At 46.4% G+C, this 55,978-nt stretch carries 70 protein-coding genes, 1 pseudogene and 2 other annotated features (1 of these 73 cut by a window edge); of the genes and pseudogenes, 1 reads left to right on the top strand and 70 read right to left on the bottom strand.

Features of this window, described 5'->3' with window-relative positions; genetic code table 11:
* Positions 1-202 carry the 3' portion of a hypothetical protein gene (locus CHH53_RS13125; protein ID WP_095216578.1) on the top strand. It extends 101 nt beyond the left edge of the window, so the window shows 202 of its 303 coding nt (coding positions 102-303); its start codon lies beyond the left edge, outside the window; its stop codon occupies positions 200-202.
* Positions 203-228: 26 nt separating this feature from the next.
* Here the strand turns inward: CHH53_RS13125 and CHH53_RS13120 are convergent.
* The 70 genes and pseudogenes from CHH53_RS13120 to CHH53_RS12770 form a co-directional block, all read right to left on the bottom strand.
* Positions 229-774, bottom strand: a pseudogene (locus CHH53_RS13120) (dihydrofolate reductase family protein).
* 496 nt (positions 775-1,270) lie between these two features.
* Positions 1,271-1,675: a VOC family protein gene (locus tag CHH53_RS13115; protein WP_095216577.1), complete on the bottom strand. Its 405-nt coding sequence runs from the start codon at positions 1,673-1,675 to the stop codon at positions 1,271-1,273.
* Positions 1,676-2,068: 393 nt separating this feature from the next.
* Entirely contained in the window at positions 2,069-3,016 is a 948-nt protein-coding gene (locus tag CHH53_RS13110; protein ID WP_095216576.1) for a helix-turn-helix transcriptional regulator, read from the bottom strand.
* 679 nt (positions 3,017-3,695) lie between these two features.
* Entirely contained in the window at positions 3,696-4,088 is a 393-nt protein-coding gene (rpsI, locus tag CHH53_RS13100; RefSeq protein WP_095216575.1) for a 30S ribosomal protein S9, read from the bottom strand.
* 20 nt (positions 4,089-4,108) lie between these two features.
* Positions 4,109-4,546 carry a 50S ribosomal protein L13 gene (rplM, locus tag CHH53_RS13095; protein ID WP_095216574.1) on the bottom strand — a complete coding sequence of 146 codons (438 nt, stop codon included), beginning with the start codon at positions 4,544-4,546 and terminating at the stop codon, positions 4,109-4,111.
* A gap of 169 nt (positions 4,547-4,715) precedes the next feature.
* Complete coding sequence (truA, locus tag CHH53_RS13090; protein WP_095216573.1) at positions 4,716-5,459, bottom strand: tRNA pseudouridine(38-40) synthase TruA; 744 nt, start codon at positions 5,457-5,459, stop codon at positions 4,716-4,718.
* A gap of 11 nt (positions 5,460-5,470) precedes the next feature.
* Positions 5,471-6,274, bottom strand: coding sequence for an energy-coupling factor transporter transmembrane component T family protein (locus tag CHH53_RS13085; protein WP_095216572.1), 804 nt, complete (start codon positions 6,272-6,274; stop codon positions 5,471-5,473).
* Positions 6,271-7,134 (bottom strand): energy-coupling factor ABC transporter ATP-binding protein, encoded by an 864-nt coding sequence (locus CHH53_RS13080; protein ID WP_095216594.1) that lies wholly within the window; start codon positions 7,132-7,134, stop codon positions 6,271-6,273. Before CHH53_RS13080 ends, CHH53_RS13085 begins: the two co-directional genes overlap by 4 nt.
* The gene (locus CHH53_RS13075; RefSeq protein ID WP_095216571.1) at positions 7,110-7,943 is read right to left on the bottom strand and encodes an energy-coupling factor ABC transporter ATP-binding protein; all 834 of its coding nucleotides are present in this window, start codon (positions 7,941-7,943) and stop codon (positions 7,110-7,112) included. Before CHH53_RS13075 ends, CHH53_RS13080 begins: the two co-directional genes overlap by 25 nt.
* 203 nt (positions 7,944-8,146) lie before the next feature.
* Complete coding sequence (gene rplQ / locus CHH53_RS13070) at positions 8,147-8,500, bottom strand: 50S ribosomal protein L17 (RefSeq protein WP_093728558.1); 354 nt, start codon at positions 8,498-8,500, stop codon at positions 8,147-8,149.
* 46 nt (positions 8,501-8,546) lie between these two features.
* Entirely contained in the window at positions 8,547-9,491 is a 945-nt protein-coding gene (locus CHH53_RS13065) for a DNA-directed RNA polymerase subunit alpha (RefSeq protein WP_093728559.1), read from the bottom strand.
* Positions 9,492-9,677: 186 nt separating this feature from the next.
* Complete coding sequence (rpsK, locus tag CHH53_RS13060) at positions 9,678-10,067, bottom strand: 30S ribosomal protein S11 (protein WP_095216570.1); 390 nt, start codon at positions 10,065-10,067, stop codon at positions 9,678-9,680.
* A gap of 21 nt (positions 10,068-10,088) precedes the next feature.
* Positions 10,089-10,454, bottom strand: a complete 366-nt coding sequence (gene rpsM, locus CHH53_RS13055) for a 30S ribosomal protein S13 (RefSeq protein WP_095216569.1) — start codon at positions 10,452-10,454, stop codon at positions 10,089-10,091.
* Between the two features lie 22 nt (positions 10,455-10,476).
* On the bottom strand, positions 10,477-10,590 hold the full coding sequence (gene rpmJ, locus CHH53_RS13050) for a 50S ribosomal protein L36 (RefSeq protein WP_003156543.1): 114 nt from the start codon (positions 10,588-10,590) through the stop codon (positions 10,477-10,479).
* A 35-nt stretch (positions 10,591-10,625) separates the two neighbouring features.
* A complete protein-coding gene (infA, locus tag CHH53_RS13045; protein WP_038565240.1) occupies positions 10,626-10,844 on the bottom strand; it encodes a translation initiation factor IF-1 in 219 nt (72 codons plus the stop codon).
* Between the two features lie 4 nt (positions 10,845-10,848).
* Entirely contained in the window at positions 10,849-11,160 is a 312-nt protein-coding gene (locus CHH53_RS13040) for an RNA-binding protein (protein WP_369819890.1), read from the bottom strand.
* A gap of 381 nt (positions 11,161-11,541) precedes the next feature.
* Positions 11,542-12,192, bottom strand: a complete 651-nt coding sequence (locus CHH53_RS13035) for an adenylate kinase (protein WP_095216568.1) — start codon at positions 12,190-12,192, stop codon at positions 11,542-11,544.
* A 39-nt stretch (positions 12,193-12,231) separates the two neighbouring features.
* On the bottom strand, positions 12,232-13,521 hold the full coding sequence (gene secY, locus CHH53_RS13030; RefSeq protein ID WP_095216567.1) for a preprotein translocase subunit SecY: 1,290 nt from the start codon (positions 13,519-13,521) through the stop codon (positions 12,232-12,234).
* The gene (gene rplO / locus CHH53_RS13025; RefSeq protein ID WP_093728565.1) at positions 13,521-13,961 is read right to left on the bottom strand and encodes a 50S ribosomal protein L15; all 441 of its coding nucleotides are present in this window, start codon (positions 13,959-13,961) and stop codon (positions 13,521-13,523) included. The genes secY and rplO overlap by 1 nt, the downstream gene beginning before the upstream one ends.
* Before the next feature lie 30 nt (positions 13,962-13,991).
* Positions 13,992-14,174 (bottom strand): 50S ribosomal protein L30, encoded by a 183-nt coding sequence (rpmD, locus tag CHH53_RS13020; RefSeq protein WP_095216566.1) that lies wholly within the window; start codon positions 14,172-14,174, stop codon positions 13,992-13,994.
* 13 nt (positions 14,175-14,187) lie between these two features.
* Positions 14,188-14,691 carry a 30S ribosomal protein S5 gene (gene rpsE / locus CHH53_RS13015; protein ID WP_038565226.1) on the bottom strand — a complete coding sequence of 168 codons (504 nt, stop codon included), beginning with the start codon at positions 14,689-14,691 and terminating at the stop codon, positions 14,188-14,190.
* A gap of 21 nt (positions 14,692-14,712) precedes the next feature.
* Positions 14,713-15,075 (bottom strand): 50S ribosomal protein L18, encoded by a 363-nt coding sequence (rplR, locus tag CHH53_RS13010; protein WP_095216565.1) that lies wholly within the window; start codon positions 15,073-15,075, stop codon positions 14,713-14,715.
* Positions 15,076-15,107: 32 nt separating this feature from the next.
* On the bottom strand, positions 15,108-15,644 hold the full coding sequence (rplF, locus tag CHH53_RS13005; protein ID WP_095216564.1) for a 50S ribosomal protein L6: 537 nt from the start codon (positions 15,642-15,644) through the stop codon (positions 15,108-15,110).
* Positions 15,645-15,673: 29 nt separating this feature from the next.
* On the bottom strand, positions 15,674-16,072 hold the full coding sequence (gene rpsH, locus CHH53_RS13000) for a 30S ribosomal protein S8 (RefSeq protein ID WP_038565217.1): 399 nt from the start codon (positions 16,070-16,072) through the stop codon (positions 15,674-15,676).
* 31 nt (positions 16,073-16,103) lie between these two features.
* A complete protein-coding gene (gene rpsN, locus CHH53_RS12995; RefSeq protein WP_077304134.1) occupies positions 16,104-16,289 on the bottom strand; it encodes a 30S ribosomal protein S14 in 186 nt (61 codons plus the stop codon).
* Between the two features lie 21 nt (positions 16,290-16,310).
* Complete coding sequence (rplE, locus tag CHH53_RS12990; protein ID WP_095216563.1) at positions 16,311-16,850, bottom strand: 50S ribosomal protein L5; 540 nt, start codon at positions 16,848-16,850, stop codon at positions 16,311-16,313.
* Positions 16,851-16,875: 25 nt separating this feature from the next.
* Positions 16,876-17,187 (bottom strand): 50S ribosomal protein L24, encoded by a 312-nt coding sequence (gene rplX, locus CHH53_RS12985; RefSeq protein WP_095216562.1) that lies wholly within the window; start codon positions 17,185-17,187, stop codon positions 16,876-16,878.
* Between the two features lie 35 nt (positions 17,188-17,222).
* Positions 17,223-17,591 (bottom strand): 50S ribosomal protein L14, encoded by a 369-nt coding sequence (gene rplN / locus CHH53_RS12980; protein ID WP_095216561.1) that lies wholly within the window; start codon positions 17,589-17,591, stop codon positions 17,223-17,225.
* A 43-nt stretch (positions 17,592-17,634) separates the two neighbouring features.
* A complete protein-coding gene (rpsQ, locus tag CHH53_RS12975; protein WP_093728573.1) occupies positions 17,635-17,898 on the bottom strand; it encodes a 30S ribosomal protein S17 in 264 nt (87 codons plus the stop codon).
* A 22-nt stretch (positions 17,899-17,920) separates the two neighbouring features.
* On the bottom strand, positions 17,921-18,121 hold the full coding sequence (gene rpmC / locus CHH53_RS12970; RefSeq protein WP_038565198.1) for a 50S ribosomal protein L29: 201 nt from the start codon (positions 18,119-18,121) through the stop codon (positions 17,921-17,923).
* Positions 18,111-18,545, bottom strand: coding sequence for a 50S ribosomal protein L16 (gene rplP / locus CHH53_RS12965; protein ID WP_093728574.1), 435 nt, complete (start codon positions 18,543-18,545; stop codon positions 18,111-18,113). The genes rpmC and rplP overlap by 11 nt, the downstream gene beginning before the upstream one ends.
* Positions 18,546-18,563: 18 nt before the next feature.
* Positions 18,564-19,205: a 30S ribosomal protein S3 gene (gene rpsC, locus CHH53_RS12960; protein WP_095216560.1), complete on the bottom strand. Its 642-nt coding sequence runs from the start codon at positions 19,203-19,205 to the stop codon at positions 18,564-18,566.
* A 3-nt stretch (positions 19,206-19,208) separates the two neighbouring features.
* The gene (rplV, locus tag CHH53_RS12955; RefSeq protein WP_093728576.1) at positions 19,209-19,550 is read right to left on the bottom strand and encodes a 50S ribosomal protein L22; all 342 of its coding nucleotides are present in this window, start codon (positions 19,548-19,550) and stop codon (positions 19,209-19,211) included.
* 18 nt (positions 19,551-19,568) lie between these two features.
* Positions 19,569-19,847, bottom strand: a complete 279-nt coding sequence (rpsS, locus tag CHH53_RS12950) for a 30S ribosomal protein S19 (protein ID WP_095216559.1) — start codon at positions 19,845-19,847, stop codon at positions 19,569-19,571.
* Positions 19,848-19,904: 57 nt separating this feature from the next.
* Complete coding sequence (rplB, locus tag CHH53_RS12945; RefSeq protein ID WP_095216558.1) at positions 19,905-20,735, bottom strand: 50S ribosomal protein L2; 831 nt, start codon at positions 20,733-20,735, stop codon at positions 19,905-19,907.
* Between the two features lie 28 nt (positions 20,736-20,763).
* On the bottom strand, positions 20,764-21,054 hold the full coding sequence (gene rplW, locus CHH53_RS12940; protein WP_095216557.1) for a 50S ribosomal protein L23: 291 nt from the start codon (positions 21,052-21,054) through the stop codon (positions 20,764-20,766).
* A complete protein-coding gene (rplD, locus tag CHH53_RS12935) occupies positions 21,054-21,677 on the bottom strand; it encodes a 50S ribosomal protein L4 (protein WP_095216556.1) in 624 nt (207 codons plus the stop codon). Before rplD ends, rplW begins: the two co-directional genes overlap by 1 nt.
* 26 nt (positions 21,678-21,703) lie before the next feature.
* Positions 21,704-22,333, bottom strand: coding sequence for a 50S ribosomal protein L3 (gene rplC / locus CHH53_RS12930; RefSeq protein ID WP_095216555.1), 630 nt, complete (start codon positions 22,331-22,333; stop codon positions 21,704-21,706).
* A 27-nt stretch (positions 22,334-22,360) separates the two neighbouring features.
* Positions 22,361-22,669 (bottom strand): 30S ribosomal protein S10, encoded by a 309-nt coding sequence (gene rpsJ, locus CHH53_RS12925; protein WP_038565171.1) that lies wholly within the window; start codon positions 22,667-22,669, stop codon positions 22,361-22,363.
* 367 nt (positions 22,670-23,036) lie between these two features.
* The gene (tuf, locus tag CHH53_RS12920; RefSeq protein WP_095216554.1) at positions 23,037-24,227 is read right to left on the bottom strand and encodes an elongation factor Tu; all 1,191 of its coding nucleotides are present in this window, start codon (positions 24,225-24,227) and stop codon (positions 23,037-23,039) included.
* A 128-nt stretch (positions 24,228-24,355) separates the two neighbouring features.
* Positions 24,356-26,434 carry an elongation factor G gene (gene fusA, locus CHH53_RS12915; protein WP_095216553.1) on the bottom strand — a complete coding sequence of 693 codons (2,079 nt, stop codon included), beginning with the start codon at positions 26,432-26,434 and terminating at the stop codon, positions 24,356-24,358.
* A 39-nt stretch (positions 26,435-26,473) separates the two neighbouring features.
* On the bottom strand, positions 26,474-26,944 hold the full coding sequence (gene rpsG / locus CHH53_RS12910) for a 30S ribosomal protein S7 (protein WP_093728583.1): 471 nt from the start codon (positions 26,942-26,944) through the stop codon (positions 26,474-26,476).
* Between the two features lie 41 nt (positions 26,945-26,985).
* Positions 26,986-27,399, bottom strand: coding sequence for a 30S ribosomal protein S12 (gene rpsL / locus CHH53_RS12905; protein WP_038565163.1), 414 nt, complete (start codon positions 27,397-27,399; stop codon positions 26,986-26,988).
* 108 nt (positions 27,400-27,507) lie between these two features.
* Entirely contained in the window at positions 27,508-27,759 is a 252-nt protein-coding gene (locus CHH53_RS12900) for a 50S ribosomal protein L7ae-like protein (protein ID WP_095216552.1), read from the bottom strand.
* A 142-nt stretch (positions 27,760-27,901) separates the two neighbouring features.
* Positions 27,902-31,513 (bottom strand): DNA-directed RNA polymerase subunit beta', encoded by a 3,612-nt coding sequence (gene rpoC, locus CHH53_RS12895; protein ID WP_095216551.1) that lies wholly within the window; start codon positions 31,511-31,513, stop codon positions 27,902-27,904.
* 57 nt (positions 31,514-31,570) lie between these two features.
* On the bottom strand, positions 31,571-35,110 hold the full coding sequence (gene rpoB / locus CHH53_RS12890; RefSeq protein ID WP_095216550.1) for a DNA-directed RNA polymerase subunit beta: 3,540 nt from the start codon (positions 35,108-35,110) through the stop codon (positions 31,571-31,573).
* Positions 35,111-35,737: 627 nt separating this feature from the next.
* The gene (locus tag CHH53_RS12885) at positions 35,738-36,340 is read right to left on the bottom strand and encodes a class I SAM-dependent methyltransferase (RefSeq protein ID WP_095216549.1); all 603 of its coding nucleotides are present in this window, start codon (positions 36,338-36,340) and stop codon (positions 35,738-35,740) included.
* A gap of 102 nt (positions 36,341-36,442) precedes the next feature.
* Positions 36,443-36,805, bottom strand: a complete 363-nt coding sequence (gene rplL / locus CHH53_RS12880) for a 50S ribosomal protein L7/L12 (protein WP_095216548.1) — start codon at positions 36,803-36,805, stop codon at positions 36,443-36,445.
* Positions 36,806-36,857: 52 nt separating this feature from the next.
* Positions 36,858-37,358, bottom strand: coding sequence for a 50S ribosomal protein L10 (rplJ, locus tag CHH53_RS12875; protein WP_093728589.1), 501 nt, complete (start codon positions 37,356-37,358; stop codon positions 36,858-36,860).
* Positions 37,359-37,397: 39 nt separating this feature from the next.
* Positions 37,398-37,543, bottom strand: a sequence feature (ribosomal protein L10 leader region).
* Between the two features lie 49 nt (positions 37,544-37,592).
* Positions 37,593-38,285 carry a 50S ribosomal protein L1 gene (rplA, locus tag CHH53_RS12870; protein ID WP_095216547.1) on the bottom strand — a complete coding sequence of 231 codons (693 nt, stop codon included), beginning with the start codon at positions 38,283-38,285 and terminating at the stop codon, positions 37,593-37,595.
* A gap of 162 nt (positions 38,286-38,447) precedes the next feature.
* The gene (rplK, locus tag CHH53_RS12865) at positions 38,448-38,873 is read right to left on the bottom strand and encodes a 50S ribosomal protein L11 (protein ID WP_143594503.1); all 426 of its coding nucleotides are present in this window, start codon (positions 38,871-38,873) and stop codon (positions 38,448-38,450) included.
* A 166-nt stretch (positions 38,874-39,039) separates the two neighbouring features.
* Entirely contained in the window at positions 39,040-39,573 is a 534-nt protein-coding gene (gene nusG / locus CHH53_RS12860; protein WP_095216545.1) for a transcription termination/antitermination protein NusG, read from the bottom strand.
* 151 nt (positions 39,574-39,724) lie between these two features.
* The gene (gene secE / locus CHH53_RS12855; protein ID WP_038565135.1) at positions 39,725-39,901 is read right to left on the bottom strand and encodes a preprotein translocase subunit SecE; all 177 of its coding nucleotides are present in this window, start codon (positions 39,899-39,901) and stop codon (positions 39,725-39,727) included.
* Positions 39,902-39,939: 38 nt separating this feature from the next.
* Positions 39,940-40,086: a 50S ribosomal protein L33 gene (gene rpmG / locus CHH53_RS12850; protein ID WP_095216543.1), complete on the bottom strand. Its 147-nt coding sequence runs from the start codon at positions 40,084-40,086 to the stop codon at positions 39,940-39,942.
* Positions 40,087-40,156: 70 nt separating this feature from the next.
* Positions 40,157-40,807: an RNA polymerase sporulation sigma factor SigH gene (sigH, locus tag CHH53_RS12845; RefSeq protein ID WP_093728595.1), complete on the bottom strand. Its 651-nt coding sequence runs from the start codon at positions 40,805-40,807 to the stop codon at positions 40,157-40,159.
* 86 nt (positions 40,808-40,893) lie between these two features.
* Positions 40,894-41,403 carry an NYN domain-containing protein gene (locus CHH53_RS12840; protein ID WP_095216542.1) on the bottom strand — a complete coding sequence of 170 codons (510 nt, stop codon included), beginning with the start codon at positions 41,401-41,403 and terminating at the stop codon, positions 40,894-40,896.
* Positions 41,404-41,405: 2 nt separating this feature from the next.
* Positions 41,406-42,149, bottom strand: a complete 744-nt coding sequence (rlmB, locus tag CHH53_RS12835; protein ID WP_095216541.1) for a 23S rRNA (guanosine(2251)-2'-O)-methyltransferase RlmB — start codon at positions 42,147-42,149, stop codon at positions 41,406-41,408.
* Positions 42,139-42,543, bottom strand: a complete 405-nt coding sequence (locus CHH53_RS12830) for a Mini-ribonuclease 3 (protein WP_095216540.1) — start codon at positions 42,541-42,543, stop codon at positions 42,139-42,141. Before CHH53_RS12830 ends, rlmB begins: the two co-directional genes overlap by 11 nt.
* Positions 42,544-42,546: 3 nt before the next feature.
* Positions 42,547-43,947 (bottom strand): cysteine--tRNA ligase, encoded by a 1,401-nt coding sequence (gene cysS, locus CHH53_RS12825; RefSeq protein WP_095216539.1) that lies wholly within the window; start codon positions 43,945-43,947, stop codon positions 42,547-42,549.
* A complete protein-coding gene (cysE, locus tag CHH53_RS12820) occupies positions 43,928-44,650 on the bottom strand; it encodes a serine O-acetyltransferase (RefSeq protein WP_255374713.1) in 723 nt (240 codons plus the stop codon). The genes cysS and cysE overlap by 20 nt, the downstream gene beginning before the upstream one ends.
* A gap of 2 nt (positions 44,651-44,652) precedes the next feature.
* Positions 44,653-44,871: a binding site (T-box leader), on the bottom strand.
* Positions 44,872-44,914: 43 nt separating this feature from the next.
* The gene (gltX, locus tag CHH53_RS12815; protein WP_095216537.1) at positions 44,915-46,384 is read right to left on the bottom strand and encodes a glutamate--tRNA ligase; all 1,470 of its coding nucleotides are present in this window, start codon (positions 46,382-46,384) and stop codon (positions 44,915-44,917) included.
* A gap of 24 nt (positions 46,385-46,408) precedes the next feature.
* Positions 46,409-46,885: a 2-C-methyl-D-erythritol 2,4-cyclodiphosphate synthase gene (ispF, locus tag CHH53_RS12810; RefSeq protein WP_095216536.1), complete on the bottom strand. Its 477-nt coding sequence runs from the start codon at positions 46,883-46,885 to the stop codon at positions 46,409-46,411.
* A 14-nt stretch (positions 46,886-46,899) separates the two neighbouring features.
* Positions 46,900-47,577, bottom strand: coding sequence for a 2-C-methyl-D-erythritol 4-phosphate cytidylyltransferase (ispD, locus tag CHH53_RS12805; RefSeq protein WP_095216535.1), 678 nt, complete (start codon positions 47,575-47,577; stop codon positions 46,900-46,902).
* Positions 47,578-47,671: 94 nt separating this feature from the next.
* Positions 47,672-48,781 carry a PIN/TRAM domain-containing protein gene (locus CHH53_RS12800; protein ID WP_095216534.1) on the bottom strand — a complete coding sequence of 370 codons (1,110 nt, stop codon included), beginning with the start codon at positions 48,779-48,781 and terminating at the stop codon, positions 47,672-47,674.
* Positions 48,782-48,954: 173 nt separating this feature from the next.
* Positions 48,955-50,328, bottom strand: coding sequence for a DNA repair protein RadA (gene radA, locus CHH53_RS12795; protein WP_095216533.1), 1,374 nt, complete (start codon positions 50,326-50,328; stop codon positions 48,955-48,957).
* Positions 50,329-50,467: 139 nt separating this feature from the next.
* Positions 50,468-52,897: an ATP-dependent protease ATP-binding subunit ClpC gene (gene clpC / locus CHH53_RS12790; RefSeq protein WP_095216532.1), complete on the bottom strand. Its 2,430-nt coding sequence runs from the start codon at positions 52,895-52,897 to the stop codon at positions 50,468-50,470.
* A gap of 20 nt (positions 52,898-52,917) precedes the next feature.
* Positions 52,918-53,985 carry a protein-arginine kinase McsB gene (gene mcsB / locus CHH53_RS12785; protein ID WP_095216531.1) on the bottom strand — a complete coding sequence of 356 codons (1,068 nt, stop codon included), beginning with the start codon at positions 53,983-53,985 and terminating at the stop codon, positions 52,918-52,920.
* The gene (mcsA, locus tag CHH53_RS12780; RefSeq protein WP_095216530.1) at positions 53,985-54,521 is read right to left on the bottom strand and encodes a protein-arginine kinase activator protein McsA; all 537 of its coding nucleotides are present in this window, start codon (positions 54,519-54,521) and stop codon (positions 53,985-53,987) included. Before mcsA ends, mcsB begins: the two co-directional genes overlap by 1 nt.
* A gap of 20 nt (positions 54,522-54,541) precedes the next feature.
* Entirely contained in the window at positions 54,542-55,003 is a 462-nt protein-coding gene (locus CHH53_RS12775; protein ID WP_095216529.1) for a CtsR family transcriptional regulator, read from the bottom strand.
* A gap of 128 nt (positions 55,004-55,131) precedes the next feature.
* A complete protein-coding gene (locus CHH53_RS12770; protein WP_369819889.1) occupies positions 55,132-55,734 on the bottom strand; it encodes an MgtC/SapB family protein in 603 nt (200 codons plus the stop codon).
* Positions 55,735-55,978: the final 244 nt, after the last annotated feature.

Genomic DNA, 55,978 nt, shown 5'->3' with positions numbered 1-55,978 from the left:
ATTGAATCAAGAACAGTTAGTGACACTCATGCTCCGGCAATTCCCGCACCATACATATCGCGTCTATCCAATCATGACCATGACTGATTTCAGCAAGCTGCTGGTAATGAACAACCTTTCCGTCAATGGTCGGGAAATCATCAGCCGTTTTCGTAATCAGGGCTTATGTACGGCACTCTGTATCCGTATGCTCGAAGGATGAGTGATATCTTTTCGTTGATAGGCAAATTATGATTTTTTCACCTCGTAGTGCAGTTCCACAAATTGGTTGAATGTCCTCGTCTGTTTTAAATTAAGGCTAGCCTGGTACTCTCCTTCTTTGAACAAAGGTATCCCACTGCCATGAAGTACAGGTGCTAGTGTAAGAATCAATTCATCGACTAACTGCTCTTTCATAAATGCAGAGAGAAGCTCCCCGCCGCCAACAATCCACATACTTTTTCCTCTTGCTGTTTCAGCTGATTGGTAAAGGATACAATATCCCCATGGACAAACTGTACATGTTCCGTACTTTTTTTCATCGGTTCGCGTAAAGACATAACAAGCTTTATTCTGATAGGGAACGTCTTCTGCATGGTCCATTATCCAATCATATGTCCGCTTCCCCACCAACACCGTATCCACCGTTTCATAGAATTCTGTATAGCCGTTATCCCCCTTCACCTTCCACAGAATAGAGCCAATCCAGAAATCCTCCTTGGTTGCCATATAACCATCCAGACTTGTGGCAAAGAATAGTACAAGCTTACGTTCGGACATAACAGAACCCACCATATTTCTTTTTTCCAGTGTATCAAAGCACCACATAAATCGATAGACAAAAAAAGACCCCCACCCAATCAGTTGAGAGTCTTTCGTCTGTATTCCCTAACGTTTTGAGAAATATATAGATAATTTACAAGTGAATTGATTACATCATAATCCATTTATATCAATGTTTCTTGAAATTAAAATGACATATGAACCAAAGTGATTGATGTTAGTTGAATACATTATCAACTTACTTTCCAGAATTCTGGGCGCGTTGTTTATGCCACACTCGCCCCGTTGATTAAGGACTTGAGGGGATACGCCAACGATTCCTGTTTTTTCGGGCGATTTTAATCCAGTAGATAATACTTGAAAAGCTTCTTATTGGATCATTGTCATACCGGGAAAGACGATATTATCACTGGAGAAAAATTATCGGCACATTCGGGCCAAAATGGCCATATATTTTACGAATCGCTGCTACCCCCTAAATCAAGGCCTCACTAACTTTAACTGACCGTCAACGCCTACCGCTGAACCGTTTGATTGCTTCCTCGGTAACCGGCTCGAAGAGGTTAACGAGGTTGCCGTCGGGATCACGGAACAGCACAGAACGATTCCCCCACGGCATCGTGGTCGGTTCCTTTACCCAATCATCCACAAACAGCTTCAAGCGCGCGTATTCGACTTCGACATCATCAACGCGGAATTCGATGATAACAGTCTGATTGTTGGCCACCACTACGGAACCAGCACCGAATAGTTGTGCCGTCTGAGAGTGACCGATTGCCAGGGTGCATGGTGGCGTAACGAGTTCGGCAAAAACTGGCGCTGGACGCTCTGCCGAAACACCCATGACTTTCTCATAGAACTCTACGAGACGATCCACGTCGTCGGTAATGATGCGTACAGAAGCGAAATTCACAAGATATCATCCTTCCTATAATAAATGTTACAATACGGTCCATATCATTTTGGGCCAGAACCAGCGAAACTTCCGCAAAGGAGCCATAGTAAATAGGTGACAAAAGTTCCAAGAAAGATCAGTATCGAAACAATTCACTTCATGCTGTAAGGGAAACCACTAAAATCAATGATGTTCATTTCCAACTTTCCCCTTTCCTCAAAGAGCCCATTAGAAGGCCGGAATTAGTCAGAAACTAGACCATCTGGTCCAACAACCATCCTTCCACGCCTGGTTGCGGCTCAATTAATCCAAAGTGTACCGCACTCGATGCAAGACATACTTCACATTTTTCTCCTACTCCTTTACGTTTACTTACTCCGATTATAAAAAAACGCTACTGACAACAGTATGTCAGTAGCGTTTTAATATTTTTTTGGCTTCCTCGCGAATCCGGTTTTGGAATGATTCTGGCTCCAATACAATCACATCGGCTCCCCATCCAAGCACCCATTGCAGCAATTCGTCCAGTTGACGAACGCGTAAGACCACATGCAATCCATCTTGATGCTCTTCTATATCCTCCATGTAATGATAGTTCGATTCCTTCACCTTATCTGCGATGTCATGGTTAAATCGAAGGCGAACTTGTAAGCACCGATCATCCAGAGGGGTGTACTCCCCTAAGTTAAAATTCGAAGGTAGTTCGAATCGTTCTTCCAGATCGATAAGTTCCGTCATGCGGGACAAACGGAAATGGCGAATATCTTGGCGCAGGTAACATCGGGCCACGAGCATCCACGATCCTTGAACGAGCACCAATCCATAGGGAGCAACAGTACGAACACTATGACGATTCCCCTCGGAATCTGCAAGTCTTTTTGCATAATGAAAGCTGATCTTTCGCTCATCTAATATTGCTTGACGGATCTTTTCTAGATATTCTTTTTCTTTTGACGGAGCGACCTGTTTATCGGAGATGAGCAAACGCACAGCCTTACGTACACGAGACGTTTCATTGCGAACGCTCTCTGTTAGAACGGCCTCGATTTTGCAGCGAGCGGCTTGAGCCCTGACACGATAATCATCATCAAATCGTTGTTCGATAAAGTCCGTTCCAATCAGCAAGCTCACGGCTTCTGGTACCGTGAAACTGATCGGCGGCACGAAATAACCTTCCATCAAGGAATATCCTGTACCAGGTGCTCCTATGATCGGTACGCCTGCTTCACTCAGCGCCTGAATGTCGCGGTAGATGGTCCGCACGCTAGTTTCAAATAAGGTCGCCAAATCTTCGGCCCGTACAACTTCTTTGCGTTGCAGTTCCAGTACGATGGCTAACAAACGGTCTGTTTTATTCATTGGTTGCCCCCTTGAATGCTTATTGCACAATAAACATACCACATCTTAAATGGAAAAGATGATTTAGGGAATCTGGAGTTGTTTGAGCATGGATGTGTATTAGCATCTATGCCGGAATCTCTACTAAATAAGGGCAAGGTTTCTGTTGGCAATTGATTGATTAAGGCAGTTCTTAATGAGGATCCATACAACCACGATAAAATCTTCATCGAAAGTCACTTTGTTTAATTTGTTAATGGAGCTGGTAACAAGGCTAGTATTATAAAAGAGGAGCATCGTATCGGGCGCAAGTTTTCCTACACAAACAGGGCAAACATAAAAGCTTTCTAAAACTTTTCCTGCAAAGAATGAAGCACAGCTCTGGGGACTTTAAGCAATTCGAACCATTAGCCGAACTATTAACGGATTATAACAATATTTCACGGTTTAAGGAATACGCACGCATCATTCTTATATGCTCAAGACATTGATATTGCATATATATCCAAACGATTAGGACATATAAACATGCAAAATAAACATGCAAACCAACACAAAATAATTATCTGGAATCAATCACACAAAAAAAGCACCAGCAAGATGCTGATGCTTTAAATCTGTTGAGTGCTTTATCTAGTTGATAATGTGAACCAACTTGAACCAAAGATCTCTTGTAAACGTTGATGCAATAAGGAATTGATTAACGTTTTGAGAACTGCGGCGCGCGACGTGCACCTTTAAGACCGTATTTCTTACGTTCTTTCATACGTGCATCACGAGTCAGGAAGCCGGCTTTTTTAAGTGTTCCGCGGTATTCTGGGTCCGCTTCAAGAAGCGCACGGGAGATACCGTGACGGATCGCACCTGCTTGTCCTGTGAATCCACCACCACTTACGTTAACAAGAACGTCGTAGTTGCCAGCAGTTTCTGTTGCAACTAGCGGTTGGTTGATGATCGTACGAAGTGTTTCGTATGGGAAGTAATCTTCCGCACTACGGTTGTTTACTGTTACTTGACCTGTGCCTGGTACTAGACGTACGCGGGCAGTAGAGCTTTTACGGCGACCGGTGCCGTAGTATTGTACTTGTGCCACTATCGTTTACCTCCTTTTTATTATCCGCGAAGTGTGTATACTTCTGGTTGTTGTGCTTGGTGTTTGTGCTCAGCGCCACGGTATACGTGAAGCTTTTTGATCATTTTACGTGCAAGTGGTCCCTTTGGAAGCATGCCTTTGATAGCAAGCTCAAGCATTTGCTCAGGGTATTTTGTACGCATTTCGTCAGCTGTGCGCTGTTTCAAACCACCTGGGTGGTTAGAGTGACGGTAGTAGATCTTGTCAGCTAGTTTGTTACCAGTAAGTTGGATTTTCTCAGCGTTGATGATGATTACGTTATCACCAGTGTCGGCATGTGGAGTGTAAGTTGGTTTGTGCTTACCGCGAAGGATAGCAGCAACTTCACTTGCAAGACGACCAAGTGTTTGGCCTTCTGCATCCACAACAAGCCATTTGCGTTCGATATTGCTTTCGTTCGCCATGAATGTTGTACGCATGTCAGTTCCTCCATTTTTCGATTGAATCGTTCATTTATTATTCTACACAATTAGTCTTCCGGGGCTAATCGTGGTATAGAAATAAAATGCCATAAACCATAGTATATCATCACAGACCCACATGTCAAGGGCATGTAACGCCCGAATGCGTTGTTTTACAAAAAAGTTCTCAGTAGTCCACTTTCCACAGGCACAATCCGCTCGCAGCAGCGGTTTTGCCTGCCTCGTGCCGATCCTTCGATGCAAGGATCCTAGCCATGTCTTCGGGCTCCTTGCGCCCGTTTCCGATGTCGATCAGTGTACCTGCCAAGATACGCACCATATTATAGAGAAAACCGCTGCCCGTAAACGTAAAGACAAGCATATCGTCTTGCTTTTCGCATACTGCTTCATAGATGGTCCTGATTTTATCCCCTTTGACGCCTGTCCTGGCGGAGCAAAAAGCACTGAAATCATGTGTTCCTTCGATTGCTTTGATTGCCTGCTGTATCCTGCCGGTCTCCAGCTGATAGGGTACATGATGCACATAATGGCGCTTGAACACATCCTGCTCAGGTGCATTATGGACAAAGTACTTGTACTGCTTCCGCTTCACGCTGTAGCGCGCATGGAATCCTTCCTCCGCTGCGGTTATATCCGTTATCCTGACATCATCCGGCAGCAGCGTATTGAGCGCCTTGCGCCAATTATAGTCTCCCATCCGGATTTCCGTATCAAAATGGATGACCTGCCCCCTGGCATGCACGCCTGCGTCCGTACGGCCCGATGCCTGGATCCTGATTGGATGCCCCTTATGGATTTTCATAAGCGCCTTCTCCAGCTCACCTTGTACCGTACGGTTTTTCTCCTGGACCTGGAAGCCGGAAAAATGCGTGCCGTCATAGCTGACCGTCGCCTTCATTCGTTGCTTCATCTTCGTAACTCCTAACTATGATCTCTTGTTATCAAGGCTGCAGCAACCACCACGATGAAGATGACAAGTGCCGCAACATCCCGTTTCATCACGCGCAGTTCCCGAAGCTTCGTCCGTCCTTCCCCGCCGCGATAGCCCCTGGCCTCCATTGCCATAGCAAGCTCCTCCGCCCGCTTAAATGCACTGACGAACAAAGGCACCAATAGCGGGATGACCGCCCGTACACGCTCCCTGAATGGTCCTGTACGGAAATCCACGCCCCTGGAGGCTTGAGCATTGGAGATCTTTTCGGTTTCCTGCAGCAAAGTCGGGATGAAGCGCAAGGAAATGGACATCATCAGTGCCAGTTCATGCACCGGGAACTTGAATCGGCGCAGCGGTCCAAGCAAGGATTCGACTCCATCCGTGATTTCAATCGGCGTTGTCGTCAGCGTAAGCAGGGATGTCAAAAGGATAAGCAAAAAGAAGCGCAGTGAAATGACAGCTCCTTGCTCCAGCGCTCCGCTATAAATCGGCAGCCCGAATACATGCACTAATTCAGTTCCTTCCTTCGTGACGAATAAGTGCAGGATGAACGTAAAGACAATCAAAAACCATACCGGTGTCAGCCCTTTGGCAATGAATCGCCATGGCACCTTCGTCAGAAGCGTCCCTCCAACCGCAAATACCGTGAAAAGAGCGTAACTAATGATATTATTGGCAAAGAAAATGAAAATCACATAAAAGAAGATGATCAGCATCTTGATCCGAGGATCCATACGGTGAACGATGCTATTGGTCGGGACATACTGACCGACAATCAATAGGTTATTCATGTATGATCACCTGCCAAATCCGCCAGCTGCTTCGCGAGCCTGTCGATATTCTCCCCTTCATAAACAACCGTTTCACCGAAGCGTTCGGACGCTTTCTGAAGGAATTGAAATACCTCCGGCACATCAAGCTGCACTTGCTGAAGGGCCTGCCGCTTCCGGAATACTTCAACAGGAGGTCCTTCCATATACTTTTCCCCTTTATCGAGTACAAGCATATGATCTGCATATCTCAATGCATCCTCCATGCTGTGCGTCACCAATATCGTCGTCAGCTGCTGTTCCTTATGAAGCCGCTGGAACATGTCCATGATTTCCCGCTGTCCGCGCGGGTCCAGACCTGCTGTAGGCTCATCCAAAACGAGCACACGCGGCCGGATGGCAAGCACACCAGCAATCGCCACACGGCGCATCTGACCGCCGCTCAGCTCGAAGGGGGATCTGCTTAGCAAGGATAAATCCAGCCCTACTGCTGCTGCACTTTCTTCCACCCGCTTCTTGATCTCGTTGTCCGGTACTCCGAAGTTGCGAGGCCCAAAGGCGATATCCTTCTCGACTGTCTCCTCAAATAGCTGATGCTCCGGATATTGGAATACGACCCCCACTTGCTTACGGAGCTCCTTGGCCTGCTTGGGCTTCTTATTCGGCTCCAGCGTATGCTCCCCGATCCGCACGCTTCCGCTGGTAGGTCTGACGAGTCCGTTCAAGTGCTGCAGAAGGGTGGATTTGCCGCTGCCAGTGTGTCCGACGATGGCAGTGAAGCTTCCGGCAGGCAGATGGAAGGATAAATTTTTCAGTGCCTTATGCTCAAACGGGGAGTTGGCCTGATATGTGTAATCTACTTGTTCAAATGTAATGTCCATAATGCATCCAACAACTCCTCGTGATCAATCGGCTGCTCAGACAGGGTGATGCCATGTCTTTCCAAAGCATGGGCAAGCTGGGTGACAAACGGCACATCCAAGCCAATCTGCTGCAATTCCGTCTGCCTTTTCACTAATTCCCTTGGTACAGTAGCCGTCCATATTTCCCCTTCGTTCATCACCAGCACACGATGCGCCTGCATCACTTCATTCAAGTCATGGGTGATCGTGATCAAGCCAAGCTGCTGTTCCGCTTGCACACGATGAACGGTATCCAGTATCTCCTTCCTCCCGAGAGGATCAAGCATCGCGGTAGCTTCGTCCAGGATGATGACGCTTGGCGAGATAGCCAATACACCAGCAATCGCCACCCGCTGCTTTTGTCCGCCCGATAAACGATAGGGTTCATGCAGCAAGTAATCCTGCATCCGCACTTGCTCCAGGGAAGAAGTGATTCGATCCATCATCTCGGAACGAGGCACGCCGCGATTCTCCAAACCAAAAGCCACATCATCCCGCACTGTCGTACCGACGAATTGATTATCCGGGTTCTGGAACACCATACCCACCTGGCGCCTTATCTCCCAAATATTCTCTTCTTTCAGCGGTATTCCGTTGATGAGGATTTCCCCCTCGGTCGGAAATAGCAGCCCATTCATCAGCTTGGCAATCGTCGATTTACCTGAACCATTATGTCCGATGATCGCCAGCCATTCCCCCGCTTCCACCTGGAAACTGATATTGCGAAGTACATAAGGCTGGTCCTCCTCATAGCGGAAAGAAACATTCTTGAATTCAATCGCGTACATGCTTTCGTGCTCCTTCGTCATTACCCGACTATTTCCGGGGAAATACTTAAACGTGTCTGTCCGTTCCTGTCATTTCTATAGCTAGTATAAAGAATCCAGACAAAAAAGAAAAGCAAGCCCATCGCTGGCGCTTGCTTTATCCGCAAAAGAAAAAGGGCCGGAATACACCTCGTGGTAGAGATTTTCCTGCCCTTGTTATTGCCTTATACTAGTTCAATGATTGCCATAGCCGCACCGTCACCACGACGCTGTCCAAGTTTCAACACGCGTGTGTAACCTCCTTGACGTTCTTCATAACGTCCGGCAATATCGCTGAATAGTTTTTGTACTGCGTCTTGGTTCTCATCCGCTTTAGTACCGTATAGGAAAGCTGCAGCTTGACGACGAGCGTGAAGATCTCCACGTTTGCCAAGAGTGATCATTTTTTCTACTACAGAACGAAGCTCTTTCGCTTTCGCCTCCGTTGTTTCCAATCTCTCGTGAACGATAAGATCAGTTGCAAGGTTGCGCAAAAGCGCCATACGAGCATCAGTAGTACGTCCTAACTTTCTAGCCATAGGTTATCCCTCCCTTTCCTGGTGTCAAATGCTCCGTCAGACGGGATCAGTCTTCTTTACGAAGACCAAGTCCTAAATCGATTAGTTTCTTTTTGACTTCTTCTAATGATTTACGTCCTAGGTTACGCACTTTCATCATATCTTCTTCAGATTTATTAGCAAGCTCTTGTACTGTGTTGATACCAGCACGTTTCAGACAGTTGTAAGAACGGACAGACAGGTCCAGTTCCTCGATTGTCATCTCAAGAACTTTCTCTTTTTGGTCTTCTTCTTTTTCCACCATGATTTCGGCATTCTGTGCTTCATCTGTAAGACCTACGAAGATGTTCAAATGCTCCGTATAGATCTTCGCACCAAGAGAAACTGCCTCTTCAGGTCGGATACTGCCGTCGGTATATACATCCAACGTCAGCTTATCGAAGTTAGCCAGCTGGCCAACGCGTGTGTTCTCCACTTGATACGTCACTTTTGAAACCGGCGTAAAGATGGAATCGATCGGAATGACACCAATCGGCTGATCTTCATGTTTATTCTGATCAGCTGGACGGTAGCCGCGGCCGCGTTCAGCCGTAAGCTTCATATGGAAATGAGCATTCTTGCCCAATGTCGCAATATGAAGATCCGGATTCAGCACTTCCACATCACTATCGAATGTGATGTCAGCAGCAGTTACTTTCCCTTCACCTTGTACATCGATCTCCAATGTTTTTTCTTCATCGGAGTAGATTTTGAGAGCCAGTTTTTTCAAGTTCAAAATGATGGTAGTCACGTCTTCTACTACGCCTTCAATCGTAGAGAATTCATGGAGCACGCCATCAATTTGAATGGATGTTACAGCAGCGCCAGGAAGTGAGGATAATAGGATACGACGCAAGGAGTTTCCTAGTGTAGTACCATATCCACGCTCAAGCGGTTCTACAACGAACTTTCCAAATGTAGCATCATCGCTGATCTCAACCGTTTCAATCTTTGGTTTTTCAATTTCGATCATTTATAAAGCCCTCCTTTAAAACGTCGAAACCCCGGTTAGAATTGCTCCTAACCGAAATTCCCCATATTGCGGTTCCCGTTTCTGCATCTTGACGATACGGTTCTTACTGTATGACCTGATCGCTTTTAAGCTATCATAACCCATTATAGACAGGGATACAAATTCTATACAGCAAGCAGGAAAAACTTATACGCGACGACGTTTTGGCGGACGGCAGCCGTTATGCGGAACTGGAGTGACGTCGCGGATCGCAGTTACTTCAAGACCTGCAGCCTGAAGGGAACGGATCGCAGCCTCACGGCCAGCACCTGGGCCTTTGACTGTTACTTCCAAAGTCTTCATACCGTTTTCGATAGAACCTTTGGCAGCTGCTTCAGCAGCCATTTGTGCAGCGAATGGAGTAGATTTACGGGAACCTTTGAAACCAAGGGAACCTGAGCTGCTCCAGCTGATTACGTTACCTTGAACATCAGTAATCGTAACAATAGTATTGTTGAAAGTAGAACGGATGTGAGCGATACCGGATTCGATATTCTTTTTCACACGACGTTTACGAGTTTGTTGTTTACGAGCCATGTTAGTTGTTTACCTCCTTACTTATTTTTTCTTGTTAGCGATTGTACGGCGTGGGCCTTTACGAGTACGGGAGTTGTTCTTCGTTTTCTGACCACGAACCGGCAAGCCGCGACGGTGGCGAAGGCCACGATAAGAACCGATCTCGATCAAGCGTTTGATGTTAAGGGATACTTCACGGCGAAGATCACCTTCAGTAGTGTAGCCGTCGATTGCCTGACGGATTCTGGATAGTTCGTCTTCTGTAAGATCACGAACGCGTGTATCTTCAGAAACACCAGCTTCTTTTAGTACGTTTTGCGCTGTAGTTTTACCAATACCATAGATGTATGTTAGGGAAATAACTACGCGTTTGTCACGTGGAATATCAATACCTGCTATACGTGCCATTAGCTACGTGCACCTCCTTGTATTATCCTTGTTTTTGCTTATGCTTAGGATTTTCACAGATTACCATTACTTTGCCTTTACGACGAATGACTTTGCATTTTTCGCAAATCGGCTTTACAGATGGTCTTACCTTCATCATCTATTCCTCCTTTAGTATCGGAGCTAGTCAAATTATTTATAACGGTACGTAATACGTCCTTTAGTCAAGTCGTAAGGGGAAAGCTCTACCGTTACTTTATCTCCAGGAAGAATTCGAATGAAGTGCATACGAATTTTACCGGAAACATGTGCTAAAACGGTGTGGCCATTCTCTAACTCCACCTTGAATTGCGCATTCGGCAATGTATCGGTGACAGTTCCTTCTACTTCAATTGCATCATCTTTCGCCATCGGTCTATCTCCCTTCTTCAAATCTCTTCACGGTATGATTGACATAAGTAGATATCGCAAATCGCAGTTTACCATTGGTTACGCGACCAGCTTCTAGAAGGCTGCGGCGAACTTCCGGGGATACATAAGGCAGCAATTCCACGTGGCGCAAAGCCTTGCGCTTAGGTGAATCGAACCTGCGCTTCTCTCCGTCAGCAAGCAACACAAAACGACTGTCAATTATTCGAATGACAATCGCAAGCTTACCTGCTTCTCGCCCATGTACGATACGAACAACCTGACCGATCCGTGGACTTGCATCCGTTTCGCTCAACATGATCACCTTCACTTTAGCTTGATGGAAGCTGTGCGTAAGTAAGTTAGCATTATATGCTGCAAACAAGGAGCATATTCTACCACTTTTCTTTCTGGAAGTCCAGATTAGAAAAGCTGCATGTCAGGGAATCTATATTAAGTCCACAAATTGAATCACAATTTGTTTCATGATTGTTCATATTCAGCCTTGTCAATTAGCGTCAGGATATCAGTAAGGCTCGGTTCCGATGATGGAAGCTTGAACGAATCGCATATCGCAGATCGTTTCAACTCTACCACGAGGTCTATTATACTCTATCAAGGGACAGAATGCATCCTTACGCTGTATGAAGCCTAAAGTGCGATTCCATCCGTACAAAAGAGTATAGTTTGCACACCTGTATCAGCGAAGATTCTGCAAGCGCTGATCGATGTCGTGGAAGACCTGATCGATTGCTTGGTCACCGTTCACTGTTACAAGATAGCCCTTATCGTTGTAGAAGTCCAATATCGGCTTTTGCTGGTCGATATTGACTTCTAAACGTTTTTTCACCGTTTCCGGCTTATCGTCGTCTCGCTGGATCAGCGCAGTACCATCCTTGTCACAAACCCCTTCTTCTTTCGGAGGATTGAAAACGGTATGATACGTAGTGCCGCATGTCGGACAAACCCATCTGCCAGATAAACGCTCCACCAATTTCTCCTGCGGAACCTCTACATGTAAGACGTAATCTACATTAGCATTCAATTCGTCCAGCAATGCGTCAAGCGCCTCGGCCTGAGCAAGCGTACGAGGAAAACCGTCAAGTAAAAATCCGTTATTGGTGTCATCCTTGCCCAAACGGTCACGGACTATACCAATCGTTACTTCATCCGGAACTAGTTTCCCCTGGTCCATGTAAGCCTTCGCTTCACGGCCAAGCTCCGTTCCTTCTTTAATTGCAGCTCGGAACATATCTCCTGTTGAGATATGAGGGATGCTGTATTTATCAACAATCTTATCTGCCTGAGTCCCTTTGCCGGCACCCGGCAGACCCATAAGAATCAAGTTCAACGAAATTCCCCTCGCTCTCGTCTGTTTGTAGACTGTTCTCTATTTCATGAAGCCTTTATAATGACGCTTCACCAACTGACTTTCTAACTGTTTCATCGTTTGCAACGCTACCCCTACCACGATCAGCAGGCTCGTTCCTCCGATTTGGACAGAAGTCGGCAAGTTGGCAATAGAGCCTAATATGATAGGCAATACAGCTACAGCAGCCAAGAAGAGAGACCCAACGAAGGTTAAACGATACATCACACTGGTGAGGTACGTTTCCGTGCTTTTCCCTGGGCGTATACCCGGGATGTAGCCACCTTGCTTGTTTAAGTTCTCTGCCATTTGTTCCGGATTGACCTGGACAAATGTGTAGAAATAACTAAATGCAAGAATCAGGACTACATAGATGACCATCCCAATTGGTTGCGTATAATCGAATACGTTCTCGATCGTAGTTGCTACGTTCCCTTCAAAGAAACTCGCGATTGTACGCGGAGCATAAATAAAGGAAACCGCGAAAATTACAGGAATTACTCCAGCAGCGTTGACTTTGATCGGCAAGTGGGTGGACTGACCGCCTACTTGAGCACGATTGGAAGTGCGCTTCGAATACTGGATTGGAATTTTACGAAGTGCTTGCGTGATATAAATCACACCAACAATTACGGCAATGATCACGATAGCGATGATTGCAACGATCACGACATTCAGGAATAGATCATCGCCCGGATTGCTGAAATACTGTTCCCAAAGCTGGTTCAAACCATTCGGGATCGCAGCAGCGATACCGGCGAAGATGATAATGGAAATACCATTGCCTACACCATGAGCTGTGATCTGTTCTCCTAACCACATCAAGAATGCTGTTCCCGCAGTCAACACAATTGCAATGACAGCGAATTTGTAGAAACTAGGATCGGATATCAGCATGCCGCCGGACATCTGGTTGAAGCCGATGGACATACCGACCGCCTGTATTAACGCCAGCACGATAGTGGCATAACGCGTCACCTGTGCCAACTTACGACGACCCATCTCCCCTTGCTTCTTCCACTCACTGAATGTCGGAACGACATCCATTTGCAGAAGCTGCATGATGATTGAGGCAGTGATGTACGGCATGATACCCATCGCAAGGATGGAGAAGTTCTGCAATGCACCGCCGCCAAAAGTATTCAGGAATCCGAATACGTTCTGCTGGTTCATGAAATCGATCGCGGAACGATCGGTGAAAGGAACCGGTATGAACGTACCGATCCTGAAGACGATCAACATAAGCAATGTGAAGATGATTTTATTTCGTATATCTTTTACACGCATAAAATTGGAGATTGTACGAAACATTAGATCACCTCTGTTTGACCGCCCGCTGCCTCGATAGCTTCTTTAGCAGAAGATGAGAACTTGTGAGCTTTAACAGTAAGTTTCTTTTCAAGTTTCCCGTTTCCAAGCACTTTGATACCGGCTCTCAATTTGCTTACAACTCCGCTTTCAAGTAGAAGCTCTGGAGTTACCTCTGTACCCTCTTCGAAACGATTAAGGGTTTCAAGGTTAACAATTGAGTACTCAGTACGGTGGATGTTTGTGAATCCACGTTTAGGAAGACGTTGGAATAGTGGCATTTGGCCACCTTCGAAACCTAGACGTACACCGCCGCCAGAACGTGCTTTTTGTCCTTTATGTCCACGGCCGGATGTTTTACCGTTACCAGAAGACATACCGCGACCTACACGATTGCGAGTTTTACGTGTTCCTTCTGCTGACTTCAATTCATGAAGTTTCATACTGGCACCTCCTCTTTTACATTAAAATCATTATACTTCTTTGACTGATACTAGATGTGAAACTCTGTTGATCATACCGCGAACAGTTGGATTGTCTTCCAAAACAACTGTCTGGCGGATTTTTCTAAGACCTAGAGCAGCAACAGTCTTGCGCTGTTTTTCAAGTCTTCCGATCGTACTGCGTGTGAGGGTGATTTCCAATTTGTTAGCCATGTGCTTTCCCTCCTTATCCTAACAGTTCTTCTACAGACTTTCCACGAAGTTTCGCAACTTCTTCTGCACGTTTCAATCTGCTAAGTCCGTTAAGTGTTGCACGAACCATGTTGATTGGTGTGTTGGAACCAAGTGATTTGGAAAGGATATCTCCGATACCACCAAGTTCAAGCACCGCACGTACAGGTCCACCGGCGATAACTCCAGTACCTTCTGCAGCTGGCTTCATCAAGATGTTGCCTGCGCCGAATTCACCGATGATTTCATGTGGAATAGTTGTGCCAACGATAGGTATAGTGATTAGATTTTTCTTCGCGTCTTCGATAGCTTTACGGATCGCTTCTGGTACTTCTTGTGCTTTACCAGTACCGAAACCTACATGGCCGTTTTTGTCACCTACTACTACAAGAGCAGCAAAGCGGAAACGACGACCACCTTTTACTACTTTAGCAACACGGTTAACCGTTACTACGCGTTCTTCAAGATCAAGTTTGTTCGGGTCAATTGTTGTACGCAAGTTATGTCCCTCCTTTTTCGATTAGAATTGAAGACCAGCTTCACGAGCTGCTTCTGCCAATGCTTTTACACGTCCGTGGTAAAGATATCCTCCACGGTCAAATACGATAGTTGTTATGCCAGCTTCTTTCGCGCGGTTAGCAACTGCTTCTCCGACCTTTTGAGCTGCTTCCACATTGCTAGTGGCTTCCAGGTTAAGGCTAGCATCCTTAGTTGAAGCACTTGCAAGTGTTTTACCTGTTGTATCATCGATCAACTGTGCGTAGATGTGCTTGTTGGAACGGTAAACGTTCAAACGAGGACGCTCAGATGTTCCTGAAATGCTTTTACGAACACGATTGTGTCTTCTCTTACGCAATTCGTTTTTTGCAGGTTTTGTAATCATTCAGGTCACTCCTTTCTGGTTTAACGAAAACCTTATTTCGCTGTTTTACCTTCTTTACGACGTACGTATTCGCCTTCGTAACGGATTCCTTTACCTTTGTAAGGCTCTGGAGGACGGATTGCACGGATGTTGGCAGCTACTGCTCCAACTGCTTCCTTATCGATACCTTTAACAACTACACGAGTGTTGGAAGGAACTTCGATTTCAATTCCATCACGGTTTTCAACTTCAACTGGATGAGAGTAACCAGCGTTGATCACGACTTTGTTGCCTTGCTTTGTAGCACGGTAACCTACACCGATGATTTCAAGAGCTTTCTCATAACCAGTGTGTACGCCTTGAACCATGTTACCGATTACGGCACGAGTAGTTCCGTGAAGAGCACGGTGCTCTTTACTGTCAGATGGGCGTTCAACAGTAAGAACGTTCTCTTCGATTTTGATCACCATATCTTGGCTGAATGTACGAGTCAATTCCCCTTTGGGACCTTTGACAGTCACAGTGTTGTTATCGTTTTTGATTTCAACGCCTGCAGGGATTTCTAAAACCTTTTTACCTACGCGGGACATATGTGCACCTCCTTACTAATTGTTGGGAATTACCAAACGTATGCTAGCACTTCGCCGCCGACAGCTTGCTCACGTGCTTCTTTATCAGACAATACGCCTTTGGAAGTTGAAACTACTGCAATACCAAGTCCGTTAAGGACACGTGGGATTTCAGTGGATTTCGCGTAAACACGAAGACCAGGTTTACTGATACGTTTGATACCAGTGATAACACGCTCGTCGTTTTTACCATATTTCAAAAAGATGCGTAGTACACCTTGTTTGTCATCTTCTACGAATTCGTAATCACGAATAAAGCCTTCACGTTTAAGGATATCAGCAACATCCTTTTTCAACTTGGAAGCAGGAAGCTCCAGTTTTTCATGACGAACAGTATTTGCATTACGAATACGAGTTAGCATATCTGCGATAGGATCTGTCATAACCATTAATCATTACCTCCTTCCCTGATTTAGGGGATTACCAGCTTGCTTTTTTAACGCCAGGAATTTGACCTTTATAGGCTAGTTCGCGGAAACAAATACGGCATAGCTTGAATTTACGTAGTACAGAGTGTGGACGTCCGCAACGTTCGCAGCGTGTGTACTCTTGCACTTTGAATTTCTGTGGGCGCTGTTGTTTCGCGATCATAGATTTTTTAGCCACAATATTCCCTCCTTTTTACCTTTATTTTTGGAAAGGCATGCCTAGCTGAGTAAGTAGCTCGCGAGCTTCTTCGTCAGTGTTGGCTGTAGTTACGATAACGATGTCCATTCCACGTACTTTGCTTACTTTATCGTAATTGATTTCTGGGAAGATTAGCTGTTCTTTAACACCTAGCGTATAGTTTCCACGACCGTCAAACGCTTTGTTTGAGATCCCACGGAAGTCACGTACACGTGGAAGGGAAACTGCGATTAGCTTTTGAAGGAATTCGTACATACGCTCACCGCGCAATGTAACTTTCGCTCCGATTGGCATACCTTCACGAAGACGGAAGCCAGCGATGGATTTCTTCGCTTTCGTGATGATTGGCTGCTGACCAGCTAGCAAAGCCAATTCCTCTACTGCAGAATCTAGTGCTTTTGAGTTTTGAACGGCGTCACCGACACCCATATTAACAACGATCTTTTCGATCTTTGGTACTTGCATAACAGATTTGTAGCTGAATTTTTCCATTAGGGATGGAGAAATTTCGCTTTGATATCTTTGTTTCAATTCATTCATCGAGTAGCCCTCCTTTCAGAAGAAATTATTTATCGATAGCTTGACCGGATTTCTTAGCGATACGGACTTTTTTGCCGTCTTTCACTTCGTAGCCTACGCGAGTCGGCTCTCCAGTTTTAGGATCGATCAGCATTACGTTAGATGCGTGAATGGCTGCTTCGATTTCGAGGATTCCGCCTTGCGGGTTATCCTGGGAAGGTTTAGCGTGTTTTTTGACGATGTTTACGCCTTCGACAAGAACACGGTTCTTCTTCGGATAAGCTTCAAGGATGGTACCTTCTTTACCACGATCTTTACCAGTGATTACTTTAACTTTGTCACCTTTTTTAACATGCATGTGTACTGCACCTCCTTAACAAGGCATTAAGTGTATTACAATACTTCAGGAGCAAGGGAAACGATCTTCATGAACTTAGCGTCACGTAGTTCACGTGCAACTGGTCCGAAGATACGAGTACCTCTTGGGCTCTTGTCATCTCTTATGATAACAGCTGCATTCTCATCGAATTTGATGTAAGAACCATCTTTACGACGAACACCGCTTTTCGTACGTACGATTACCGCTTTAACAACTTCACCTTTTTTGACAACGCCACCAGGTGTTGCTTGTTTCACCGTACAAACGATCACGTCACCAATGTTAGCTGTTTTGCGGCCAGATCCACCTAGAACTTTAATGGCTAGGACTTCACGAGCACCAGAGTTATCAGCGACTTTCAAACGAGTCTCTTGTTGAATCATACGAGTGTTACCTCCCTTCGGAATCCTTCCGAGCGATCTTTGATTAGATAATTACTGCTTCTTCTACCACTTCAACCAAACGGAAACGTTTCGTTGCAGATAATGGACGAGTTTCCATGATACGAACCAAGTCACCAGTTTTTGCTGTGCCGTTCTCATCATGTGCTTTGAACTTTTTAGAGTACTTAACACGTTTGCCGTACAGCTTGTGAGTTTTGTAGGTTTCAACAAGAACAGTGATTGTTTTATCCATTTTATCGGATACAACACGTCCAACGTAGACTTTACGATTGTTACGTTCACTCATGTCGCGAACCTCCTCTCGGAATTTAGTTATTTACGCTTAATTCTCTTTCACGAACAACTGTCTTCATGCGAGCAATTGTCTTGCGGACTGTGCGAATACGTGCAGTATTCTCAAGCTGTCCAGTAGCTAATTGGAAGCGCAGGTTGAAAAGTTCTTCTTTAAGAGACTTAACTTTTTGTTCAATTTCGGCAGTGGTCAGTTCTTTGATTTCATTAGCCTTCATTGATTTCACCACCAATTTCTTCACGTTTTACGATCTTAGTTCTTACTGGCAGTTTGTGAGAAGCAAGACGCAATGCTTCGCGAGCCACCTCTTCAGATACTCCAGCAATTTCGAACATGATCTTACCAGGTTTAGTTACAGCTACCCAGCCTTCAGGAGAACCTTTACCGGAACCCATTCGGACTTCTAGAGGTTTTTTCGTGTATGGCTTATCCGGGAAGATTTTGATCCATACTTTACCGCCACGTTTCATGTAACGAGTCATAGCGATACGGGCAGATTCGATTTGACGGCTAGTGATCCAAGCAGGATCAAGAGCTTGAAGACCCCATTCACCAAATGCGACTTCTGTACCGCCTTTGGCACGGCCATTCAATTTACCACGATGTTGTCTACGATATTTTACGCGTTTAGGCATTAACATAATGCTTTTCCCCCTTCCTTATCGGTTGTTTTTGGTTGGAAGGACTTCGCCACGGTAGATCCATACTTTAACGCCAAGCTTACCATAAGTTGTATCAGCTTCAGCTGTGCCATAGTCGATGTCAGCACGTAGAGTATGAAGTGGAACTGTTCCTTCGCTGTAAGATTCTGCACGAGCGATATCTGCTCCGCCAAGACGACCGGAAACTTGTGTACGGATACCTTTGGCACCGGCACGCATTGCACGCTGCAATGTTTGTTTCTGCGCACGACGGAATGAGATACGGTTTTCAAGTTGACGAGCGATGTTGTCTGCTACCAATTTAGCATCAAGATCGACACGTTTCACTTCAACGATATTGATGTGAACACGTTTGCCAGTAAGGCTGTTAAGTGCTTTGCGAAGTGCTTCCACTTCGGAACCGCCTTTACCGATTACCATACCAGGCTTACCAGTATGAATAGAGATGTTTACACGGTTAGCAGCACGTTCGATTTCCACTTTGGAAAGCGCAGCATCTTTCAAACGTTGTTCTAGATAATCACGGATTCTAATATCTTCGTGTAGCAAATCGGCGTAATCTTTGCCACCGTACCACTTGGAATCCCAGTCACGGATGACGCCGACGCGAAGACCTGTCGGATTTACTTTTTGACCCACTGCTTAACCCTCCTTCTTTTCTGTAACAACCACTGTGATGTGGCTAGTACGTTTGTTGATTTGGCTTGCACGGCCTTGCGCACGTGGACGGAAACGTTTCAATGTAGCACCTTCGTTGACGAATGCTTCAGAGATAACAAGGTTATCCGTATCCATTTCATAATTGTGTTCTGCGTTAGCAACTGCAGAACGAAGTACTTTTTCTACTGCCAATGATGCACCACGCTGAGTGTGACGCAGGATTGCAATAGCTTCTCCGACATTTTTTCCTCGAATTAAATCAACAACTAAGCGAACCTTACGAGGAGCAATGCGAACTGATTTTGCCATAGCTTTTGCTTGCATTTAGGATTGCCTCCCCTCTTAGCGTTTTGTTTTCTTGTCGTCCGCTGCGTGTCCTCTGTACGTGCGAGTTGGCGCGAACTCACCAAGTTTATGACCTACCATATCTTCAGTAACATAAACAGGTACGTGTTTACGGCCATCGTACACAGCGATTGTGTGTCCAACGAATGTTGGGAAAATTGTAGAACGGCGAGACCAAGTTCTGATCACTTGTTTTTTGTTGTCTTCGTTCAATTTGTCGACTTTCTTTAGCAAATGGTCATCTGCGAAAGGTCCTTTTTTCAAGCTGCGACCCATACATAAACCTCCCTTTGCGATATGGAGACGGGTGAAAATCCCCGCCTTGCTACCACATTATTTTTTACGCTTACGTACGATAAATTTATCGGACTGCTTGTTACGTTTACGTGTTTTGTAACCAAGTGTCGGTTTGCCCCATGGAGACATTGGTGATTTACGTCCGATTGGAGCGCGTCCTTCACCACCACCGTGTGGGTGATCATTAGGGTTCATTACAGATCCGCGGACTGTAGGGCGTTTGCCTTTCCAGCGAGAGCGTCCTGCTTTACCAACAGTGATTAGTTCATGTTCCAAGTTACCAACCTGACCGACTGTCGCACGGCAAGTACCTAGTACTAGGCGCACTTCGCCAGAAGTCAGTCTTACAAGAACATATTTGCCTTCACGGCCAAGGATTTGAGCTTGTGCACCAGCAGAGCGAGCTAGCTGAGCGCCGCGTCCTGGTTTCAACTCGATGTTGTGGATGATCGTACCAACTGGGATTGTAGCAAGCTCCATAGCGTTACCCACTTTGAAGTCAGCACCTTCACCAGAAAGGATCTCCATTCCTACTTCCAAGCCTTTTGGAGCAAGGATGTAGCGTTTTTCACCATCTACATAGTGAATTAGAGCGATGTTCGCAGTACGGTTTGGATCGTACTCGATTGTAGCAACGCGTCCTGGTATTCCATCTTTGTCGCGTTTGAAGTCGATGATACGGTATTGACGTTTGTGTCCACCACCTTGGTGACGTACTGTCAATTTACCTTGGTTGTTACGTCCGCCACGTTTGTGAAGCGGTGCAAGCAATGATTTCTCAGGCTTGTCAGTTGTGATTTCAGCAAAATCCGATACAGACATATTACGGCGTCCGTTTGAAGTCGGTTTATACTTTTTAATCGCCATCGTTGTTTCCCTCCTTCTCTTTTAGTTCTTAAACACCTTCGAAGAAGTCGATTTCTTTACTGTCTTCTGTAAGTGTTACAACTGCTTTTTTACGATCTGGGCGGTATCCGCCATAACGACCTTGACGTTTGAATTTACCTTTAAGGTTAAGAGTGTTCACTTGTTCCACTTTAACACCAAAGATTACTTCAACCGCTTGTTTGATTTCGATTTTGTTGGCACGTTTGTCAACTTCGAAAGTGTATTTCTTATCGACCATCAGGTCGGAAGAATGTTCCGTAATTACAGGGCGCTTAATAATATCACGTGGATCTCTCATTATGCAAGCACCTCCCCTGCTTTTTCAGCTGCCTCTTTCGTTAAGATCAGCTTATCATGCGTAAGCAAGTCAAGAACGTTAACTTCGCTTTGTGTCAACACTTTAACGTTTTTAAGGTTGTTTGCAGAACGTACAACAGTTTCGTCTTTATCTGCAGTGACGATCAACACCTTGCTATCAACGTTCAGTGCGTTAAGCATAGCAACGACATCTTTCGTTTTTGGAGCATCGAATGCAAGGCTCTCCAATACTACGATGTTTTCTTCTTGTACTTTAGAAGATAGTGCTGATTTAAGCGCTAGACGACGAACTTTTTTAGGTAGTTTGTAGCTGTAGCTGCGTGGAGTCGGTCCGAAAACTGTTCCACCGCCAACCCATTGTGGTGAACGGATGGATCCTTGACGTGCGCGGCCAGTACCTTTTTGACGCCATGGTTTTCTTCCGCCGCCTCGTACTTCAGAACGTCCTTTTACTTTATGCGTACCTTGACGCATGGAAGCACGCTGCATTAGTACTGCTTCGTGTAATACATGTGTGTGTGGCTCGATACCGAATACGGAATCGTTCAATTCGATTTCACCGACTTGAGATCCGCTCTGGTTGAATAGTGCTACTTTAGGCATGATATATCCTCCCTTCGTATTGTGAATTAGTTACCTTTAACGGCACTTGATACTTTCACGTAAGATTTTTTCGCACCAGGTACGTTACCTTTTACAAGGATAAGGTTGCGCTCAGCGTCAACTTTAACGATTTCAAGGTTTTGAACAGTGATTTGCTCGCCGCCCATTTGTCCTGGTAGTGCTTTACCTTTGAAAACGCGCATAGGGTCGATTACACCCATGGAACCTGGTCTTCTGTGGTAACGGGAACCGTGTGACATTGGTCCGCGGGATTGGTTGTGGCGCTTGATTGCACCTTGGAATCCTTTACCTTTAGAAGTACCTGTTACGTCTACTACGTCTCCTGCAGCGAAAATCTCTACGCTAATCTCTTGCCCAACTTCGTGTTCGTCAAGAGCAGCGTCACGGATTTCACGAATGTAGCGCTTAGGTGTTGTGTTTGCTTTCTCAGCATGGCCTTTTGCAGGTTTATTTGCGTTGTTTGCTTTCTGATCAGCAAATCCTAGTTGCAATGCATTGTAACCGTCGGATTCGACAGTTTTCTTTTGAAGAATTACGTTTGGTTCAGCTTGGATAACTGTTACAGCTTGAAGTTCACCACTTTCAGTGAATAGCTGTGTCATGCCGATCTTGCGTCCCAAGATTCCTTTCGTCATCCGTTACACCTCCTATTTTGTGTAAAATTATAGTTTAATTTCGATGTCCACACCGGACGGTAGATCAAGTCTCATCAAAGAATCGACTGTTTGCGGTGTAGGACTAACGATATCGATAAGACGTTTGTGAGTACGCATTTCGAACTGCTCACGGGAGTCTTTGTATTTGTGCACCGCACGTAGAATTGTGTATACAGATTTCTCTGTAGGAAGCGGAATCGGACCTGATACGTTCGCACCAGAACGTTTCGCTGTATCTACGATTTTTTCTGCAGACTGATCAAGGATTCTGTGATCGTATGCTTTCAAACGGATTCTGATTTTCTCTTTTGCCATTATTTTCCCTCCTTTATCGCCCTTATTATTTAGGACATTCTCAGCGGAAATTAACTTGACCACCCTGCCATGGCAAAGGGGCCTGGTGTGCCAACAACCTCCCGCATCATCGCCTTTAAATGACCAACATTATAATTATATAGAAAAAACGCGGTCAATGCAAGTCTTATCTAAGTTTACAGCCTAATAGACTGTAATCTCCCATAAGATGACACTTTATGTATTATACAGAGCATGCAGTCGGTTTTCAAGTCATTTCAGCATTTTTTACATTTAACTGGTGCTGCCAATCTCTGGTGCATATAAGCATAAAAAAAGAAACAGACAGCACGTCTGCTGTCTGTTTCTTCTATATAGTTATTTCAGCTTACGCTTCGATAACAGATACAACGCCTGATCCAACAGTACGGCCACCCTCACGGATAGAGAAGCGAGTACCATCTTCGATAGCGATTGGAGAGATAAGCTCAACGGACATCTCGGTGTTATCGCCAGGCATTACCATTTCAGTACCTTCTGGAAGGTTAACTACGCCAGTTACGTCAGTTGTACGGAAGTAGAACTGCGGACGATAGTTAGAGAAGAATGGAGTGTGACGTCCACCCTCTTCTTTAGAAAGAACGTAAACTTCTGCTTTGAACTTTGTATGTGGAGTGATTGTACCTGGTTTAGCAAGTACTTGTCCACGGTTTACATCCTCACGGGAGATACCGCGAAGAAGCGCACCGATGTTGTCTCCAGCTTCAGCGTAGTCAAGAAGCTTACGGAACATTTCTACACCTGTAACAGTTGTTTTCTTAGGAGCTTCGTTAAGACCGATGATATCAACTTCGTCACCGACTCTTACTTCACCGCGCTCAACACGGCCAGTTGCAACTGTACCACGACCAGTGATAGAGAATACGTCCTCTACTGGCATCATGAATGGTTTTTCTTTATCGCGTTCAGGAGTTGGGATGTACTCATCAACCGCATCCATAAGTTCGAAGATTTTTTCTTCCCATTCCGCTTCGCCTTCAAGTGCTTTAAGAGCAGAACCTTTGATAACTGGTACATCATCACCAGGGAAGTCGTATTCGCTTAGTAGATCGCGAACTTCCATTTCAACAAGCTCAAGAAGCTCTTCATCGTCAACCATGTCACATTTGTTAAGGAATACAACAATCGCAGGTACACCTACGTTACGGGAAAGCAGGATGTGCTCACGAGTTTGTGGCATTGGACCATCAGCAGCGGATACTACTAGGATAGCTCCGTCCATCTGTGCAGCACCAGTGATCATGTTTTTAACATAGTCAGCGTGACCTGGGCAGTCAACGTGCGCATAGTGGCGAGTTTCAGTTTCGTACTCAACGTGTGCAGTAGAGATTGTGATACCACGTTCTCTTTCTTCTGGTGCACCATCGATTTGATCGTAAGCCATAGCTTCACCAGAACCGGATTTCTTGTGAAGTACAGTTGTGATAGCTGCAGTTAGTGTTGTTTTACCATGGTCAACGTGTCCGATTGTACCAACGTTAACGTGGGATTTGGAGCGGTCGAATTTTTCTTTACCCATTAGTAATTCCTCCTTAAATATGGAAATATCTCATGTAATAGATAGTATGTTTCTTGTATTTCGGAAGCATACGCGCGCGCACGCAGGCTTCCAATACAAGTTATACTTGATTACCGGTAAAAAATCAATTATTCACCAGCGTTTTTCTTGATAATTTCTTCACTGATGCTCTTAGGCACTTCTTCGTAGTGATCGAATGTCATTGTGTAAGTTCCGCGGCCTTGTGTGTTGGAACGCAACGCTGTTGCGTAACCGAACATTTCGGAAAGCGGCACGAATGCATTGACTACTTGGGAAGGTCCGCGAGTATCCATGCCTTCGACACGTCCGCGACGGGAAGTGATATCACCCATGATGTCTCCCAAATATTCTTCTGGGATTACGACTTCCACTTTTACAAGTGGTTCCAAGAGTACCGGCTGACATTTGCTCTTGGCGTTCTTAAGCGCCATGGAAGCTGCAACCTTGAAGGCCATCTCGTTGGAGTCGACATCGTGGTAGCTACCATCAAATAGGGATGCTTTTACGTCGATTAGCGGATAACCAGCCAATACACCGTTTTCCATCGCTTCTTTGATACCAGCTTCAACAGATGGGATGTATTCACGAGGAACGACACCACCAACGATGTTGTTTTCGAATTCGAAACCAGCACCTTCTTCGTTCGGCTCGAATTTGATCCAAACGTGACCGTACTGACCGCGACCACCGGACTGACGTACGAATTTACCTTCGACTTCAGCAGCTGCGCGGAATGTTTCGCGGTATGCTACCTGTGGGGCACCTACGTTTGCTTCGACTTTGAATTCACGGCGCATACGGTCTACGATGATATCCAAGTGAAGCTCACCCATACCGGAGATGATAGTCTGACCAGTTTCAGGGTTTGTTTCAGTTCTGAATGTAGGATCTTCCTCAGCTAGTTTACCAAGGGCAACGGACATCTTATCTTGGTCCGCTTTCGTTTTTGGTTCGATCGCAACAGAGATAACCGGCTCTGGGAATACCATGGACTCAAGGATAACCAGTGATTTTTCATCACATAGAGTATCACCAGTCGTAGTATCTTTCAAACCAACTGCTCCGGCGATGTCACCAGCGTAAACTTTGGAAATCTCTTCGCGGCTGTTAGCGTGCATTTGCAGGATACGGCCTACGCGCTCACGCTTGTCCTTCGTAGAGTTTTTCACGTAAGAACCTGCTTCCAATGTACCGGAGTACACGCGGAAGAAAGTAAGTTTACCAACGAATGGGTCAGTCGCCACTTTGAAGGCAAGTGCGCTGAACGGTTCGCTGTCGCTGGATTTACGTACGATTTTCTCTTCAGTACCTGGAACGATACCTTCGATGGCTGGTACGTCGGTAGGTGCTGGCAAGTAATCAACGATACCGTCGATCAAAAGCTGAACACCTTTGTTTTTGAATGCTGAACCACAGAATACAGGGTAGAATTCAACAGATAGAGTCGCTTTACGAACTGCTTGCTTAAGCTCTTCGTTAGAGATCTCTTCTCCTTCAAGGTAGCGTTCCATAAGATCTTCATCTTGTTCTGCTACAGCTTCAAGAAGATTTGTGCGGTATTCTTCCGCAAGTTCTTTCATATCATCTGGAATAGGACGAGCATCTGTACGCTGACCCAAATCATCGAGATAATAGAAAGCCTCCATTGTGATAAGGTCGATAATTCCTTCGAAATTATCTTCCGCACCGATCGGAAGTTGTACTGGGTGCGCATTAGCGCCCAGACGTTCGTGCATCGTTTTAACGGAATAAAGGAAGTCTGCACCTGTTTTATCCATTTTGTTAACGAAGACGATACGTGGTACACCGTAAGTTGTAGCCTGACGCCAAACTGTTTCAGTTTGCGGCTCAACTCCGGACTGTGCATCAAGCACAGCTACCGCTCCATCAAGTACACGCAGGGAACGTTCTACTTCAACTGTGAAGTCTACGTGTCCCGGTGTATCGATGATGTTGATACGGTGGCCTTTCCATTGAGCAGTTGTTGCAGCGGATGTGATAGTGATACCACGTTCCTGCTCCTGCTCCATCCAGTCCATCTGAGAAGCACCTTCATGAGTTTCTCCGATTTTATGGATACGTCCTGTATAGAATAGAATACGCTCTGTTGCAGTTGTTTTACCGGCATCGATGTGAGCCATGATACCGATATTACGCGTATTTTCTAAGGAGAACTCTCTAGCCATTCGGTATTTCTCCTTCCTAGAGTGAATTTAAGATAGATATTACCAGCGGTAGTGAGCAAACGCTTTGTTCGCTTCCGCCATTTTATGCATATCTTCACGTTTTTTAACAGAAGCACCTGTGTTGTTGGAAGCATCAAGAATTTCGTTGGCAAGGCGCTCTTCCATTGTTTTCTCACCGCGCAGACGGGAGTAGTTGACAATGTAACGAAGACCTAGTGCTTGACGACGCTCTGGACGTACTTCAACTGGTACTTGGTAGTTGGAACCACCCACACGGCGTGCGCGTACTTCAAGTACAGGCATGACGTTCTTCATGGACTGTTCGAAAACCTCCATTGGATCGTTTCCACTACGTTCTTTAACTAGTTCAAATGCTGCATAAAGAATCTTTTGAGCTTTACCGCGTTGTCCGTCAACCATGATTTGGTTGATCAAACGAGTTACCAATTTAGAGTTATACAACGGATCTGGCAACACATCACGTTTAGCTACAGGACCTTTTCTTGGCATATGTTCTCCTCCTTTCCTATGATGGTTAGCTTATTTTTGTCTTATTTTTTAGGGCGTTTCGTACCATATTTGGAACGACCTTGTGCGCGGCCGTCAACACCTGAAGTATCAAGAGCTCCACGTACGATATGGTAACGTACACCCGGTAAGTCTTTTACACGTCCGCCGCGGATCAAAACAACACTGTGCTCTTGCAAGTTGTGTCCGATACCAGGAATGTAGGCAGTAACCTCGATTCCGTTTGTCAAACGTACACGTGCATATTTACGCAATGCAGAGTTTGGTTTCTTCGGAGTCATTGTACCAACACGAGTACAAACACCACGTTTTTGTGGAGAAGACTGGTTAGTCAAAGACTTCTTGAAGCTGTTGTACCCTCTGTTCAATGCTGGAGAGTCAGATTTCTTTGTTTTGCTTACGCGACCTTTGCGTACTAATTGATTAATAGTAGGCATGTTTTTTCCTCCTTTCAAAGCTTTTTGTAATACCACACATCCAGGTGGTTCATTTTTTGGCAAAAAACAAAGCTTTCACGAGCTGAGCTAGCATCAGCTGCGTCAAAACTATTTCCTGATTGCCACAGTAGCTGTCCCTACATCTATGCCACAAGCTTCACCTAATCGTTTCATAGAATCGACTTGGATCGCTGGTATGCCTAATTCCTCTGCCAGCTTTCTCACCTGGCTGGTAATATGCTCGGCAGCGTCATCTGCAATGACAACTGTTTTCACTTGGCCTTGCTTCATGGCCTTGAGTGTTTGTTTGGTTCCGATAACGATTCCCGTATTAGCATGTGCTACTTTTTCATAAGACATATGCATATCCTCCAAAGTATACAAGGAGAATCGGAAGCACCTTGAATATAGTATCACTCAAGGAAGCTGATGTCAATCACCTTCACAAGAGATTTACTGTGCTTCCGACAATTATTTTGTTTCCTTGTTTATTAGGGCACCGTTACGGTGTTACAGATTCGATCTCCTGGCCTTCTGTCACTTCTTCAGGCGCTTCCAGCTTCGCTTTGATCTTGCGGTACTGCGGCATGCCAGTACCTGCAGGAACAAGCTTACCGATGATGACATTCTCTTTCAAACCGAGAAGTTCATCGCGCTTACCTTTGATGGCTGCATCGGTCAGGACACGAGTAGTCTCCTGGAAGGACGCGGCAGACAAGAAGGAATCCGTTTCAAGAGAAGCTTTCGTGATACCCAGCAATACTGGTTTACCGCTGGCTGGCTGGAAACCTTCCCGCAAGACTTCACGGTTTGCTTCTTTGAATTGATGGATCTCAAGAAGTGATCCCGGCAATACATCCGTTTGACCAGAATCGATGACACGTACTTTGCGAAGCATTTGGCGAACCATTACTTCTACGTGTTTATCGCCGATTTCTACCCCTTGCATACGGTATACTTTCTGCACTTCTTTCAATAGATACTGCTGAACGCCGGCTACACCGCGAACGCGAAGCAATTCTTTCGGATCGACAGAACCCTCTGTAAGCTCCTGACCAGCTTCGATCGCATCTCCTTCAGCCACACGCAGGCGTGCACCGTATGGAGCTGTGTAAGTCTTCGTTTCCACTGTACCTTGAATGACGATTTCTTGCTTTTCTTTCACTTCATTGATTTCAATGACTGTACCTTTGATCTCAGAGATGACAGCCTGACCTTTAGGGTTGCGCGCCTCGAACAATTCCTGGATACGAGGCAAACCTTGCGTGATATCGTCACCGGCTACACCGCCTGTGTGGAACGTACGCATTGTAAGCTGTGTTCCTGGCTCACCGATGGATTGTGCAGCAATGATACCGACTGCTTCGCCGACTTCGACGTCGCTGCCAGTAGCAAGGTTGCGGCCGTAGCATTTCTTACATGCACCATGTTTCGTGTTACATGTGAAGACTGTGCGGATGGCAACTTCTTCGATACCTGCATCAACGATTTGTCTTGCTGTATCTTCATCGATCAATTCGTTTTTCTTGATGATCACATCGCCTGTTTCAGGATGTTTGACATTCTCGAACGCTGTACGGCCGACAAGGCGATCATACAATGGTTCGATCATTTCAGTTCCTTCAGTCAGTGCGCGGACTCTCAAGCTGCGGTCGGTTCCGCAATCTTCTTCACGGATGATGACATCCTGCGCCACGTCGACAAGACGACGAGTCAAGTAACCGGAATCGGCAGTTTTCAGGGCTGTATCGGCCAGACCTTTACGCGCACCGTGTGTAGAGATGAAGTACTCTAGTACTGTCAGACCTTCACGGAAACTGGACTTGATCGGCAACTCGATGATTCTACCAGCCGGGTTGGCCATCAAACCACGCATACCAGCAAGCTGCGTGAAGTTGGATGCGTTACCGCGGGCACCGGAATCACTCATCATGAAGATCGGGTTGCGGTTGCTCAAGGACTTCATCAGGCGATCCTGGATGTCATCCTTCGCTTTGGACCAGATGGAAATGACTCGGTCATATCGCTCTTCTTCCGTGATCAAACCGCGACGGAACTGCTTCAGCACTTTATCCACGCGGGATTGTGCTTCATCAAGGATTTCCGTTTTCTCTTTCAATACGACGATATCGGAGATACCAACCGTAATACCTGCTTTAGTGGAATAGCTGAATCCAAGGTCCTTCATGCGGTCAAGCATTTTAGACGTTTCACTGATCTTGAAGCGTTTGAACACCTCGGCAATGATGTCGCCTAGGAAACCTTTTTTGAACGGGGAGATAATCTCGCGTTTCGCGATCTCCTCTTTGATATTCGCACCCTTCTCAACGAAGTAGTGTGCAGGTGTTTTTTCTTCCAGATTCTCGCGAGTCGGTTCGTTCATGTAAGGGAACGAGCTCGGCAAGATCGTGTTGAAGATAAGTTTACCCACTGTTGTAAGCAGGATTTGGTTGTTTTGCTCTTCCGTGAATGTTTCATTTTTCAAAGAGCCGGCATCTACCGCCACACGAGTGTGCAGGTGTACATAACCATTTTGGTAAGCAAGCATCGCTTCGTTGACATCTTTGAAGACTTTGCCTTCGCCGATTGCACCTTCACGCTCAAGAGTAAGGTAGTAGTTACCTAGTACCATATCCTGGGACGGTGTCACGACTGGTTTACCGTCTTTCGGGTTCAAGATATTCTGTGCAGCAAGCATAAGGATACGAGCCTCTGCCTGCGCTTCCGCAGATAGAGGTACGTGAACGGCCATCTGGTCACCATCGAAGTCAGCATTATAAGCTGTACATACAAGCGGGTGAAGACGAATCGCGCGGCCTTCTACCAACGTCGGTTCGAATGCCTGGATTCCTAGGCGGTGAAGCGTAGGTGCACGGTTAAGCAATACCGGATGCTCACGGATGACTTCTTCGAGTACATCCCATACTTCCGGATGCAAGCGTTCGATTTTGCGTTTTGCGGATTTGATGTTATGCGCAAGTCCTTTTTCAACCAATTCTTTCATGATGAATGGTTTGAATAGCTCAAGCGCCATTTCTTTCGGAAGACCACACTGATACATCTTCAGATGCGGACCTACGACGATTACGGAACGTCCGGAATAGTCTACCCGTTTACCAAGCAAGTTCTGACGGAAACGTCCTTGTTTACCTTTCAGCATATGAGAAAGAGATTTCAATGGACGGTTACCAGGACCTGTGACCGGACGGCCGCGGCGGCCGTTATCGATCAACGCATCGACTGCTTCCTGCAGCATGCGTTTCTCGTTTTGTACGATGATGCTAGGTGCACCAAGGTCCAAAAGGCGTTTCAGACGATTATTCCGGTTGATTACCCGGCGATAAAGGTCGTTCAAGTCAGATGTGGCGAATCGGCCACCATCAAGCTGAACCATCGGGCGAAGCTCCGGAGGAATGATCGGAAGTACATCCAATACCATCCAAGAAGGTTCATTGCCGGAATGACGGAATGCTTCCATCACTTCCAGGCGCTTGATCGCACGCGTTCTGCGCTGACCTTGTGCTGTTTTCAATTCTTCGCGAAGTGTTTCCACTTCTTTTTCCAAGTCGATGTCTTGAAGGAGCTTGCGGATCGCTTCTGCACCCATTTGAGCTTGGAATGTATTACCGTATTTCTCACGATACAAGCGGTATTCTTTCTCGGAAAGAAGCTGCTTCTTCTCAAGTGCTGTATCTCCGGCATCTGTTACGATGTACGCTGCAAAGTAGATGACTTCTTCCAACGCACGAGGAGACATATCCAGTACAAGACCCATACGGCTCGGAATACCTTTGAAGTACCAAATATGAGACACAGGAGCTGCCAGCTCGATGTGTCCCATGCGCTCACGGCGCACTTTGGCTTTGGTGACTTCCACGCCGCAGCGATCACATACGACGCCTTTATAACGGACGCGCTTGTATTTACCGCAATGGCATTCCCAGTCCTTTTGCGGACCGAAGATGCGCTCACAGAACAAACCGTCTTTTTCAGGCTTCAATGTACGATAGTTGATCGTTTCCGGCTTTTTGACTTCTCCGTAAGACCAAGAACGAATCTTATCAGGTGAAGCCAAACCTATTTTCATAAACTCAAAATTATTTACATCTATCAAGGGGCCTACCTCCCTTTTAGTATCCCGTTACTGCCCTGCAGTCGATGTTTGGGCGCATTAACCTTCCTGTACATCAAGATTGATGCGGTCAGGTACCTGCGTCTCGTCTTCATCTTCGAGTTCTCGCATTTCTACTTCTTCTTCATCACCATTGAGGATCTTGACATCCATACCAAGGCTCTGAAGCTCTTTGATCAATACTTTGAATGATTCTGGCACACCAGGCTCTGGTACATTATCACCTTTGACAATGGATTCATACGTCTTCACACGTCCGACTACGTCATCGGATTTGACAGTAAGGATCTCTTGCAGGGTATACGCCGCACCATATGCTTCCAGTGCCCATACCTCCATCTCACCGAAACGCTGACCGCCGAACTGTGCTTTACCACCAAGCGGCTGCTGCGTAACCAGTGAGTAAGGACCTGTGGAACGAGCATGCAGCTTGTCATCAACCATGTGGGCAAGCTTGATCATGTACGATACACCGACAGATACACGGTTATCGAATGGTTCACCGGTTCTGCCATCATAAAGGATCGTCTTCGCATCACGCGGCATACCAGCTTCTTCGAGCGTTTCCCAAACATCTTCTTCACGCGCACCATCAAATACCGGTGTTGCAACGTGGATGCCCAGCGCACGAGCTGCCATACCCAAGTGAAGCTCAAACACCTGTCCGATGTTCATACGGGATGGTACCCCTAGTGGGTTAAGCATGATATCGACTGGCGTTCCGTCCGGCATGAACGGCATATCCTCTTCTGGAAGGATTTTGGAGATTACCCCTTTGTTACCGTGACGTCCAGCCATTTTATCCCCTTCAGAAATCTTACGTTTCTGAACGATATAAACACGTACAAGCTGGTTTACACCCGGTGGCAGTTCATCTCCGTCTTCACGGTTGAAGATCTTGACATCCAATACGATACCGCCGGCACCGTGAGGTACGCGAAGGGATGTATCACGGACTTCGCGAGCCTTCTCGCCGAAGATCGCATGCAATAGACGTTCTTCTGCAGATAGCTCCGTCACACCTTTAGGCGTTACTTTACCAACCAACAGATCACCATCGGAAACCTCGGCACCTACACGGATGATTCCGCGTTCATCAAGGTTCTTCAGCGCATCTTCCCCGACGTTCGGGATGTCGCGAGTGATTTCTTCCGGTCCAAGCTTCGTATCACGCGCTTCTGATTCGTATTCCTCGATATGGATGGATGTGTATACATCATCTTTCACAAGGCGTTCGCTCATGATGATGGCATCCTCGTAGTTGTAACCTTCCCATGTCATGAAGGCAACGAGTACGTTGCGTCCAAGAGCAAGTTCTCCATCCTGCATGGAAGGTCCGTCAGCAAGGATTTCACCTTTTGTGACACGGTCGCCGACACTGACGATCGGACGTTGGTTATAGCAAGTTCCTTGGTTGGAACGATTGAATTTTTGCAGACGATAACGATCTGTATCGCCTTTCACTTCACTGCCGCCAACTTCTGTGATACGACGTACAATGATTTCTTTCGCTTCGACGCGCTCCACGATACCTTCCGCTTTGCAGATGACTGCTGCACCGGAGTCTTTACCGGATACATATTCCATACCTGTACCTACGATCGGTGCTTCCGGCTGCATCAACGGTACTGCTTGTCGCTGCATGTTCGCACCCATCAGTGCACGGTTGGAGTCATCGTTTTCCAAGAATGGGATACACGCGGTCGCGGCAGATACAACCTGTTTCGGTGATACGTCCATGTAATCGATACGCTCACGAGCAACAATTGTATTCTCTTCACGGAAACGGGCAACGACTTCTTCATTCTCGAAGGAGCCATCTTCCGCAAGCGGAGAGTTCGCCTGTGCGATAACATAGTTATCCTGCTCATCGGCAGTAAGGTAATCAATTTGATCTGTCACACGGTTCGTCTCTGGATCGACACGGCGGTAAGGCGTTTCGATGAAACCGAATTTGTTCACTTTCGCATAAGTGGAAAGAGAGTTGATCAAACCGATGTTCGGACCCTCCGGCGTTTCGATCGGACACATTCTTCCATAGTGGGAGTAGTGTACGTCACGCACTTCAAAGCCGGCACGTTCCCGAGTCAAACCACCAGGTCCCAAAGCAGAAAGACGACGTTTGTGCGTCAACTCGCCAAGCGGGTTTGTCTGGTCCATGAACTGGGAAAGCTGGGAGCTTCCGAAGAATTCCTTGATTGACGCAATCACCGGTCGGATATTGATCAGCTGCTGCGGTGTGATGGCAGATGTATCCTGGATGGACATACGCTCACGCACCACACGTTCCATACGGGAAAGACCGATACGGAACTGGTTCTGAAGCAATTCACCGACAGAACGCAATCTTCTGTTACCAAGGTGATCGATGTCATCTGTGTCGCCAACTTCATATAATAAGTTGAAGAAGTAGCTGACAGCTGCCACGATATCGGCAGGGTCCAGGTTCTTCACGCTATCATCGACTGTTGCGTTACCAGTGACGTTCAATGTACGTTCGCCTTCCGGATCAGTCGGGTCGACGATTTTGATTGTTTGAACCAATATTTGATCTTCCACTACACCATCATGCGGTTCCAGGATGTTCTCACCGAACTTGCCATTTGTACCGTCAAGATGAGGAAGGATCTTATCAAGCAGACGACGGTCCAGTTTGTCGCCTTTTTGTGCAAGCACTTCACCAGTCTCTTCATCGACGATCGGCTCAGCCAATGTCTGATTGAACAGACGGTTTTTGATATGAAGCTTTTTATTCATTTTGTAACGGCCTACATGTGCCAGGTCGTAACGTTTTGGATCGAAGAAACGAGAAACAAGCAAGCTTTTCGCATTCTCTACAGTAGGCGGCTCTCCCGGACGAAGACGCTCATAGATTTCAAGCAATGCCTTTTCGGTAGTTTCTGTGTTATCTTTCTCCAATGTGTTGCGAAGGTACTCGTTATCACCAATAAGATCGATGATTTCCTGATCACTTCCGAATCCGAGTGCACGAAGCAGGACAGTGATCGGAAGCTTACGCGTACGGTCGATGCGGACATGGACCACATCCTTTGCATCCGTCTCGAACTCAAGCCATGCACCACGGTTAGGAATGACTGTCGCTGTGTGGCCGCGTTTCCCGTTCTTGTCGAATTTCTCACTGAAATAAACACTAGGGGAGCGAACAAGCTGTGATACGATTACGCGTTCAGCACCGTTGATGATGAACGTTCCTGTATCTGTCATCAATGGGAAGTCACCCATGAATACTTCCTGTTCTTTTACTTCGCCTGTCTCGTTGTTCAACAAGCGGACTTTCACACGAAGCGGAGCGTTATAGGTAACGTCTCTTTCTTTTGCTTCATCTACTGGATATTTCGGTTCGCCAAGGCTATAGTCGACAAATTCCAGCGATAAATTACCCGCGAAATCCTCGATCGGGGAAATATCCTGGAACATCTCTCGTAATCCTTCTTCTAAGAACCATTCATAAGAAGCGGTTTGAATCTCGATAAGATTCGGTAACTCTAGCACTTCACTAATACGTGCATAGCTTCTGCGCTGGCGGTGTCGTCCATACTGAACTACTTGACCTGTCAACAGCTTCACCCCTCAAATCAAACATTAGTAATGTATTCAAGCTGCAATCTTAAAGATTGCAGTAAATCAACATCCTGCAGCAAGTTTTCCCTGCTGTATACTCCCTGCATGACCAACCTTCTTCGGATAAAGGTCTGTCTGAATTGCCGGAATGCCGATTGACTTTCCAAGCAATAAATTATATATTGTAGCTAACATAAATGAATCGCCACAATATTTGCATTGTTCACATCTTCCGTTTACATAGAAAAGCATTCGCATAAATACGAATGTGATGTGAATGTTGTAATGAAACGGGCTCCCTTTCCTGTTTATTGAAAATCAGAAAGTGGTATAATTCCAACAGCGACACACTCCGACTGTCCCTCTGCACCGCCTTCAAGCTAAAAGCGAAAAAGGTTTTTTCATAAAAACCGTTAAAAATTCAGCTTGCTAGCTCCTCCGAATGGCGACATAACCCTGATCATACATATTTAGATAAAATCGACAAAGGCAAAAACACAATATTGATAGCAGTCTTGCCAATCAGCCGACAGTTTAAACACGATCCCCAAAGAAAATTATAATCCTCTCCGAGTATCGTTATCTATTGGCATTTTACAATACTACCACAAGCTTTTATGCGAGTCAATCTTTTTTAGCCAATAGGATGTAATAGCCTTTATCCTTCTTCACGATTTCACATGAACCGAACAGCTGGTTCAATTTTTCCTGGGCAGATGGGGCACCTTGTTTCTTTTGAACGACAACCCAGAGCTCCCCCTGAGGAAGAAGCGCCTGATGGCTCTCTTCAAATAGCTGATGTACAACCTTCTTGCCTGCCCGGATTGGAGGGTTGGTAGCAATTGCCGCGAACTTCCGGTCCGAAAAAGCGGTCAAGCGATCACTCACATAGAAATGTGTGTTGCTCGCCCCATTCGCCTCAGCATTCTGCTTGGCAAGTGATACTGCACGCTCATTGACATCACTCATCACAATGGAACGATCTGTGAAAGCTTTTGCAAATGAAATGCCGATCGGTCCATATCCACACCCAAGATCCAGTATATCCCCTTCTATTTCCGGCTCTCTGAAGACATCAATCAAAACCCTGGACCCGAAATCCACTTCCTTCTTGGAAAATACTCCGCTATCCGAAGTGAAAACAAGTTCATTGCCTTTCAATGTGAAACGCCATGTAGCAGGAGCACTTTTGGATTGCGGCTGATTGGTATAATAATGATCCGACATAATTGGTCACCTTCTTTTTCAGGATCCATTCACGATTGCCATGGAGAGATAGATAAAAGGAAAGCTCGCCCGAGGGCGAGCTTTCTTTTTATTGCTTAACTATTACTTAACTTCTACAGAAGCTCCAGCTTCTTCAAGTTTAGCTTTAAGTTCTTCAGCTTCATCTTTAGATACGCCTTCTTTGATGTTGCCAGGAGCGTTATCAACAAGATCTTTAGCGTCTTTAAGACCTAGGCCAGTTGCTTCGCGAACAGCTTTAACGACTTTGATTTTAGAAGCGCCAGCGCTTGTAAGAACAACGTCGAATTCAGTTTTCTCTTCAGCAGCTTCAGCAGCACCGCCACCAGCAACAGCTACAGGAGCTGCAGCAGTAACGCCGAATTCTTCTTCGATAGCTTTAACAAGATCGTTCAATTCTAGAACGGACATACCTTTAATCTCTTCAATGATTGTCTCTTTAGACATGATATTTCCTCCTTGGAAAATGTTTTATTTTGTTTGGAAGTCTCAGGCCGCCTTAAGCGCCTTGCTCTTCTTTTTGTTCTGCGATTGCTTTCGCAGCATAAGCGAAGTTGCGAACCGGTGCTTGTAGCACGCTAAGCAACATGGAAAGCAAGCCTTCGTAGTTCGGTAGATCTGCAAGTTCTTTGACTTGTTCCACAGAAGCTACATTGCCTTGGATGACACCAGCTTTGATTTCAAGTGCTTCGTTCTTTTTGGCGAACTCGTTCAAGATCTTAGCAGGAGCAATTACGTCTTCATTACTGAAGGCAATAGCAGTTGGGCCTGTCAAGTTCTCGTCTAGTTCAGTCAAACCAGCTACTTCAGTAGCACGGCGAGTCAACGTGTTTTTGTAGACTTTGAAATCCACACCAGCTTCACGAAGCTGTTTGCGAAGTTCAGTCACCTCAGAAACAGTAAGACCGCGGTAGTCTACTACGATTGTAGATTGGCTCGCTTGGAATTTCTCAGCGATTTCATTTACAACCTGTTTCTTTTGTTCGATGATCTTGGACATATGTTCCACCTCCTGTTAGCTTGTTCACCATTATACCTGGAGTTAACATGAAAAATGCCTCCATTCGACATGGAGGCATGATCACAAGGAACAGTCGGAACAGACTGCCTGTTTTATCTCACACACCTCGGCAGGAAATTAAGCCCTCGGGCACCTGCTGTCTTAGGTATAACGTTTATTAGGTTTTAACCACAGTTGATTATATAGTGTTTCCAATTAGATGTCAACAGACAATTAACGGAAAGGAGCTACGTCAACTTTGATTCCAGGGCCCATAGTAGAAGCGATCGCTACGTTCTTCATGTAAAGGCCTTTGGAAGCTTGCGGTTTAACTTTGATAAGCTGTTCGATCAATGCAACAAGGTTTTCTTCCAATTTCTCTTCAGAGAAGGAAGCTTTGCCGATTGGTACATGGATGTTAGCTTGTTTATCAACGCGGTATTCTACTTTACCAGCTTTGATTTCCTGGACAGCTTTTTCTACGTCGAATGTAACTGTGCCAGTTTTCGGGTTAGGCATTAGACCTTTTGGTCCAAGCACACGGCCCAATTTACCAACTTCAGCCATCATGTCCGGAGTTGCAACGATAACGTCAAACTCGAACCAGCCGCCGTTGATTTTCGCGATTAGATCCTGTTCGCCAACGAAGTCGGCTCCAGCAGCTTCCGCTTCTTTTGCTTTATCGCCTTTAGCGAATACCAATACACGTTGAGTTTTACCAGTACCATGCGGCAATACCATCGCACCGCGAATTTGCTGGTCGGCTTTCTTAGGGTCTACACCCAAACGGAAAGCAGCTTCGATTGTTTCATCGAATTTAGCAGTTGCAGTCTTTTTGACAAGTGCAACAGCTTCTTTCACTTCGTACAATTGAGTACGGTCAACAAGCTTAAGTGCTTCTTGTTTCTTTTTGCTTTTTACAGCCATTTCCTTTTCCTCCTCGGATTGTGGTTTTAACGGTAGGACCTCCCACTTGTTAAAGCGGAACGGACAGAGTCCGCAAATGCCGGAAATGCCGGCTTTTAAAAAGGCTGCGAAATGGGATCCTCCATTCACGCAACCTCGTCAGTTTCCTTGATTGAAATGGAATCAGTCTTCGATGACAATTCCCATACTGCGAGCAGTACCTTCAACCATACGCATTGCTGCTTCAACGTTTGCAGCATTCAAATCAGGCATTTTAGTTTCCGCAATCTCTCTAACTTTATCGCGTTTAAGTGTAGCGACTTTGTTACGGTTCGGTTCACCAGATGCCGATTCGATACCAGCTGCTTTCTTAAGCAAGACTGCAGCAGGCGGAGTTTTGGTGATGAATGTAAATGAACGGTCTTCGAATACCGTGATTTCAACTGGAATGATCAAGCCAGCCTGTTCTTGCGTGCGGGCGTTAAATTCCTTACAGAATCCCATGATGTTCACACCTGCTTGACCTAGTGCCGGTCCAACTGGTGGAGCTGGATTCGCTTTAGCTGCAGGAATCTGCAATTTTACAACTTTGATTACTTTTTTAGCCACGAGACACACCTCCTTAAGTCCGTGATGTGGTAATAGGGCTTGTCACCCTCCCACTCAACATGTCTGTATAGCTATAGATAGCGTACACTATAGTCAATAACATTAAGATTCTAGCATTTATCCACAAACAATGCAAGGGGCTTCCAAATAAATTCCGGATGCCGGATTATAATTTTTCGATTTGGGAGAAATCAAGTTCCACCGGTGTTTCCCGCCCGAACATATTGACGTGGACTTTGACTTTCTGTTTATCCATGTCGATATGTTCGATTGTACCTGTGAAATCGGTGAATGGCCCATCGGTGACGCGGACGCTTTCCTTCTCTTCGAAATCGAATTCTGTCAGGGTCTCCTCCATGCCCATCCGTTTAAGGATGACCTCCACTTCCTCTTCCAAAAGCGGTGTCGGCTTGGAACCTGAACCAGTCGATCCGACGAAACCAGTGACACCCGGCGTGTTCCGTACGACATACCAAGAATCATCCGTCATGATCATTTCCGTCAATACGTAACCAGGGAAGACCTTCTTCATTGCCGTTTTACGTTTACCGTTCTTGATTTCCGTCTCTTCATCCTCGGGAACGACGACGCGGAAGATCTTATCTTCCATTCCCATGGAATCGAGTCTTTTCTCCAGGTTGGCTTTTACTTTGTTTTCATATCCAGAATAAGTGTGTACGACATACCATCTTTTTTCCATGCTGTCAGGACAAGCGCTTGTCCTTCCCTCCCTTTGGTTTAGTTATTGCCGATGCTGGACAAAAAAGACCAATTTAAAAAACCCGTACGCAACGGGTTTTTCTCTACGAGCAATATTTAATACCATTATAGCATATATCAGTGGGTATTATTCAAAAGAATAAATTTAAAATCTCAGAGATCCCTAAATCGACCAAGCCGAAGAATATAGCAGCGAACACGACTGTTAAAACTGTCACGATCGTGTAGCGATACAGCTCTTTGCCAGTTGGCCAGCTGACCTTCTTCATCTCTTTGGATACATTTTTCAAAAACGTAACAGGATTCACGGTACTACCCCCAAACTCTCGCCGACAGGCATTGTTGTCTATTTCGTTTCCCGATGGACCGTATGCTTGTCGCATCGTTTGCAGAATTTCTTAGTCTCTAATCGCTGTGATTGATTTCCACTTTTTGCGGTGGAATAGTTGCGGCTCAGGCATTCCGAGCACGCCAATGTAACTGTTTTACGCAAACTTCTCCACCCTCTCGGGTATTTTGACACAATTTTACTCTAGCACGCATGAAATCGCTTGTCAACGGAGCTATAATGTCACTTCGCTGATCTCAAGATAGCGTTCAAGCTTTCGTTTTACCCGCTGCAAGGCATTATCAATCGACTTGACATGCCGCTTCAATTCCTCGGAAATCTCCTGATAAGATCTGCCGTCCAAATAAAGGGCGAGCACTTGTCTTTCGAGTTCGCTGAGGAGCTGTGCCATCTTCTCCTCCATATCGAGGAATCGCTCCTGGTTGATCAGGACATCTTGCGGATCGCCTGCTTTTGAGCTCACGATGATATCAAGCAGCGTCCTGTCTGATTCCTCATCATAGATCGGCTTGTCCAGCGATACATAAGAGTTGAGCGGAATATGCTTCTGTCTGGTCGCTGTCTTGATTGCTGTGATGATCTGCCTCGTCACACAAAGTTCAGCAAATGCCTTGAATGAAGCGAGCTTCTCACCATTAAAATCACGGATGGCCTTATAAAGGCCAATCATCCCTTCCTGGACAATGTCTTCCCGGTCGGCTCCAATCAGAAAATACGTACGAGCTTTCGCTCTGACAAAATTTCGATACTTGTTAATCAGAAAATCTAGGGCATCAACATGACCTGCTTTCACTAAATCCACAAGAACACTATCTTCCATCACTGCATAATCCTGGTCTTCCGTCCGCTGTTTGACAATTGTCACTTAAGGATTCCCCCTGACCATGTATACCGCGAATTTATACGGTCATTATACAGGCGCCCTAAATAACCGTCAATATACTACTTTGGCTATTTCTTCCTTCTGCGCCATGCTTCGAGCGTATCCCTGATTTCGGGTTTCAAGGGGATTTTTGGCTGGAATTGTCGACTATTGTAATCCCTGATTTCCTGGTCGATTTCCCGTTCGATCTGTTTGATTTCCAGATATAGTTCCCTGGAAGATTTACGAAGGGCTCCTTGCCCAAATATAGTACGCTGTTCCGCATAATCACTTGTTGCGACATAGACTTGTGTCTTGACATTTTTCAACGTTTTAATCAATTTTTCGATACGGTCATCCGCTGTCTCTTTTTCTTTTGTATAAACAACTTCAACTTTAAAGTTTTCGTATTTTTTTTCCAAGCCTCTCACATGGTAAGCATCGAAGACGACGATGACCCGGTGTCCAGTGTAAGCCTGATACTCGGCCAGCTTCTCGATCAGCAGCTGGCGGGACTGTTCAAAATCTTTGTCGCGGAGTGCATGCAGTTCCTCCCATGCTCCGATGACGTTATAGCCATCGACCACCAAGATGACCATATTTATTCCCCTAGCGGATGACGCTGACGGTTTACCTCATACATGAGGAGACTAGCCGCGACACTGGCATTGAGCGAAGTGACTTTACCTTGCATAGGCAGCGAAACTGTCCAATCACACTTCTCACGGACAAGTCTGCTGATACCTTTTCCTTCATTTCCGATGACAAGGGCGATCGCTCCGACTGCATCTAGACGGCGATAATCGATCGCACCCTCTGCCGCAGTACCAGCAATCCATACATTCCGTTCCTTAAGCTGATCGATCGTCTTGGCCAAATTCGTTACACGCGCCACCGGGATATATTCGATTGCACCAGCGGATGTCTTCGCTACAGTGGCTGTCAGACTGACCGAACGACGCTTCGGAATGATCACACCATGTGCTCCGACCGCATCTGCCGTCCTAAGGATCGAACCAAGATTATGCGGATCCTCCATTTCATCCAGAATAATGAAGAATGGCTCCTCTTCCCGTTCCTCCGCCACACGGAATAAATCATCCACTGTGCTGTATTCATAAGCTGCAACCGAAGCAACGATCCCTTGATGATTCCCCTCGATCAATTGATCCAATTTTCGTTTCGGCACTTTTTGCACGATAGTGCCGTTTGCTTTTGCAAGCTCCTGTATCGACTGCCATGTCTTTGGCTGCAAATGCTCCGAAACCATGATTTTATTGATCGATCTTCCTGATCGCAATGCTTCGGTGACAGGGTTCTTGCCGATTATCCATTCATCTGCCATGCTGTTGACTCCTTTCTTCCACATGTGTGATAGCTGCTTGTATAAGGGCCTCAAGGCGATCTGTATTTTCCAGCAGATAGTGATACCCAATCAGCGCTTCAAAGCCTGTACTGTATCTGTAAGTCTGTACGTCTGTATTTTTCGGCACGGTACCAGACTTGGCATTACGTCCCCTCCGTACGACAGCCTGCTCTTCCTCCGACAGCATGTCCTGCTCGAGCCAATCCCGGATCACCTTCGCTTGCGATTTGGCAGAAACGAAGGTGACAGCTGCATGATGCAGCTGATTCGGTTTGACCTCCCCTTTTTGCAGTAAATGCCGGCGGACATAGATCTCATAAACAGCGTCCCCCATATAGGCGAGCGCCAGACTCTTCATTTGTTTGACATTCATGCATTATCCTCTTTTCCAGCGCGTCCCCTGCGGTGTATCCTCCAGGATGATATTTTTCTCCTTGAGCAGATCCCGGATCCGATCCGCTTCCTGGAAGTCACGGTTCTTACGCGCCTCTACCCGCTGAGCCAGCAAGTCTTCGATCTCATCATCCAATAATTCCGTTTCTGCAGCAAAAGTGACACCAAGTACTCCGCCAAGGTCTTCGAATGCTTTTGTGAAGGCTTCGATGACTTGTTCGGATGTTTGTTCCTGCTGCAAGTAGACATTCGCTTCTTTAGCCAGATCGAATAATACAGAAACTGCGTTGGCTGTATTGAAATCGTCATCCATCTCTTCTTCGAAACGAGCCCTGAGCTCTTGGATCGTCTCCATCACACCGTCGGCATTGCCATCCTGGTTTGTGCTCGCAGCTTTTCGATGCTGCAGGTTCTCATAGGCATTCTTGATTCGTGCCAAACCTGTCTTGGCACTTTCCAGTAATTCATCCGTGAAATTGATCGGATTGCGGTAATGTACGCTCAGCATGAAGAAGCGCAATACTTGCGGATCATGTTTCTTGATCAAGTCATGCGCAAGGATGAAGTTGCCCAGGGACTTGGACATTTTCTCATTATCGATATTGATGTGACCGTTATGCATCCAATAATTCGCAAATGACTTCCCATTGAGTGCCTCTGATTGAGCTATCTCATTTTCATGGTGCGGGAAAGTAAGATCCGTTCCGCCTGCATGGATATCGATTGTGTCACCAAGGTGCTTTTTCACCATCGCCGAGCATTCGATATGCCAGCCGGGACGCCCTTTGCCCCATGGTGTATCCCAGGAAATCTCGCCTGGCTTTGCATTTTTCCATAGTGCGAAATCAAGGGGATCATCCTTCTGTTCCCCGATGCGGATACGAGCACCGGAACGTAATTCATCAATGGATTGATGGGACAATTTCCCATAACCGTCAAATGAACGTGTACGGAAATAGACATCTCCTTCGGATACATACGCGTAGCCTTTATCGATCAGCCCTTGCACGAAATCGATGATCTCTTCCATGCTCTCCGTGACACGCGGATGAAGGGCCCCTTCTTTTACTCCAAGGGCGGATGTGTCTTCTTTGTAAGCTTGGATGAATTTCTCTGCTACCGCATAGACATCTTCGCCCATTTCTTTTGCGGCGTTTATGATTTTGTCATCGACATCCGTGAAGTTCATGACATACTTGACTTCATAGCCGCGGTATTCCAGATAACGCCGGACCGTATCGAATACGATTGGCGGTCTTGCATTACCGATATGGATGTAATTGTAAACAGTAGGTCCGCAGACATACATGCTTACTTTTCCTTCTTCAATCGGAACGAATGGTTCCTTTTTCCGGCTCAATGTATTATAAATTTTTACCGACATGCTGCTTCTCTCCTTTGGCAGCGGCTAATTCCTGCTGCAGTGCTTTTATTTCCTCGTCCATTTCTCTTAGTTTCTCCGCAACCGGATCCGGCAAATCCTGATGATTCAGATCTCTCCTGATACGTTCACCATCTTTGATGACGACGCGTCCCGGAATGCCGACAACCGTGGAACAATCCGGAACATCATGCAAGACAACAGACCCCGCGCCTACCTTCGAATTGGCACCTATCGTAATGGAACCTAACACTTTGGCTCCTGTTGCAATAAGTGCATTATCTTTGACCGTCGGATGCCGTTTGCCTTTTTCCTTCCCTGTGCCCCCTAATGTCACACCCTGAAAAATCGTTACATTGTCGCCGATCTCACACGTCTCCCCAATGACGACACCCATGCCATGATCGATGAAGAAACGTCTGCCGATCTTGGCTCCTGGATGTATCTCGATGCCAGTGAAGAAACGGCTCACTTGTGAAACAACGCGGGCAAGGAAATAGAATTTATGCTTATACAATTGGTGTGCAACTCGATGTGCCCAAATGGCATGCAAGCCGGAATACGTAAGGATAACTTCCAGATATGAGCGAGCAGCTGGATCCTGGTCGAAAACAACCATGACATCCTCTTTCAGCATCTTGAAAAATCCCATTTTGCCCTTCCTTTCCGCTTCTATCGTTTCACGAAAAAAAACGTCCCTGTACATATGACAGAGACGCTTTTCGCGCGGTTCCACTCTATTTGGGCGAGCCCACAGGCTTCCCCAGCTTCACTCTGATAACGGTGAGAACCGCTTTTACCTACTGATAGTTCGGCAAAAGACTCCGAGGTGCATTTCAGCAAAAGCTCTCCAAAGCCGCTCGCAGCGTATGCGGCTCTCTCTGGATGGAAAGGCAGATGCCTACTTCTCCTCTTCTACGTTCAAATGTGTAGTATTACTATATTATATTTCAGACAAAAAGTGAATATTTTACTTTGACAGCTGCTCGATTGCTGCACGAAGGCGATTCTGTACCACAGTCTCACCAAGCAAGTGGATGGAATTCGGCAGCTCCGGACCATGCGTGACACCTGTTGTCGCTACACGGATAGGCATGAATAGCTTTTTGCCTTTTTGTCCGGTCTGTTTCTGAGTCGCTTTGATAGCACCTTTGATTGCATCCGGCTCGAATGCTTCCAATGATGCAAGCTGCTCGGAAAATGCCTTCAGGACATCCGGTACTTGCTCCTCACCAAGCACAGCCATGGCTTCTTCATCATAAGAAATATCTTCCTGGAAGAATAGTTCTGTCAGCTCGACAATCTCCGCACCATAATTCAGCTGGTCTTTGTAAAGTGCAATAAGTTCTGCTGCCCAGTCGCGGCGGGAGTCTTCCATGTTCTCAGGCAGCTTGCCAGCTTGAATCAAATGCGGCAATGTCAATTTCTCGATGCGATCTGCATCCTCCGACTTGATATACTGATTATTCATCCATTTCAGCTTCTGCGGATCAAAGATGGCAGCAGAAGTGGATAGACGGTTCGGATCAAAAATCTTGATGATTTCATCTTTGGAGAAGATCTCTTCTTCCCCGACTGGTGACCAGCCTAACAAGCTGATGAAATTGAACATTGCTTCCGGCAGATAACCTAGGTTCTTATATTGCTCGATGAATTGCAGGATATGCTCATCACGCTTGGAGAGCTTCTTGCGGTTTTCGTTCAGGATCAACGTCATGTGACCGAATTGAGGCGGCTCCCAGCCGAATGCTTCATAGATCATCAGCTGCTTCGGTGTGTTGGAAATATGTTCTTCCCCTCGAAGGATATGTGTAATCTCCATCAAATGGTCATCGATTGCCACAGCGAAGTTGTATGTCGGGATACCATTTTTCTTCACGATGACCCAATCACCGAAGTCACTGGATTCGAAGCTGATCTCATTGCGGACGATATCATTGAACTTGTATGTTTTATTCTCCGGCACGCGGAAACGGATGCTCGGCTGTCTGCCTTCCGCTTCGAACTTTGCCTGCTGTTCCGGTGTCAGATCACGGTGTGCACCAGAATACTTAGGAACTTGGCCCTTCGCCTTCTGCTCCTCACGCTCTTTCTCCAATTCCTCTTCCGTCACGTAGCATTTATAAGCAAGGCCGCGATCCAGCAATTCATCAACATATTTTTGGTATATATCAAGACGCTCCAATTGACGGTACGGTCCGTACTCACCGCCGATGTCGGCACCTTCATCCCATTTGATACCAAGCCATTTCAAATAGCTGAACTGGCTTTCCTCGCCGCCTTCCACATTACGCTTCTGGTCTGTATCCTCTGTGCGGACAATGAATTTACCGTCATGATGACGGGCGAATAAATAGTTGAATAATGCAGTTCGTGCGTTTCCAATATGCAAATGTCCAGTCGGACTTGGCGCATAGCGCACACGTACAGGTTTTGACATATGATTAACTCCCTTTCGATTATGTTAGGCTTGCTGTAAAAGGACGACTGCTTGGGCAGCGATTCCTTCCTTCCGGCCAGTGAAGCCGAGCTGTTCCGTTGTAGTTGCTTTCACATTGATCTGACCTGGATCGGCTTCAAGCATCCCTGCTATATTTTCTCGGATCTGATCGATATATGGTGCCATTTTCGGCGCTTGCGCGATGACTGTGCAATCCAAGTTCCCTAGTTTGTATCCTTGCTCTTTTACAAGCTGCCAAACATGCCGCAGCAATACTTCTGAATCCGCATCCTTGAAAGCAGGATCGGTATCCGGGAAATGCTTGCCGATATCCCCTAGTGCCAGGGCACCGAGACAGGCATCCGCAACTGTATGTAACAGTACATCCGCATCTGAATGCCCCAGCAGCCCAAGTTCATGAGGAATCGTGATTCCGCCGATGATACAAGGTCTGCCCTCCGCAAATGCATGTACATCAAATCCTTGTCCAATTCGAAACATAATGTGACCTCGCTTTATTTGCCATTTAAAAATGCTTCCGCTTTGTATAGATCCTCTGGTGTCGTGAGCTTCATATTATCGTAGCTGCCTTCCACGATGAAAACATCGTGGTCGGTCCGCTCGACCAATGACGCATCATCTGTGCCAAGCATTCCGTCCACCTTTGCCGATACATGAGCATCGTAGATAAGCTGATAATCAAAAGCCTGCGGTGTCTGGGCAGCCCACAAAAGCCCCCTGTCCATCGTTTCCAGACGATTGCCCCGGCGCAGCTTGATTGTGTCGGTGACAGGCACCGCCAGGATTGCAGCACGGTGCTGCTGACAGGCTTCAGCCAGGGCATGAAGCCTGTCGATCGTAACAAACGGCCGTGCGCCATCGTGTATGAATACCATACCGGACTTCTTAGGCAAGGCCTCCAGCCCCATCAGGACACTCTCCTGCCGCTCGCTTCCGCCTTCTGTCAGATTGATTGGTGTCGACCATTCTTGAACGGCCAGCAGCTGAAGCATCAATTCGCGATCAGCCTTGCTTACAACAAGCGTGATGGATGCACACCAAGGATCCTTGTCGAAAACTGTCAGCGTATGGACAATGAGCGGCTTCTGTCCAATTGTGAGGAATTGCTTATTGCGGCCGGCCTGCATCCGTTTCCCTTGCCCGGCAGCTAACACGATAGCTTGATAATACATCTATATTTACCGCCTTATTTTATGTCGAATCCAAACAAAAGCGATAACATCCCAATGTTATCACTTTTGTCTACTTCTATTATGTTATACTTATTCACAATGCTTTTTCAAGTAATTTAGGCTTTGCAAAGATCATTCGGCCGGCAGAAGTTTGCAAGACACTTGTAATAAGCACTTCGATCGTCTTGCCGATATAATTCTTCCCTTCCTCGACAACGATCATCGTACCGTCATCCAAGTAAGCCACGCCTTGATTATGCTCTTTCCCGTCCTTGATCACCTGGACAGTCAATTCCTCACCCGGAATGACGACCGGCTTCACCGCATTTGCCAAATCATTGATATTCAGCACCGGTACATTCTGGAATTCACAAACTTTATTCAAATTGAAATCATTCGTCACGACAATGCCATCGATGACCTTTGCCAATTTTACCAGCTTGGAATCCACTTCCGGAATATCTTCAAAATCACCTTCGTAAAATTCCACTTTCACACCTGGCATATCCTTTTGGATGCGGTTCAGGACATCCAGGCCGCGACGGCCGCGATTTCGCTTCAATGCATCAGATGAGTCAGCGATATGCTGGAGCTCGTTCAATACGAATTGCGGAATGACGATCGTGCCCTCAAGGAAATTCGTTTCGCAAATATCGGCGATTCGTCCATCGATGATGACACTTGTATCCAGCAGTTTCGATTTTGGCTGGATAGCCTGGACCTTCTCTTCTGCGGCTTCTTGTTCATCCGCTGCTTTCTTTTTGTCCTTTTTCGCCAGTGTCATCATATTCAGGAATTCATCCCGGCGCTTGAAGCCGACCTGAAAACCGATGTACCCAAGGAAAATTGTCACGAACAGCGGCAGCACTTCCGATACAAGCACAAAACCGATACCGCGGATCGGGATTGTGATCAAATACGCAACGACCAATCCGATGATGAGCCCGATGCTTCCAAAGAACAAGTCAGCAGCAGGGGTCTTGACCAGTGAGTCCTCCACCCAATGGATGAAGCCGACAATATAATCGACCACCCAGAACAGTAATAAGAATAATAGAATAGCTCCGCCAATCAACCCGACAATCGGGGAATCGAGCCAACCAATGTTGGTAAGGTTCACTAGATCCATCAATTTGGGGATGTAGAGAAACCCGATCATACCGCCTGCAACGATAATGAATAATTGCACGATTCGTTTTAACATTACTGTCACCTCCTAACAGAAAGTATTACCTGAAACAAAATATATTAGACGTAAAAATAAATAATTGCAGTTTTACCGTAGCACGTTTTATGAACCCAGTCAATTTAGGAAATATTACATAGTAGCATAGATTTAGAGAAAATGTCAAAAAATATTACTATTTTAAGGAGAGGTCAATCCTCTCCCAACACAATCCGGAGTGCTTCACTTACGGAGTTGACCCCAACGACTTTGATACTTGCTGGTACTGTCCAGCCATCCAGGTTCTTCTTCGGTACGATTGCTCGCTTGAAGCCGAGCTTGGCCGCTTCCTGGACACGCTGTTCTATACGCGATACGCGTCTCACTTCCCCAGTCAAACCCACCTCACCGATCAAGACATCATCCGGTTTGGTCGGCTTGTCCTTGAAGCTGGATGCGATGCTTGCAGCCACCGCGAGATCGATGGCAGGCTCGTCCAAGCGCATACCGCCCGCAATCTTGACATATGCATCCTGGTTCTGCAGCATAAGCCCGACCCGCTTCTCCAGCACCGCCATCAGCAGCGGTACCCGGTTATGATCTGTACCGGTAGCCATACGCCGCGGATTCCCGAAGCTAGTAGGGGAGATGAGTGCCTGAATCTCGACCAGGACCGGCCGTGTTCCTTCCATCGATGCCACGACTGTCGATCCTGCTGCGCCTTGTGACCTTTCTTCCAGGAAGATTTCGGACGGATTCGTCACTTCCCTCAATCCTTCTTCCTTCATCTCGAAGATACCCATTTCATTTGTACTTCCAAACCTGTTCTTCACACTCCGCAGTATCCGGAATGTATGATGACGTTCCCCTTCAAAATAAAGTACGGCATCCACCATATGCTCCAGCAGCCTCGGACCGGCAATTGCGCCTTCTTTCGTCACATGACCGACGAGGAAAATCGGAATGCCATTCGTTTTGGCAACCCGCATCAGCTCACTTGTACATTCCCTCACCTGCGAAACACTTCCAGGCGCGCTGGTGACTTCTTCCCGATAAACGGTCTGGATGGAGTCGACAACAACGAATGCCGGCTTCACATCCTCTATATGCCGCGTGATGTCCTGCAGATTGGTCTCCGATAAAACATAGAGCTGATCAGCTTTTACACCAAGACGATCGGCCCTCAGTTTCGTCTGCCGTGCCGATTCCTCTCCTGAGATATACAAAACAGGTAATTCCTTTTCGGCCAGCTGTGCACTGACTTGCAATAGCAAGGTGGATTTACCGATACCAGGGTCGCCGCCGATAAGCACAAGCGATCCTGCAACGATGCCGCCGCCAAGCACCCTATTGAATTCAGGGAGATTCGTCGTCACCCGCGGCTCCTTTTCGGAGTGGATGGCCGTAATCGATTGCGGCTTTGCAGCTGTCGTCGTATTTGAATGACGGAAGGCACCGCTGCCAGCCGGTGAAACCACTTCCTCCGTGAAGGTATTCCAATTATTGCAGCTCGGGCATTTGCCCATCCATTTCGCAGATTCATATCCGCATTCCTGACAAACATACTTTGTCTTTCTCTTTGCCAAACTTATCAAATCCTTCTTCATCATTTTATACGATAATTACGGCATAAAAGTTACAGAAATATATCAAATAAAATCATTATTATAGAAAATATTACACAAATAAATAGCAAAAAGGGAGGCGTAAACACCTCCCTATTCATTATTTGCCCGTAACGATATACTTACCATCTTTATCAACATCTATATTCACTTGTTGACCTTTGCGGATATTCTCGCGCAGAAGCTCTTCCGATAATAAATCTTCGATATTCTTCTGGATTGCACGGCGCAGCGGACGCGCACCATATTCCGGATCGAAGCCTTCATCGGCAATCTTCTCAATCACAGCATCTGTCAGCGTAAACTCGATATCCTGCTGTGCAAGACGCTTCTTAAGCTGATCTGCCATCAATGTAACGATATCCTTCATGTGTTTCTTCTCCAGAGGATGGAACACAATCGTTTCATCGATACGGTTCAAGAACTCAGGACGGAATGCTTTCTTCAGTTCCTCTGTCACTTTCGCCTTCATATCCTTGAAGTTCTGATCTTCGCTATCCAATGTGAAACCTAGTGATTTGCTCCGTTTCAGCTCACTTGCTCCGACGTTGGAAGTCATGATCAGGATCGTATTGCGGAAATCGACCAGACGACCTTTGGAATCGGTCAGGCGTCCGTCCTCTAACACTTGAAGCAAGATGTTGAAGACCTCTGGATGTGCTTTTTCCACCTCATCAAGCAAGACGACGGAATATGGCTTGCGACGAACTTTCTCCGTGAGCTGTCCGCCCTCTTCATATCCTACATATCCTGGAGGAGAGCCGACTAGGCGTGCTGTGGAATGGCGCTCCATGTATTCGGACATATCGATACGGATCATCGCATCTTCGTCACCGAACATGGAATCAGCCAATGCACGTGCCAGTTCCGTTTTTCCGACTCCTGTCGGTCCAAGGAAGATGAAGGAACCAATCGGACGTTTTGGATCCTTGAGACCTGCACGCGCCCGGCGAATTGCTTTGGAGATTGCGACAACCGCTTCTTCTTGACCGATGACGCGGTCATGCAATGTCTGCTCCATATTGAGCAAGCGTTCGGATTCATCCTTTGTCAGCTTGGCAACCGGCACTCCAGTCCAGATGGAAACAACGGAAGCGATGTCTTCCACAGTGACTTCACTGCTTTCCTGACCTTGTTTCTCTTTCCACTGGTCCTTCGTCTGATCCAGCTGATCACGCAGGCGCTGCTCTGTATCACGCAAGGAAGCCGCTTTTTCGAATTCCTGGCTTTGTACGGCTGCATCTTTCTCTTTGCGAACTTCCTCCAGCTTCTGCTCGAGCTCTTTCAAGTTTGGCGGAGCAGTGTAAGAGCGAAGACGTACTTTGGAAGCCGCCTCATCAATCAAGTCGATCGCTTTATCCGGAAGGAAACGATCCGTAATGTAACGATCGGAGAATTCCGCTGCTGCACGAATCGCATCGTCGGTGATGGTTACACGGTGATGGGCTTCATAGCGATCACGCAAGCCAGTGAGGATCTGAATCGATTCCTCCACGGATGGTTCATCGACTTGTATCGGCTGGAAGCGGCGTTCCAATGCTGCATCTTTCTCGATATACTTGCGGTACTCATCCAAAGTGGTAGCACCGATGCACTGCAGCTCCCCGCGTGCCAAGGATGGTTTCAGGATATTGGAAGCGTCGATTGCCCCTTCCGCTCCGCCCGCACCGATAAGTGTATGCAGTTCATCAATGAAGAGGATGATATTCCCTGCTTGGCGGATCTCCTCCATCACTTTTTTCAAACGATCCTCGAATTCCCCGCGGTATTTCGTACCCGCCACGACTGTACCCATATCAAGCGTCATGACACGTTTATCCCGCAGGATCTCCGGAATTTCATTATTGATGATCTGCTGCGCCAGACCTTCAGCAACTGCCGTTTTACCTACACCCGGCTCCCCGATCAAGACAGGATTATTTTTCGTACGGCGGCTAAGGACTTGAATGACACGCTCGATCTCTTTTTCACGGCCGATGACCGGATCGATATTGCCTTCTTTGGCAATGGCCGTAAGATCGCGCGCCAAGGAGTCAAGCGTCGGCGTATTTGCCCTGGCAGACTGACTGCCGCGCTGTTTCCCTGCAGAGGACTCATTACTGCCAAGAAGCTGAAGCACTTGCTGACGCGCTTTGTTCAAGCTGACACCGAGATTATTCAGCACACGTGCCGCAACACCTTCTCCTTCGCGAATCAATCCGAGAAGGATATGCTCAGTACCCACGTAAGAATGACCAAGCTTTCTCGCTTCGTCCAAGGAAAGCTCGATCACTTTCTTCGCGCGCGGTGTGTAATAAGGTGTACCAGTGATTTTCTGGCCGCGCCCGATCAGCTGCTCGACCTCTTCCTGAATGCGTTCTGTTTCCAATCCCAGTGTCGTCAGAGCTTTGGCAGCGATTCCTTCGCCTTCGCTCACCAGGCCCAATAGAATGTGTTCTGTTCCAATATTATTATGTCCAAGCCGCACTGCCTCTTCTTGGGCAAGTGCAAGGACCTTTTGCGCTCTTTCCGTGAAGCGTCCAAACATCATAGGAATTCCTCCTCGATCAGTCAGTTATTTTCCAAATGCATCCGCTCCCTGATAAGGGAGGCACGTAATACATCTCGTTCTCTGCCAGATAGGCTCCTTCTCGCATAATGCTGAAGGAAGCCCGGCTGTATCAATACCATTAATTCATTAAGTATAGATTGAGGCATATCTTCTATATACCCAAGATCGATGCCTAACCTAACATCGGATAAACAGGTTGCAGCTTCCTTGGATTCAATGATACGGCTGTACCGCAACGTACCATAAGAACGGAAGATCCGATCCTCCAGCTGGATGCTCAGCTCCTCTGTCAGCGTATGCCGAGCTTGCCTTTCCTGCTCGATCAACTGGCTGACTACGCTTTCCAGATCCTCGACAATATCCTGTTCGGATTTTCCCAGGGTGATCTGGTTGGATATCTGATAGATATTGCCCTGAGCCTCACTGCCTTCTCCGTAAATGCCGCGAACGACAAGTCCGAGCTGGTTGATTGCCGGTGTCAGCCGGTTCATCTGATGCGTCATGGTCAAAGCAGGCAGATGCATCATCACAGAAGCCCGGAGCCCCGTCCCTACATTCGTCGGACAGGTAGTCAGATAACCCCTTTCCTCATCGAAAGCATATGTTATCTTCTGTTCAAGCCAATCATCCACTTCAAATGCCTCCTGCAGTGCCTTTTGCAGCTGGAAGCCTGGCAAATAAAGCTGGATCCGCAGGTGATCCTCCTCATTTACCATGATAGAGACTTGTTCGCTTTCGCTTAGCAAAACTCCTGCTTCCTCTGCGTGTTCTGCCAAATGAGGGCTGATCAAATGTTTCTCGACAAATACTTTTTTCTCGATCGGTGATAAATCGGCAATCCGGATGAATTGCATCTTTCCGCGATCCTGGAATGCGGCATCCTGATAGCTGTCTTGGAAGAAATTAAGTACATCGTCCAAATCCTCTGCCTTGGCAATTAAGGGGAAAGTTCGATTCTCAAAGTTCCTGGCTAACCGAATACGGCTGCTCATGACTATATCGCAATCCGGTCCATTTTCTTTCATCCACGGGCTGATTGCATCACTCATGAAATTCTCAAGTGACATTAGCTCTCACCCTCTTCCCGGCCATCCTGCTCCAAAGAACGTATCTTATCGCGGAGCTCCGCTGCTTTTTCAAATTCCTCCGCTTGAATATATTGCTGCATGGATTCCCGATATGCAGCGATTTTTCGTTTCTTTTCGATACCGCTGCCCATCCTCTTTGGTATCTTGCCTTCGTGTTTGGTATTGCCGCTGTGTACCCGACGGAAGATAGGGTTCAGATTATCCTCGAATGTTTCATAACAGGATGCACAACCGAATTTCCCCAATCGGGTAAACTCATGATAGGTGAGTCCGCACTTCGGACAAGCAAGTGCTGCCGGTGCTTGAGAGAAGTGTTTATGTCCTTGGACAGTCGATGGATTCATATGGAATAGACCAGATAATAAGTTATGCAGGGAATACCCTTCTTGGCCGTAGGAGACATATCCGTTTTCCTTGGCACATTGCTCGCATACATGCATTTCCGTCTTCTGCCCATTGACGACATTCGTCAAATGTAATGTAGCTGGCCTTATATGACATTCTTGACATTCCATCTTGATGCCTCCTTATCTGACTAGTACTTGATAGCAGTCAGCATTGAAACCAGGATACGTGACCTGACCTCATCGCGAAGCGGAAGAGGGAAGGCTAGTGTATCTCGGCTGGTTGCCCTAAGCATGATTTTCGCTTCCCGTTCTGTCAGGATATTCTCTTCTGCCAGGCGTTCGATCACGTTATTGGCAGTCTGCTGTGAAACTCGCGGCTGCACCATTTCGATCACGTCGTCTATCAAACTTGCTTCCGTATGATGCTTTACCCGAATTATACGAATATAACCGCCGCCGCCACGCTTGCTTTCAACCAGATATCCCTTTTCGACGGTGAATCTCGTTTTGATGACGTAGTTGATTTGGGAGGGCACGCACTGAAAACGATTGGCTACTTCGCTTCGCTTTATCTCCACTTCCTGCGTATCCGTTGACTGAAGGATCTGCTTAAGATATGCCTCGATTATGTCAGATATATTATTACTCACACAAGTTTCCTCCCTTCTTTTGACTTTGACTATCTTTGACTATATTATATACATTTTGCAGGAGGAATGCAAAGCACTTCTTCTTTAGCATAGCCCCCAAAAACAGAAAAAAACCCTTAAAAAGGGTTTTAACTTTTCACCGTACTGACCGATTTGATATTGGTTAGATCAGTCAGTTCCTCGAAGAGCTCCATTTCATTTATAGCCTGACGTGTTTCCAACTCAACATGCAGCATCCTGCTATCATGGTGATACTTTTTCATTTTCATGTTTGTCAATGCCAGATGATGGCGCTCGAGTATTTCCATGATGGGAGCCACACTATCTTCCCTGCCCAGTTCAATATCGAGAAGGTATGCTTTCTGCTTTTTACTGGACAAAAACAGTTTCTCGAAATTATTCAGGAATATGAGAATGGATAGAATGATGATGGTTGTGAATACAGCCTCCATATACATTCCTGCCCCTATCACAAGACCGAGGCCTGCTACGGTCCAGACAGATGCGGCTGTCGTGAGACCCCGGACAGTAGTTCCATTGACCAGGATCGTCCCCGCTCCCAGGAACCCGATCCCGCTGATGACATAAGAAGGTATACGTGCAGGATCGAATTGCACATAGTCATGCTCTTCGCTGAATTCCGTAAAGCCATATAAAGATAAAATCATCATAAGACAAGATCCCACGCCTACAAGGATGTGAGTCCTTAAACCAGCGTGATGATTACCCATCCCACGCTCCATCCCGATAGCACCTGAAAGGAATATCGCAATTATTATTTTAATCATTACCGTTAAAAATTGATCGTTAAAGTATTGCTCCATCCATGCTTCCCTTCTTTCTCTTAGCAGTATATGAATATTCTCGTCTCAATATGAAGTGAAATATTTACATTCCCTAATCGACAGAAGTATAAAGCAAAACATAAAAAATCTCCTGATAAGTTATGATTAACTTATCAGGAGATTTCATCTT

Origin of the sequence: Terribacillus sp. 7520-G, assembly GCF_002271665.1 — a bacterium.
In the GTDB taxonomy this organism is placed as follows: Bacteria; Bacillota; Bacilli; order Bacillales; family Amphibacillaceae; genus Terribacillus.
The sequence above is the reverse complement of the archived record's forward strand: the minus strand, read 5'-3'. Positions and strand labels throughout refer to the sequence as shown.

What these genes read in the sequence shown, in the direction of transcription:
- CHH53_RS13110 (WP_095216576.1), bottom strand. Translation starts at nt 3,016, where the DNA reads ATGAATAAAACAGACCGTTTGTTAGCCATCGTACTGGAACTGCAACGC.
- rplM (WP_095216574.1), bottom strand. Translation starts at nt 4,546, where the DNA reads ATGCGTACAACATTCATGGCGAACGAAAGCAATATCGAACGCAAATGG.
- truA (WP_095216573.1), bottom strand. Translation starts at nt 5,459, where the DNA reads ATGAAGCAACGAATGAAGGCGACGGTCAGCTATGACGGCACGCATTTT.
- CHH53_RS13085 (WP_095216572.1), bottom strand. Translation starts at nt 6,274, where the DNA reads ATGAATAACCTATTGATTGTCGGTCAGTATGTCCCGACCAATAGCATC.
- CHH53_RS13080 (WP_095216594.1), bottom strand. Translation starts at nt 7,134, where the DNA reads ATGGACATTACATTTGAACAAGTAGATTACACATATCAGGCCAACTCC.
- CHH53_RS13075 (WP_095216571.1), bottom strand. Translation starts at nt 7,943, where the DNA reads ATGTACGCGATTGAATTCAAGAATGTTTCTTTCCGCTATGAGGAGGAC.
- rplQ (WP_093728558.1), bottom strand. Translation starts at nt 8,500, where the DNA reads ATGGCTAGAAAGTTAGGACGTACTACTGATGCTCGTATGGCGCTTTTG.
- CHH53_RS13065 (WP_093728559.1), bottom strand. Translation starts at nt 9,491, where the DNA reads ATGATCGAAATTGAAAAACCAAAGATTGAAACGGTTGAGATCAGCGAT.
- rpsK (WP_095216570.1), bottom strand. Translation starts at nt 10,067, where the DNA reads ATGGCTCGTAAACAACAAACTCGTAAACGTCGTGTGAAAAAGAATATC.
- rpsM (WP_095216569.1), bottom strand. Translation starts at nt 10,454, where the DNA reads ATGGCACGTATAGCAGGTATTGATATTCCACGTGACAAACGCGTAGTT.
- rpmJ (WP_003156543.1), bottom strand. Translation starts at nt 10,590, where the DNA reads ATGAAGGTAAGACCATCTGTAAAGCCGATTTGCGAAAAATGCAAAGTC.
- infA (WP_038565240.1), bottom strand. Translation starts at nt 10,844, where the DNA reads ATGGCGAAAGATGATGCAATTGAAGTAGAAGGAACTGTCACCGATACA.
- CHH53_RS13040 (WP_369819890.1), bottom strand. Translation starts at nt 11,160, where the DNA reads ATGTTGAGCGAAACGGATGCAAGTCCACGGATCGGTCAGGTTGTTCGT.
- secY (WP_095216567.1), bottom strand. Translation starts at nt 13,521, where the DNA reads ATGTTTCGTACAATCTCCAATTTTATGCGTGTAAAAGATATACGAAAT.
- rplO (WP_093728565.1), bottom strand. Translation starts at nt 13,961, where the DNA reads ATGAAACTTCATGAATTGAAGTCAGCAGAAGGAACACGTAAAACTCGC.
- rpmD (WP_095216566.1), bottom strand. Translation starts at nt 14,174, where the DNA reads ATGGCTAACAAATTGGAAATCACCCTCACACGCAGTACGATCGGAAGA.
- rplR (WP_095216565.1), bottom strand. Translation starts at nt 15,075, where the DNA reads ATGATTACAAAACCTGCAAAAAACGAATTGCGTAAGAGAAGACACAAT.
- rplF (WP_095216564.1), bottom strand. Translation starts at nt 15,644, where the DNA reads ATGTCCCGCGTAGGTAAAAAGGTTTTAGAAATCCCTGCAGGCGTTGAA.
- rpsH (WP_038565217.1), bottom strand. Translation starts at nt 16,072, where the DNA reads ATGGTTATGACAGATCCTATCGCAGATATGCTAACTCGTATTCGTAAT.
- rplE (WP_095216563.1), bottom strand. Translation starts at nt 16,850, where the DNA reads ATGAATGAATTGAAACAAAGATATCAAAGCGAAATTTCTCCATCCCTA.
- rplX (WP_095216562.1), bottom strand. Translation starts at nt 17,187, where the DNA reads ATGCATGTTAAAAAAGGTGACAAAGTTAAAGTAATCACTGGTAAAGAT.
- rplN (WP_095216561.1), bottom strand. Translation starts at nt 17,591, where the DNA reads ATGATTCAACAAGAGACTCGTTTGAAAGTCGCTGATAACTCTGGTGCT.
- rpsQ (WP_093728573.1), bottom strand. Translation starts at nt 17,898, where the DNA reads ATGAGTGAACGTAACAATCGTAAAGTCTACGTTGGACGTGTTGTATCC.
- rpmC (WP_038565198.1), bottom strand. Translation starts at nt 18,121, where the DNA reads ATGAAGGCTAATGAAATCAAAGAACTGACCACTGCCGAAATTGAACAA.
- rplP (WP_093728574.1), bottom strand. Translation starts at nt 18,545, where the DNA reads ATGTTAATGCCTAAACGCGTAAAATATCGTAGACAACATCGTGGTAAA.
- rplV (WP_093728576.1), bottom strand. Translation starts at nt 19,550, where the DNA reads ATGCAAGCAAAAGCTATGGCAAAATCAGTTCGCATTGCTCCTCGTAAG.
- rpsS (WP_095216559.1), bottom strand. Translation starts at nt 19,847, where the DNA reads ATGGGTCGCAGCTTGAAAAAAGGACCTTTCGCAGATGACCATTTGCTA.
- rplB (WP_095216558.1), bottom strand. Translation starts at nt 20,735, where the DNA reads ATGGCGATTAAAAAGTATAAACCGACTTCAAACGGACGCCGTAATATG.
- rplW (WP_095216557.1), bottom strand. Translation starts at nt 21,054, where the DNA reads ATGAGAGATCCACGTGATATTATTAAGCGCCCTGTAATTACGGAACAT.
- rplD (WP_095216556.1), bottom strand. Translation starts at nt 21,677, where the DNA reads ATGCCTAAAGTAGCACTATTCAACCAGAGCGGATCTCAAGTCGGTGAA.
- rplC (WP_095216555.1), bottom strand. Translation starts at nt 22,333, where the DNA reads ATGACGAAAGGAATCTTGGGACGCAAGATCGGCATGACACAGCTATTC.
- rpsJ (WP_038565171.1), bottom strand. Translation starts at nt 22,669, where the DNA reads ATGGCAAAAGAGAAAATCAGAATCCGTTTGAAAGCATACGATCACAGA.
- tuf (WP_095216554.1), bottom strand. Translation starts at nt 24,227, where the DNA reads ATGGGTAAAGAAAAATTCGACCGCTCCAAATCCCACGTTAACGTTGGT.
- fusA (WP_095216553.1), bottom strand. Translation starts at nt 26,434, where the DNA reads ATGGCTAGAGAGTTCTCCTTAGAAAATACGCGTAATATCGGTATCATG.
- rpsG (WP_093728583.1), bottom strand. Translation starts at nt 26,944, where the DNA reads ATGCCAAGAAAAGGTCCTGTAGCTAAACGTGATGTGTTGCCAGATCCG.
- rpsL (WP_038565163.1), bottom strand. Translation starts at nt 27,399, where the DNA reads ATGCCTACTATTAATCAATTAGTACGCAAAGGTCGCGTAAGCAAAACA.
- CHH53_RS12900 (WP_095216552.1), bottom strand. Translation starts at nt 27,759, where the DNA reads ATGTCTTATGAAAAAGTAGCACATGCTAATACGGGAATCGTTATCGGA.
- CHH53_RS12885 (WP_095216549.1), bottom strand. Translation starts at nt 36,340, where the DNA reads ATGTCGGATCATTATTATACCAATCAGCCGCAATCCAAAAGTGCTCCT.
- rplL (WP_095216548.1), bottom strand. Translation starts at nt 36,805, where the DNA reads ATGTCTAAAGAGACAATCATTGAAGAGATTAAAGGTATGTCCGTTCTA.
- rplJ (WP_093728589.1), bottom strand. Translation starts at nt 37,358, where the DNA reads ATGTCCAAGATCATCGAACAAAAGAAACAGGTTGTAAATGAAATCGCT.
- rplA (WP_095216547.1), bottom strand. Translation starts at nt 38,285, where the DNA reads ATGGCTGTAAAAAGCAAAAAGAAACAAGAAGCACTTAAGCTTGTTGAC.
- nusG (WP_095216545.1), bottom strand. Translation starts at nt 39,573, where the DNA reads ATGGAAAAAAGATGGTATGTCGTACACACTTATTCTGGATATGAAAAC.
- CHH53_RS12840 (WP_095216542.1), bottom strand. Translation starts at nt 41,403, where the DNA reads ATGGTCATCTTGGTGGTCGATGGCTATAACGTCATCGGAGCATGGGAG.
- rlmB (WP_095216541.1), bottom strand. Translation starts at nt 42,149, where the DNA reads ATGGCAGATGAATGGATAATCGGCAAGAACCCTGTCACCGAAGCATTG.
- CHH53_RS12830 (WP_095216540.1), bottom strand. Translation starts at nt 42,543, where the DNA reads ATGAATGTCAAACAAATGAAGAGTCTGGCGCTCGCCTATATGGGGGAC.
- cysS (WP_095216539.1), bottom strand. Translation starts at nt 43,947, where the DNA reads ATGTCGGTAAAAATTTATAATACATTGAGCCGGAAAAAGGAACCATTC.
- cysE (WP_255374713.1), bottom strand. Translation starts at nt 44,650, where the DNA reads ATGTACAGGGACGTTTTTTTTCGTGAAACGATAGAAGCGGAAAGGAAG.
- gltX (WP_095216537.1), bottom strand. Translation starts at nt 46,384, where the DNA reads ATGTCAAAACCTGTACGTGTGCGCTATGCGCCAAGTCCGACTGGACAT.
- ispF (WP_095216536.1), bottom strand. Translation starts at nt 46,885, where the DNA reads ATGTTTCGAATTGGACAAGGATTTGATGTACATGCATTTGCGGAGGGC.
- ispD (WP_095216535.1), bottom strand. Translation starts at nt 47,577, where the DNA reads ATGTATTATCAAGCTATCGTGTTAGCTGCCGGGCAAGGGAAACGGATG.
- CHH53_RS12800 (WP_095216534.1), bottom strand. Translation starts at nt 48,781, where the DNA reads ATGTTAAAACGAATCGTGCAATTATTCATTATCGTTGCAGGCGGTATG.
- clpC (WP_095216532.1), bottom strand. Translation starts at nt 52,897, where the DNA reads ATGATGTTTGGACGCTTCACGGAAAGAGCGCAAAAGGTCCTTGCACTT.
- mcsB (WP_095216531.1), bottom strand. Translation starts at nt 53,985, where the DNA reads ATGTCACTTGAGAATTTCATGAGTGATGCAATCAGCCCGTGGATGAAA.
- mcsA (WP_095216530.1), bottom strand. Translation starts at nt 54,521, where the DNA reads ATGGAATGTCAAGAATGTCATATAAGGCCAGCTACATTACATTTGACG.
- CHH53_RS12770 (WP_369819889.1), bottom strand. Translation starts at nt 55,734, where the DNA reads ATGGGTAATCATCACGCTGGTTTAAGGACTCACATCCTTGTAGGCGTG.